Here is a 56,778-nt window from a genome sequence, read left to right on the forward strand (position 1 = left end):
CGCCCGCCGTCCGAGGCGCTGGGCTATGGCGACCCGGCCGGCGACCGGCGCCTGCGCGAGCTGGTGGCGGCCTACCTGCGAAGCAGCCGCGGGCTGGCCTGCGAGCCGGAGCAGGTGCTGATCACCTGTGGCTCGCAGCAGGCCATCAGCCTGTGTGCCCAGTTGCTGCTGCAGCCGGGCGAGCGGGTGGCGATCGAAAACCCCGGCTACCGCGCCGCCGGGCATGCCTTTGCCGTGGCCGGTGGCCGGCTGTGCGGCGTGCCGGTGGATGCAGAAGGGCTGGATACCGCCGCGCTGGAAGCGCTCGGTGCCTGCCGGCTGGGCTATGTCACGCCCTCGCACCAGTACCCCACGGGCGTCACCCTGTCGCTGGCGCGGCGGCTGGAGCTGCTGGCCTGGGCCGAGCGCCACGATGCCTGGGTGATCGAGGACGACTACGACGGCGAGTACCGCTACCGCGGCGTACCGCTGGCGCCGCTGGCCTCCCTCGACCGGCAGGGCCGGGTGCTCTATGTCGGCACCTTCTGCAAGATCGCCTTTCCCGGCCTGCGTCTGGGCTATTTGGTGCTGCCGCAGGCACTGGTCGAACCCTTCGCCCAGCGCCGCGCGCTGGACATGCGTCACTCCGAGGCCGGCAGTCAGGCGGTGATGGCCGATTTCATCGCCGCCGGGCATTTCCAGCGCCATGTGCGACGCATGCGCGGTGCGCCCGTGCCCGGCGTGATGCGCTGCTACAAGGCTGGCCGGCGCCGCCCGGCTGCGCGCCACTGCCGGTGGTGGAGGCGGGCCTGCACCTGAGCGTGGCGGTCGACAGCCTGGCGCGCGAGCGCGAGCTGATCGCACAGGCCGCGTCCGTTAGCGTGGAGATCAATGCCCTGAGCGGCTACTGGCTGCCGGACAGCGCCACGCCCGAAGAGGCGCGCGCCGGGCTGGTACTGGGCTTTGCCGCGGTGCCCGAGGCGCAGATCGCCGAGGCGCTGAGCGCGCTGCGCCGTGCCTGGGGCGTGAGCTAGGCAAAAAACGGGATGCCTTGTGGGCATCCCGTGAAGATGAGGGTGGAGACCCTCGGCTGGTGAGGCTGTGTGCCCGCCTCAGGCGGGCTTGGCCGGTGTCTGGCTGCTGCGTGGCAGCGGCTCGGACGGGCCGTCGTAACGGGTTCTGACCGGTGCCGGCCAGGCCCGCCGCAGGGGCGGCAGGGCTTTGCTCGGGGGGCGCGGCGTGTGGTTCACGGCTCAGCCCTTCAGCGGAACCAGGCGCGGCGCGATCATGTTTTCCGGGCGCAGGATGTCGGCCAGGGTGGCTTCGTCCAGCAGCTTCTCCTCGCGCACCAGTTCCAGTACGCCGCGGCCGGATTCCAGCGCCACCTTGGCGATGCGGGTGGCGTTCTCGTAACCGATGTAGGGGTTGAGCGCGGTGACCAGGCCGATGGAGTTTTCCATCAGGGCGCGGCAGTGGGCTTCGTTGGCGGTGATGCCGTCGATGCAGAGCTCGCGCAGCATGTCCATGGCGCGGGTCAGCAGGCGGATCGAGTCGAGGATCTTGTAGGCGATCAGCGGCTCCATGACGTTCAGCTGCAGCTGGCCACCTTCGGCGGCGAGGGTCAGGGCCAGGTCGTTGCCGATCACTTCGAAGGCGACCATGTTGACCGCTTCCGGGATCACCGGGTTGACCTTGCCCGGCATGATCGAGCTGCCCGGCTGGCGCGGCGGCAGGTTGATCTCGTTGATGCCGGTGCGTGGGCCGCTGGAGAGCAGGCGCAGGTCGTTGCAGATCTTCGACAGTTTGACCGCGGTGCGCTTGAGCATGCCGGAGAACAGCACGAAGGCGCCCATGTCGCTGGTGGCTTCGATCAGGTCGGCGGCCGGCTTGACCGGGTGGCCGCTGATCACGCCCAGACGCTGGACGGCCAGGGCCTGATAGGCCGGGTCGGCGTTGATGCCGGTGCCGATGGCGGTACCACCCAGGTTCACTTCGGTGAGCAGGGCCGGGGCCAGGCACTTGAGGTGCTGCAGGTCTTCACCCAGGGTGGTGGCAAAGGCGCGGAACTCCTGACCGAGGGTCATGGGTACGGCGTCCTGCAGCTGGGTGCGGCCCATCTTCAGCACGTGACCGAACTCCAGGCCCTTGGCGGCGAACGAGTTGATCAGCTTGTCCAGCGCGTTGAGCAGGCTGTCGTGGCCAAGCAGCAGACCCAGGCGGATGGCGGTCGGGTAGGCGTCGTTGGTCGACTGCGCCATGTTCACGTCGTTGTTCGGGTGCAGGTGCTCGTAATCGCCTTTCTCGCGGCCCATGGCTTCGAGTGCGATGTTGGCGATCACCTCGTTGGCGTTCATGTTGGTCGAGGTGCCGGCACCGCCCTGGATCATGTCGACCACGAACTGGTCGTGGAACTCGCCCTGGATGATGCGGGCGCAGGCGGTGCTGATCGCGGTGTGCTTGGCGGCGGACAGGTGGCCCAGCTCGCGGTTGGCGTCGGCCGCAGCCTGCTTGACCATGGCCAGGGCCACTACCAGTTTCGGGTAGTGCGACAGCGGAACACCGGAGAGTCTAAAATTCTGCACAGCACGCAGGGTCTGGATGCCGTAATAGGCCTCAGCAGGGACTTCGAGTTTGCCAAGCAGATCTTTTTCGACACGGAAGGATGCAGCAGCGGACATGATGAGGTTGTCTCTGTTTTTTAACGGCATTGGCCGCGATGCCGCGTAATCTAGGGCTTGAGCTGTCACAATGGCCAATGCCGTTGCTAGCTGGGGTATGCACAATCGGCATAATGTCGCCGTGACCCGGTTCCGATGTCGCGCGTGCATAATTCCGAACATTTCGTCGGCGGAAATCTGTCTGCCGGCGTCGCCAGGCTGTAGGGGGCTGTTGTGAATCTGGAAACCAAATGGCTGGAGGACTTTGTCGCGCTGGCCGCCACCCGCAGCTTTTCCCAGGCGGCGCTCAGGCGGCATGTGACCCAGCCGGCCTTCAGCCGGCGCATCCGCAGCCTGGAAGAGGTGCTGGGCCTGACGCTGGTCAACCGTCAGCGCACGCCGGTCGAGCTGACCGAGGCCGGGCAGCTGTTTCTGGTCACCGCGCGCAACCTCACCGAGCAGCTGGGTGAAGTAGTGCGGCACCTGCACAACCTCGAAGGTCAGCAGGGCGAGGTGCTGCAGATTGCCGCCGCGCATTCGCTGACCCTGGGTTTCTTCCCGGAGTGGATCGCCCGCCTGCGCCGCGAGGGTCTGCCGCTGAACACCCGGCTGGTGGCCACCAACGTCGGCGAGGCGGTGCACTCGCTGCGCGAGGGCAGCTGCGACCTGATCCTCGCCTACTACGACCCGGATGCCGCGCTGCAGCTGACCGCCGACATCTTTCCCTCGCTGCACCTGGGTGCCACCGCCATGCTGCCGGTTTGCACGGCGGGTGAGGACGGCGCGCCGCTGTTCGATCTGGATGGCGGGCAGAGCGTGCCGCTGCTGGCCTACAGCGCCGGTGCCTTCCTCGGTCGCTCGGTGAACGCGCTGATCCGCCAGCGAGGCCTGCGTGCGACCACGGTGTACGAGACGGCGATGGCCGACAGCCTCAAGAGCATGGCCCTGCAGGGGCTGGGCGTGGCCTGGGTGCCGCGTCTGTCGGTGACCGCCGAGCTGGCCCGTGGCGAGCTGGTGGTCTGCGGCGGGGAGCACTGGCAGGTGCCGCTGGAGATCCGCCTGTACCGCTGCGCGCTGGTGCGCAAGGCGGCGGTGCGCCTGCTCTGGCGCAAGCTGGAGGCGGGGGTTGGGGCGTGATTTCCTAGTCTAGGCTTCAAGAAGCGTTGGTCATCTGACTTTTGCTGGAGGTGATGTTATTTTGACATCACTTTTCTGTCACTGCGGTCCAAGCTCAGGAGTCGTCGTGCCTAGGCAGCCCCTCATTAGTCTCCGTCAGTGGATCTGGCGGGTCTTCGCGCAGAGTGCTCTGGTTCCGCTGCTGCTGGTGGAGACGGTGCTGATCGCGGCGTATTTGCTGACTAACAGTTCTATCCGCGATGCGCAGATCGAGCATTTGCGTGAGACAGCGCTGACAGACCTGCAGGCATCGGCGGCCTTGGAGTCACGCATTGTCGATGAGCAGTTGGCCAAGATCGATGCGCTGACCGGGCTGTATCGCAATCTGACGGCGCAGGCGCTGGCCAAACCTGCCACGGCGTTGCCGGATAATCTCGCCCTAACGGCCGATGGCGTGCGCTATACCCCGCGTGATGAGGGGGGCGCGGCGGTGTTCTACGCCAATGTCACGCCACCGGATAAACAGGACCTAGGCAAGATTGCCCGTCTGGCTCCGCTGGAGCCCTTGATGAAGGAGATAAAGGAGCGCCATCCGTTGGTGGCAGCGCTTTATTTCAACAGCTGGGACAGTCTCAACCATATCTATCCCTGGTTCCTCACTCCGGACCAGTACCCCCACGATATGGACATCCCGGACTACAACTTCTATTACCTGGCCGATGCCGAGCACAATCCTGCACGCGATGTGGTGTGGACCGACGTTTATCTCGATCCGGCCGGGCAGGGCTGGATGATGTCGGCCATTGCGCCGGTCTATCGCGATACTTTCCTCGAAGGTGTGGTGGGTATCGACATCACCGTCGGCGGCATCCTCAAGGAGATCGGTCAGCTTTCCGTGCCTTGGAATGGCTACGCCATGCTGGTCAGCAAGGACCTCAACATCATGGCTCTGCCCAAGGCCGGTGAAGATGACTTCGGCCTGCGCGAGCTGACCGAACACTCCTATGACGAAGCGATCCGCCGCGAGCTGTTCAAGCCCGAAGACTTCAATCTGGCCAAGCGCGCTGAGACGGCTGCGCTCGCCAAGGCCGTGGCAAGCAAGGCCAGTGGCATCGAGCGTGTGGTACTGGGTGGCAAGCCACACCTGGTGGCCTGGTCGACCATTGCCCAGACCCACTGGCACTTGCTGACCGTGGTTGCCGAGGCCGATGTATTTGCTCAGACCAACCTGCTGGCCGGGCGTTACAAGCAGATTGGCTACCTGCTGATTGCCGGTCTGGTGCTGTTCTACGGGTTGTTCTTCAGCTTCATGTGGGTACGTGCGCTGCAGCTCAGTCGCCAGCTGCGCGGTCCGATTACCGGAATTTCCACCATGATGGCCGAGATCGGCCAGGGCAACTGGCGGCCGCAACGGGTGCAGGCGCAGATCCGCGAGCTGGATGATATGGCTGTGCATGCGCTGGATGTGGGTGAGCAACTGGAGCGCAGCGAGGCGCAGCGCAATGCCATTCAGAGCCGCCTGGAAATGATTTTGGAGAGTGTCACCGAGAGTCTGTGGGAGGGTGACTTCCGAACATCTCGCCTCAGTCTGCGTGGGCGCCTGGCCAAGCGCTTTGGTCTGTCAGGCGAGACCGTCAGCTTCGAGGAGTTTTACCGCCGTTTGCATCCCGATGACCGAGAGCGTGTGCAGACGGCGCAGCATCGTGCGCTGGAAGGGCTGGATCCGCAGTATTCCAGTGAGTTTCGCTTTGCTGATCAGAATGGGCATTACCACTGGTTGCTCAGTCGCGGTCGGGTGATGGAGCGTGACCCGGTTTCCGGTGCCGCGGTGCTGCTGGCGGGTACCCATGTCGACATCGACAAACTGAAGAAGGTCGAAGAGGACCTGCGTCAGGCCATTGTCGAAGCGCAGGCGGCCAGCCGCGCCAAGTCGCGCTTCATTTCCAGTATCAGTCATGAGCTGCGCACGCCGCTCAATGCTATCCAGGGCTTCGCTCAACTGATGCGTATGGATCGCCCACGATGCGAGCATGAGGAACCGGACTATCTGGACGAAATCCTCACGGCCAGCGAGCACCTGAATCAACTGGTGGGCGACATTCTCGACTGGTCCAGTGTGCAGGCCGACAAATCCCGTCTCGAGCTGGTGCCCGTGGATGTCCGTGGGCTGCTCAGCGAGTGTGCCGAGCTGATCCGGGTCGACGTGGAGAAGCGTGGGCTTAGGCTGAATCTGGATCTGCCGGATGCAGGCCTGAATGTGATGGCTGATCCACGGCGCTTGCGTCAGGTCATGCTCAATCTCTTATCCAATGCGGCCAAGTACAACAAGCCTGAGGGGCAGATCACCCTGAGTTTTCAGGTGGCGGCCGGGCATGTACGCCTGATGGTGGAAGACACCGGCCTGGGCATTAGTCAGGAGGTGCAGGGGCAGGTCTTTGAGCCGTTCGAGCGGGCTGGTCGGCAGAACACCGCGATTCAGGGAACCGGACTCGGCCTGGCCCTGTGTCAACAGTTTGCCACGCTGATGAATGGGCGAATGGGCTTGCATAGCGAGCTGGGCATCGGCAGCAGTTTCTGGATTGAGCTACCGCTGATGGGCGTTGCCCCCTTGGTCTCCAGCGCTGCTGAGAGGCGTCCGCGGGTGTTCTATGTTGAAGACAACCCTGCCAGTCAGTTTGTGGTGCGCAAAGCGCTGGAAGATCTGGCTGACATTGAAGTCATCAGCGATGGCCGGCTGGCAGTCGAGCGGCTGCTCGCTGCGCCGCCAGACTTGCTGCTGCTGGATTACAACCTGCCGGGTCTTAACGGCGAGCAGGTGCTACGTCAGCTTCGGGCTGCAACCCAGACCCATGATCTGCCGGTGATCGTGCTCAGCGCGGCCACTGATGTTGGCAAGTTACTCAGCCTGGATTGTCAGGGCTTCCTGGCGAAACCACTGGATCTCGATGAATTGCACGGCCTGGTCAAGGCCCTGTTGCATGAGGGAAATAACGATGCTGTCTGATGCTCTGCGGTTTGCCACGGTGGTGGTGATTGATGACATGGTGCCCAACCTGCGCCTGCTGGAGTCCAGCTTAAAAGCATTCGGCCTCAAGCAGGTGCATGCCTTCAGCAACTCGGCCGAGGGTTTGGCCTGGCTACAGAGCAATCATTGGGACCTGCTCCTGCTTGATCTCGATATGCCCGCACCCAATGGCTTTGAAGTGTTGCAGGCACTGGCCGGCCGCGATCGCAACGCGGCGCCAGTGATCATCGTGACGGCTCTGAGTGGGGTTGAGGACCGTCGGCACGGGCTGGAGCTGGGCGCCAACGATTACATCTGCAAGCCTCTGGATTTGCCGGAGCTGTTGCTGCGTGTGTGCAACAACCTGCAGCTGAGCCTGGCCAGTCAGGCGCTGCACCATGAGCGCGATCAGCTGGAGGAAAAGGTACAGCGCCGCACCCAGCAGCTGCGTGAGAGTTTTCAGGCCGTGATTCGTAGCCTCGGTCGAGCGGCCTGCTACAAGGACAACGAAACCGGTAACCATATTCTGCGTATTGGAGAATCTGCGGCACTGATGGCCACTGCGCTGGGTGCTGATCGCGAGTTCGTAGAGCGCCTGCGGTTGGCGGCGCCTATGCATGATGTCGGCAAGATCGGCATTCCGGATGCCATTCTGGCCAAGCCGGGCCCGCTGAACCCAGAAGAGCGGGAGATCATGAATCACCATGCGCGCATCGGTTACGAGATTCTGTTCGACGAACAGCATTCATCACTCACCGACCTGGCTGCTGAAATTGCGCTCTATCACCACGAGCGCTGGGATGGTTCCGGTTACCCGCAAGGTCTCAAGGGGGAGGCAATTCCGCTGGCCGCACGGATTGTCGCACTCAGTGATGTGTACGATGCATTGCGCTCACCTCGTCCTTACAAGCGGCCCTGGACGGCCGAAGCCACCCAGGCCTATATCCTTGAACAGTCAGGCAAGCAGTTTGACCCGCAGCTAGTGGCGATAATGGCCCGCCTGTTTGATCAGCTGGAGGAGTTGATCGAGCGCCTGGCTGATGACGATGAAAGTGGCATTGGCGATCTGCGGGTGAAGCTGCAGGGTGCAACTATCCGCGGTGAGTGAGGCGCGCGGCGCACTGGACGAACGGTCATCCTGGGGGGGCGACATTCTCGCCTTTCCGGTATACTGCGCCGCCTCCAGGCCAGCCTGCCCGCTGTGCCGGAATCGAACATGACAAGCCACGCCCTCTGCGTGGCTTGTTGGTTTTTGTCGCGCCACTCCGGCGCCCGAGTAAGAGGCAAGACGATGAGCGCACTGGTAGGCGTGATCATGGGTTCCAAATCCGACTGGAGCACCCTCTGTCACACCGTCGAGATGCTGGACAAGCTGGGCATCCCCAATGAAGTGAAGGTGGTTTCCGCCCACCGCACCCCGGACCTGCTGTTCCAGTACGCCGAAGAGGCCGAAGGCCGTGGCATCCAGGTGATCATCGCCGGTGCCGGCGGTGCCGCCCACCTGCCGGGCATGTGCGCGGCCAAGACCCACCTGCCGGTGCTCGGCGTGCCGGTGCAGTCGGCCGTGCTCTCGGGTGTCGATTCGCTGCTGTCCATCGTGCAGATGCCGGCCGGCATTCCGGTCGCCACTCTGGCCATCGGCAAGGCCGGCGCGGTCAACGCCGCTCTGCTGGCCGCCAGCATCCTCGGTCACCAGCACCCGCAGTTCCACGCCGCGCTCAAGCAGTTCCGCACCGAGCAGACCGAAACGGTGCTGGAAAACCCGGATCCGCGTTCCTGACAGGGGCCTGAACTATGAAGATCGGTGTCATCGGCGGCGGCCAGCTGGGCCGCATGCTGGCCCTGGCGGGTACCCCGCTGGGCATGAGTTTCGCCTTCCTCGATCCGGCGCCGGACGCCTGCTCCCAGGCACTGGGCGAGCACCTGCGTGGTGACTACAACGACCACGAGCACCTGCGCCGCCTGGCCGATGATGTTGATCTGGTGACCTTCGAGTTCGAGAGCGTGCCGGCCGAGACCGTGGCTTTCCTCTCCCAGTTCGTACCGGTTTACCCGTCGGCCTCCGCGCTGCGTATCGCCCGTGACCGCTGGTTCGAGAAGTCGATGTTCAAGGACCTCGGCATTCCGACCCCCGATTTCGCCGATATCCAGTCGCAGGCCGACCTCGACGCCGCCGTCGCCGCCATCGGCCTGCCGGCCGTGATGAAGACCCGTACCCTGGGTTACGACGGCAAGGGCCAGAAGGTCCTGCGCAAGCCTGAAGATGTGGTGGGCGCCTTTGCCGAGCTGGGCAGCGTGCCCTGCATCCTCGAAGGCTTCGTGCCCTTCACCGGCGAAGTCTCGCTGGTGGCGGTGCGTGCCCGTGATGGCGAAACCCGTTTCTACCCGCTGGTGCACAACCGTCACGACAGTGGCGTGCTGGCCCTGTCCATCGCCAGCACCGAGCATCCGCTGCAGGCGCTGGCCGAGGACTATGTCGGCCGCGTGCTCAAGCAGCTCGACTACGTCGGCGTGCTGGCCTTCGAGTTCTTCGAGGTCGACGGTGGCCTGAAGGCCAACGAGATCGCCCCGCGTGTGCACAACTCCGGGCACTGGACCATCGAAGGCGCCGAGTGCAGCCAGTTCGAGAACCACCTGCGTGCCGTCGCCGGTCTGCCGCTGGGCTCGACCGCCAAGGTCGGTGAAAGCGCCATGCTCAACTTCCTCGGTGAAGTGCCGGCGGTGGAGAAGGTGACGGCCATCGCCGACTGCCACCTGCACCACTACGGCAAGGCCTTCAAGGCCGGGCGCAAGGTCGGTCATGCCACCCTGCGCTGCAAGGACATGGCAACGCTCAAGGCGCGTATTGCCGAGGTCGAGGCCCTGATTCAGGGTTGATCTGCGCCGGCGGTTCGCCGCCGGTTGCGCCGCAAAAGGAAGAGCCCCATGCGCCGACTGCTGCTATCCCTGTTGCTGCTGCCGCTGCTTGCTCAGGCCGAGCTGGCAGAAACCGACTGGCTGGATCTGATGCCGCCCGAGGACCAGCGCGCGCTGGAAACCATGCCGGAGATCAGCCACGACAGCCCGGAAACCGCCGACGGCTTTTCCAGTCAGGGTGGCCTGCGTCAGCGCGAGCAGAGTCTGCCGCCGGTGATGTACTCCAACAAGACGGTTGCCAGGCTCGATGGCCGGCGCATCCGTCTCGGCGGTTACCCCGTGCCGCTGGAAAGTGACGCCCAGGGCCGCAGCACCCTGTTTTTCCTGGTGCCTTACCCGGGTGCCTGCATCCACGTGCCGCCGCCACCGCCGAACCAGATCGTGCTGGTGCGTTACGCCAAGGGCATCAGCCTCGACGATATCTACGCACCGCTGTGGGTCGAGGGGCCGCTGAAGATCGAGGCGGTCAGTAATGATCTTGCCGATGCCGCCTATACCCTGAATGCCACGAAGGTGCGGTTGGTCGAAGACACCGACCTTTAGGTCCTGTTACAGCGCCTGACTGCTCAGGCGCAGGCTCAGGCAGTGGCTTTCGCCCGGCCCCAGTTGCAGGCAGTCGTCCCAGACGTTGGCGGTTTCGATGCACAGCATGCGCTGCCAGGCGTCTGCGGCGAACTGCGACAGGCGCCCGGCCTTGTCGATCCACGGGTTCCACACGATGGCCGAACGCGAGCCGCTGACTTCCAGCACCAGCCGGCGTTGCCAGCCCTGGTCGAGCAGTTCCAGGCGTTGCGGTACGTCGAGGTAGATGCGGTCGGTTTCGCCGGCAAATTCCAAGTCGCCGTGCTGCCGGCGCTCGGCCCAGTCTTCCAGCGTCTCGATATAGCGGCAGCCGTCCAGCCCGCGCAGTTGTACCTGGCGGATATCGCTGATGGGGAAGTAGCTGTGCAGGGCCTGGCTGATGGCCGCCGGTTGCCGGCCAGTGTTGGCATTGTGCAGCTCGATCAGCAGGTCATCGCCCAGGGTCAGCTGCAGGCGCGGCCGCACCGTGCCCTGCCAGCCGGGCAGGGTGGTGCCGGCGGGCAGTGACAGGCTCACGCGCACGCCCGTATCGAGGGTTTCCACCGTATCCAGCTGCCAGTCCAGCGTACGCACCAGCCCATGGAAGGGCGCTTCGCCGCTGACCATGGCCTGCACGGCCGGTGGATTGCGTGTCATATCGCCAAACCAGGGCCAGCACACCGGCACGCCGCCGCGCACGCTCTGCCCGCGCTGGTAGGCGGCCTGCTCGCTGAGCCAGATCAGCGGCGGCTGAGTGCCCCGGCGGTAGCTGAGAATCTGCGCGCCCTGCTGCGCCAGCAGCAGCTCGGCATCGCCACGGCGGATGCGCCAGGCGGCCAGCGAGTCGAGTTGGATGGCTTCAACGGCGGGGGATTGCGGGCTCATACGGCGCCTCCTGCGAACGAGGCGCGCAGATTTACTCCAGCACCGACGAAAACGCCAGCGCCGGGGCGAATCTCATATTTCGACCTGAGTACCGAGCTCGATCACCCGGTTGGTCGGCAGCTGGAAGTAGCGCATGGTGCTATTGGCGTTCTTCAGCAGGAAGGCGAACAGGCTTTCGCGCCACGGGATCATGCCGATGCGCTTGCTCGGAATGATGGTTTCGCGGCTGAGGAAGTAGGTGGTGTGCATCGGCGTGAAGTCGAGGAAGTCGTACGGACTCTGCGCCAGCGCGGCCGGCACGTTGGGCGCATCCATGTAGCCGAAATGCAGGGTCATGCGGAAGAAACCGGTGCCGAAGCTTTCCACCTCGAAACGCTCCCGGCGCGGTACATGCGGATGGTCGGCAATCCGTACGGTGAGCATCACCACCTGCTGGTGCAGCACCTGGTTGTGCAGCAGGTTGTGCAGCAGGGCATGGGGCACTGAGTCCGGGCGGGCATTGAGGAACACCGCGGTGCCGCTGACACGGTGCGGTGGCTGCACGGCGATGCTGGAGACGAACACCGGCAGGGGCAGGGCGGTTTCGTCCAGGCGATCCATAAGCAGTTCGCGGCCGCGCTTCCAGGTGGTCATCAGGATGAACAGGGCCAGACCGGCAACCACCGGGAAGGCACCGCCCTGGAAGATCTTCGGCACGTTGGCGCTGAAGAACAGCAGGTCGACCACAAAGAAGCACAGCAGCAGCGGGATGGCCACCCAGCGCGGGCTTTTCCACAGCAGCAGGGCCACTGCCGAAACCAGCAGGGTGTCGATCAGCATGGTGGTGGTCACCGCCACGCCATAGGCCGAGGCCAGTGCGCCGGAACTCTGGAAGCCCAGCACCAGCAGGATGACCCCGACCATCAGCGACCAGTTGACCACGCCGACGTAGATCTGCCCTTCCTCGTTGCTGGAGGTGTGCTGGATCTGCATGCGCGGCACGTAGCCGAGCTGGATGGCCTGGCGGGTCAGGGAGAAGGCACCGGAAATCACCGCCTGCGAGGCGATGATAGTCGACAGGGTCGCCAGCGCGATCATCGGCATCAGCGCCCAGGCCGGGGCCAGCAGATAGAAGGGGTTGCGCGCCGCCTCGGGGTTGTCGAGCAGCAGCGCGCCCTGACCGAAGTAGTTGAGCACCAGGCCCGGCAGCACCAGGCTGAACCAGGCGCGGGCAATGGGTTTGCGGCCGAAGTGGCCCATGTCGGCATACAGGGCTTCGGCACCGGTCAGTGCCAGCACCACGGCGGCGAGGATGGTGATGCCGATGCCCGGGTGGCTGTGGAAGAACTGATAGGCCCACCAGGGATTGAGGGCGTGCAGCACTTCCGGGTGACGGAGGATGCCGTAGATGCCCAGGGCGCCGAGGGTGGTGAACCACAGGCCCATCACCGGTCCGAACAGGATGCCGATGCGCGCGGTGCCGTGCTTCTGGATCAGGAACAGGCCGATCAGCAGGATCACGGTGATCGGCACGACCCAGTGGCCGACACCCGGCAGCGCCACGTCGAGACCTTCTACGGCGGAGAGCACCGAAATCGCCGGGGTGATCATGCTGTCGCCGTAGAACAGCGCGGTACCGGCCAGACCAAGCAGCACCAGCAGGCGCGACAGGCGCGGGTAGGCGCTGGTGGCGCGGCGGGCCAGGGCGGTCAGGGCCATGACCCCGCCTTCGCCCTCGTTGTCGGCGCGCAGGATCACCAGCACGTATTTCAGCGCCACCACCCAGATCAGCGACCAGAAGATCAGCGAGAGTATGCCGTAGACGCCGGCGGGGTCGACATTGACGCCGTAGTGACCGGCGAAGACTTCCTTGAGGGTGTACAGCGGGCTGGTACCGATATCGCCATAGACCACGCCGAGGGCGGCTACGGTCAGGCTGAGACTGCCGGTTTTGCTGTCGTGACTCATGAAAAAGGCCTGCTGCTGTACAGGCGGCGCATGCTGCGCCGATTCAGTATGACCGACAAGTGCCTCAGATCAGGCCACGGGGCTGTCTGGCTGAGGCACAGTGTCGCAGTCTGGTTCGATTTTCAGCGGCGCGGTGGCAGGGGGCGGGTACGGCCACTGCCGTCGATGGCGACGAACACGAACAGGGCTTCGGTGACCTTGCGCCACTCGCTGGAGAGCGGATCATCGCTCCACACCTCGACCAGCATCTTCACCGAGCTGCGGCCGATGTCCTGGGCCTGGGTGTAGAAGGTCAGCTGGGCGCCGACGGCGACCGGCACGAGGAAGGCCATGCGGTCGATGGCCACGGTGGCGACACGGCCGCCGGCAATCTTACTGGCCGCGGCGGTGCCGGCGAGGTCCATCTGCGACACCAGCCAGCCGCCATAGATATCGCCAAACCCATTGGTTTCGCGCGGCAGGGCGGTGATCTGCATGGCCAGATCGCCTTGGGGGGTAGGTTCGTCCTGCTCGTATGCGTCGATCATGCCGATGGGCCTCAGACCCTGTTGTCATTGTTATGGCAGTGCCGCAAAGCCGGTGGCAGAGGGCGCGGCGCATTATATAGAGCTTGTCGGACAATCGCGACCGGGCAGTTTCGCTGGTACTCGATAAGTCATGAACGGTGCGTCGCGCTGGCGTAGTTTGCTATCTTCGCCGCGCCCGGTGCCCTGCGTGCCGTCCACCCCTGACAAGAAGGCCACACCATGTCTGTGACCACCGCCCCCGCCGACCTGCATCGCCCGCTGAACCGCAGCGATTACAAGACCCTGTCGCTGTCCGCTCTGGGCGGCGCGCTGGAGTTCTATGACTTCATCATCTTCGTGTTCTTCGCCGCCGTGGTCAGCGAACTGTTCTTCCCGGCGGACATGCCCGAGTGGCTGCGCCAGCTGCAGACCTTCGGCCTGTTCGCCGCCGGCTACCTAGCCCGCCCGCTGGGCGGCGTGGTGATGGCGCACTTCGGCGACCTGCTCGGGCGCAAGCGCATGTTCACCCTGAGCATCTTCCTGATGGCCGTGCCCACGCTGATCATGGGCCTGCTGCCGACCTATGCGCAGATCGGCATCTGGGCGCCGCTGGCGCTGCTGCTGATGCGCATCCTGCAGGGCGCGGCGATCGGCGGCGAAGTACCGGGGGCCTGGGTGTTCGTTGCCGAGCATGTGCCGCATAAGCGCATCGGTCTGGCCTGCGGCACCCTCACCGCCGGCCTGACCGCGGGCATCCTGCTCGGCTCGCTGGTGGCGACACTGATCAACTCGATTTACAGCCCAGCGGAGGTCAAGGATTACGCCTGGCGCCTGCCGTTCGTGCTGGGCGGCGTGTTCGGTTTCTTCGCCGTGTGGCTGCGCCAGTGGCTGCACGAAACCCCGGTGTTCGCTGAACTGCAGCAGCGCCAGGCGCTGGCCGCCGAGCTGCCGCTCAAGGCAGTGGTGCGCGATCACCGCGGCGCGGTAGCGCTGTCCATGCTGCTGACCTGGCTGCTTTCGGCCGGCATCGTGGTGATGATCCTGATGACCCCCACCGTACTGCAGAAGGCCTTTGGCTTTGCCCCGGTCGACACGCTTCAGGCCAACAGCCTGGCCATCGTTGCGCTGAGCATTGGCTGCGTGCTGGCCGGCATGCTGGCCGACCGCTTTGGCGCCGGCAAGGTGTTTACCCTCGGCTGCCTGGCGCTGGGCGGCTCCAGCTGGCTGCTCTACAGCAGCGTCGGTGCGCATCCGGACTGGCTGTTCCCGCTCTATACGCTGACCGGCCTGTGCGTCGGGGTGATCGGCGCGGTGCCCTTCGTGCTGGTGCAGGCCTTCCCGGCGGTGGTGCGTTTCTCCGGGCTGTCGTTCTCCTACAACCTGGCTTACGCCATCTTCGGTGGTCTGACCCCTATGGTGGTGGCCGGTCTGCTCAAGTACAGCGCCATGGGCCCTGCCTGGTATGTCATGGGTCTGAGCGTGCTGGGCTGTGCCATCGGCCTGTATCTGTGGCGCCGTCCTGCGCAGGCGTGACTGCCGCTGATCCGAAAATGGCCCTGCGGGGCCATTTTTTATTGGCGGGGCGCTTTAATCGAATTGTCACAATTGAGTCATAGAGTGTTCATAGGGCCTCAAGATACTGGCCCCCGAATTCGCTTATCCCCATAAGCACTCACCCTCGTCCTGCTTAGGAGCAAGGCATGAAACTCAAGCGTTTGATGGCGGCCCTGACGTTTGCCGCCGCCGGTGTTGGCGCAGCTTCCGCTGTTGCTGGTGTTGATCCTTCGATTCCGTCCTACACCAAGGGCGCGGGTGTGTCCGGCAACCTGTCGAGCATCGGTTCCGACTCCCTGGCCAACCTGATGACCCTGTGGGCTGAGGAATACAAGAAGCTGTATCCGAGCGTGAACATCCAGATCCAGGCTGCTGGCTCCTCCACTGCGCCGCCCGCGCTGACCGAAGGCACCGCCAACCTCGGCCCGATGAGCCGTGTGATGAAGGATGTCGAGCTGCAGGCCTTCGAAGCCAAGTTCGGCTACAAGCCGACCGCCGTGCCGGTAGCCGTGGACGCCCTGGCGGTGTTCGTGCACAAGGACAACCCGATCAAGACTCTGGACATGGCCCAGATTGACGGCATCTTTTCCAGCAACCGCCTGTGCGGTGGCAGCAACATTCAGAAGTGGGGCGACCTGGGTCTGACCGGCGAGTGGGCTGACAAGCCGATCCAGCTGTTCGGCCGTAACTCGGTGTCCGGTACCTACGGTTACTTCAAGGAAACCGCGCTGTGCAAGGGCGACTTCCGTGGCAACGTCAACGAGCAGCCGGGTTCCGCCTCGGTGGTGCAGTCGGTCAGCCAGTCGCTGAACGGCATCGGCTACTCGGGCATCGGCTACCGTACTGCTTCGGTCAAGGCCGTTCCGCTGTCGAAGAAGGGTGGCGAGCCGTTTGAGGCCAACGAAGTCAACGCCCTGGCTGGCAAGTATCCGCTGGCGCGCTTCTTTGTGGTCTACGTGAACAAGGCGCCGAACAAGCCGCTGGCTCCGCTGGAAGCCGAGTTCCTGAAGATGGTGCTGTCCCAGCAGGGTCAGCAGGTCGTGGCCAAGGATGGTTACATCCCGCTGCCGGCCAAGATCGTTGAAAAAACCCGCAAGGAGCTTGGCCTATAAGGGCTGAGTAGCGGGCGCCAACCAGCGCCCGCACAGGGACGTGAAGCCCGCCCGGCGTGATCCGCCGGGCGGGCTTTGTTGCGAAATGTGTTTGTCATCTTTGTGTCATAAATAACCGTTAGGGTGCGCGCATGACAGATTTGGCCTCCGTAAACATGAACGCAAATACCTCCTCCGCGCGCATTGATTTCAATACGCCGGCCTTGCAACGCAAGCGCCGTATCCGTGCATTCAAGGATCACCTGACCCGCTGGTATGTGGGCGTGGGTGGTCTGGCCGTACTGGCCGCCATTACCGTGATCTTCTTCTATCTGGCCTACGTGGTGCTGCCGCTGTTCCAGGGCGCCTCGCTGAGCAAGAAGGCCGATTACACCCCGACCTGGGCGGCCGAGCTGGGCAAGCCGCTGCTGCTCTCCATCGAGGAGCAGAACGAGATCGGCCTGTTCCTCGACAAGCAGGGCCAGGCCGTGTTCTTCAGCGTCGCCGACGGCGCCGAACGCCAGCGCTTCCAGTTGCCGCTGCCGGCCGGCGTGAGCATCAGCGCCATTGGTCAAGACCAGCCGGGCAGCGAGCGCTTTGTCCTCGGTCTGTCCAATGGCCAGGCGCTGGTGGTTCAGGCCGGTACCAAGGTCAGCTACCCGAATGACGTTAAGCTGGTCGAGCCGGTGCTCAACTACCCCTATGGCAACAGTCCGCTGACCCTCGATCCGCAGGGTCGCGCGCTGGAGCATGTGGGTGTGGCCGGTGGTGACGAAAGCCTGCTGCTGAGCGCCTCGGTGGGCAGTGAATTGCTGGTACTCAGCGTTACCGAAGAGTCCAACATGTTCACCGGCGAAACCACCCTGACCGAAGAGCGCATTGCCCTGCCGCAGATCGCCGATCCGATCAAGGCGGTCATTGTCGAGCCCCGTCAGCAGTGGCTGTATGTAATCAACGGCCGTGCCACCGCCGACGTGTTCAACCTGCGCAGCAAGCAGCTGCTGGGTCGCTACAAACTTAGTGAAGACGGCAACGTCGAAGTGACCAGCGCCAGCCTGCTGCTGGGCGGCATCTCGCTGATGGTGGGTGATTCCAAGGGTGGTATCGGCCAGTGGTTCATGGTCCGCGACAAGGATGACAAGTTCGCGCTCAAGCACATCCGCCAGTTCCAGCAGGGCGATTCGCCGATCGTGCAGGTCTCTGCCGAGCAGCGCCGCAAAGGCTTCGTTGCCCTCGACGAGGCCGGACAGCTGGGCGTGTTCCACAGCACGGCCGAACGTACCCTGTTGATCGAGCCGCTGCAGGGCGGCGCCCAGGCACTGGCCCTGTCGCCGCGTGCCAACCGTGTGCTGAGCGTGGACGACAAGGGTGAGTTCCACCTGCAGCGCCTGGACAACAAGCATCCGGAGATTTCCTGGAGCTCGTTGTGGAGCAAGGTCTGGTACGAGACCTATGACCAGCCGGAATACATCTGGCAGTCCACCGCCGCCAACACCGATTTCGAACCGAAGATGAGCCTGGCGCCGCTGACGTTTGGCACCCTCAAGGCAGCCTTCTACGCCATGCTGCTGGCTGCTCCGCTTGCCATCGCCGCGGCCATCTACACCGCCTACTTCATGGCACCGGCCATGCGCCGCAAGGTCAAGCCGGTGATCGAGCTGATGGAAGCGCTGCCGACGGTGATCCTCGGTTTCTTCGCCGGCCTGTTCCTGGCGCCCTATGTCGAGAATCACCTGCCGGGTATCTTCAGCCTGCTGATCCTCACTCCGTTGGGTATTCTGCTGGCCGGTTTCATCTGGAGTCGCCTGCCCGAGCGTATCCGCCTGTCGGTCCCGGCGGGCTGGGAAGCGGCCATTCTGATTCCGGTGGTGCTGGCCACGGCGGCCTTTGCCCTGTCGATCAGCCCGACTCTGGAAGTGGCCTTCTTCAACGGCGACATGCGTCTGTGGATCAGCAATGACCTGGGCATCACCTACGACCAGCGCAACGCCCTGATCGTTGGTCTGGCCATGGGCTTTGCAGTGATCCCGAACATCTTCTCGATCGCCGAAGACGCCGTGTTCAGCGTGCCCAAGAGCCTCACATACGGTTCCCTGGCCCTCGGTGCCACGCCGTGGCAGACCCTCACCCGCGTGGTGATCCTGACCGCCAGCCCGGGCATCTTCTCGGCGCTGATGATCGGCATGGGCCGTGCCGTGGGTGAAACCATGATCGTGCTGATGTCCACCGGCAACACCCCGCTGATGGAGGTCAACCTGTTCGAAGGCATGCGTACCCTGGCCGCCAACGTGGCAGTGGAAATGCCGGAGTCGGAACTGGGCAGTACCCACTACCGCGTCCTGTTCCTGTCGGCGCTGGTGTTGCTGTCGTTCACCTTCGTGATGAATACCCTGGCCGAAGTGATCCGTCAGCGTCTGCGCAAGAAATACGCGTCGCTGTAACCGGCGGATGAAGAGGAAAGAATCGTGAACAAGCAGTCCTTCAAGAACTGGTACAAGAGCGGCGAACCGGGCATCTGGATCAGCGGTGGTGCTGTCGCCATCTCGGTGATCATGACCATCGGTCTGATCGCGGTGATCGCCGTGCGTGGCCTCGGCCACTTCTGGCCATCCGATGTGATCGAAGCCCGTTACAGCGTGCCGGGGCAACCCGTGCAGATGCTGCTCGGCGAGCTGGTGCAGGAAGAAGAGGTCACCCGCGAGCGTCTGGCCGGTGCCGGTCTGCCGATTCCGGCGGATGCCCCCGAGTTCATGCGCCGCGACCTGTTCAAGGTCGGTAACCGCGACCTGACCGGCGCCGATTTCACCTGGCTGGTCGGTGACTGGCTGAGCGAACACAAGACTCCGGAAGACATCGTGGTGCTGGAGCGTCGCGAGTGGGGCAATTTCTACGGTCGTCTGGTCAACGTGCAGGAAGGCGGCAAGGTGGTGGCCGAAGGCGATGCCGCCTGGGCCGAGCTGCAGCAGCGCATTGCGCGTGTCGATGGTCTGCAGGCCAAGCTGAACAAACTGCACAAGGGCGATATCGGTTCGATCAACCATGGTCTGGAGCGTCTGCGCCTGCAGGAGCGCCGGCTGGAGCTGGACGGTCAACTGACCGATCAGGCCAAGGCCGATCTGGCGGCCGAGCGTGCCGAGCTGAACGCCCGCTACAAGGGCCTGGAAGCCGAACTGATGGCGCTGTATGCCGAGTTCGACCGCGACAGCGCCACCTTCAAGGCCATCGATGGCCGCGAAGTGACCCTGACCCTGGGCAAGCTGGTGCATGCCTACAAGCCCAACGCCATGGGCGTGCTGGAAAAGACCGGCTTCTACTTCACCAAACTGTGGGAGTTCCTCAGCGACGAGCCACGTGAAGCCAACACCGAGGGCGGTATCTTCCCGGCCATCTTCGGTACCGTGATGATGACCCTGATCATGGCCATTCTGGTGACCCCGTTCGGTGTACTGGCGGCGGTGTACCTGCGCGAATACGCCAAGCAGGGCACCATGACCCGCATCATCCGCATCGCCGTGAACAACCTGGCCGGTGTACCGGCGATCGTCTACGGTGTGTTTGGTCTGGGCTTCTTCGTCTACATGGTGGGTGGCTCGATCGACCGCCTGTTCTACCCGGAAGCCTCGCCGGCGCCGACCTTCGGTACCCCGGGCCTGCTCTGGGCTTCGGTGACCCTGGCGATCCTCGCCGTGCCGGTGGTGATCGTTGCCACCGAGGAAGGCCTGGCGCGTATCCCGCGGGCCGTGCGTGAAGGCTCTCTGGCACTGGGTGCGACCAAGGCCGAGACCCTGTGGAAGATCGTGCTGCCGATGGCCAGCCCGGCCATGATGACCGGACTGATCCTCGCCGTGGCCCGTGCCGCCGGTGAAGTGGCACCGCTGATGCTGGTGGGCGTGGTCAAGCTGGCACCGACTCTGCCGGTGGATGGCAACTACCCCTTCGTGCACCTGGAGCAGAAGATCATGCACCTGGGCTTCCATATCTACGACGTCGGCTTCCAGAGCCCGAACGTCGAGGCTGCGCGGCCGCTGGTGTTCGCTACTGCGCTGCTGCTGGTGCTGGTGATTGCCTTGCTCAACTTCGCCGCGGTGACCATTCGTAACCGCCTGCGCGAGAAGTACAAGGCGCTGGAAAACTGATTTCGACTTGAACGCCGTGGCTGGCCGATTGCCGCCGCGGCAACCCAGAATTGATAGCGTAGGGAGTTCCCCATGCAGCATGAAACCCACAGCCATGGCATGAACATGGCCGCCCTCGGGCGTGACAAGCAGGACCTCAACCTGGCCAACGAGAGCACCTGCCTCGACGTGCCCGGCCTGTCCCTGTACTACGGCGACAAGCAGGCGCTGTTCGACGTCAAGATGAGCATTCCGCGTCAGCGCGTGACCGCCTTCATCGGCCCGTCGGGCTGCGGCAAGTCGACCCTGCTGCGTTGCTTCAACCGCATGAACGATCTGGTTGATGGCTGCCGCGTGGAAGGTGAAATCCTCCTCGACGGGCAGAACATCTACCGCAAGGGTGAGGACGTGGCCGAGCTGCGTCGCCGCGTCGGCATGGTGTTCCAGAAGCCCAACCCGTTCCCCAAGAGCATCTACGAGAACGTGGCCTATGGCCTGCGCATCCAGGGCATCAACCAGAAGCGCGTGCTCGACGAAGCGGTTGAGCAGTCTCTGCGTGGCGCGGCCCTGTGGGATGAGGTCAAGGACCGTCTCGACGAGTCGGCTCTGGGCTTGTCCGGTGGCCAGCAGCAGCGTCTGGTGATTGCCCGTACCATCGCCGTGCAGCCGGAAGTGCTTCTGCTCGACGAACCGTGCTCGGCGCTGGACCCGATCTCGACCCTCAAGGTCGAAGAGCTGATCTATGAACTGAAATCCAAGTTCACCATCGTCATCGTGACCCACAACATGCAACAGGCGGCGCGCGTCTCCGACTACACCGCGTTCATGTACATGGGCAAACTGATCGAGTTCGGTGACACCGATACGCTGTTCACCAACCCGGCGAAGAAGCAGACCGAGGACTACATCACCGGTCGCTACGGCTAACCGGCCATGGCAAATCGCGCTGCGCGTTGTCGGCGGCGCTTGCCGTACTCGTCTGTACTGTCTGCGCGCCGCCTCCTAGCTCAGCACGATTTTCCAAGGGCCGGTAAAGGCTATTAAGAACCTCATCCAGATTCGCAAGGGCTCGACCATGATCAATAAAGACAACCTCTCCCAGCACATCTCCCAACAGTTCAACGCCGAGCTGGAGGAGGTGCGCAGCCACCTGCTGGCCATGGGCGGCCTGGTCGAGAAGCAGGTCAACGATGCCGTCACCGCGCTGATCGAGGCCGACTCCGGGCTGGCTCAGCAGGTCCGCCTGATCGACGATCAGATCAACCAGATGGAAAGCAGCATCGACGAGGAGTGCATCCGCATCCTCGCCCGTCGCCAGCCGGCCGCCTCCGACCTGCGCCTGATCATCAGCATCAGCAAGTCGGTGATCGACCTGGAGCGCATCGGTGACGAGGCCTCGAAGATCGCCAAACGCGCCCTCGACCTGTGCGAAGACGGCGAAGCCCCGCGTGGCTACGTCGAGGTTCGCCACATCGGCGAGCAGGTGCGCAAGATGGTGCAGGAGGCACTGGATGCCTTCGCCCGCTTCGACGCCGACCTGGCGCTGTCCGTGGCGCAGTACGACAAGCAGGTCGACCGCGAGTACAAGAGTGCCCTGCGCGAGCTGGTCACCTACATGATGGAAGACCCGCGCTCGATCGGTCGCGTACTCAGTGTGATCTGGGTGCTGCGCTCGCTGGAGCGTATCGGCGACCACGCGCGCAACATCGCCGAGCTGGTGATCTACCTGGTGCGCGGTACCGATGTCCGCCACATGGGTCTCAAGCGCATGGAGCAGGAAGTGAAGGGCGACGACGTCTAATCAGGCTTCAGCTCTTCTGCCAACGCCCGGCCTGTGCCGGGCGTTGTGCTTTCTACGGTTTGGGTTTGCCACAGACTGGGGGTTGGCGACTATGCTTAAGCCATTCCCTGAGGAGTGGGCAATGGCCAAAGTCAGTGTGCTGGTGGTGGATGACGCGACGTTCATCCGCGACCTGGTGAAGAAAGGTTTGCGTGACAATTTCCCCGGTATCCAGATCGAGGAGGCCGTTAATGGGCGCAAGGCCCAGCAACTGCTGGGGCGCCAGGCTGTTGACCTGATTTTGTGTGACTGGGAAATGCCCGAGATGTCCGGGCTGGAGTTGCTCACCTGGTGCCGCGCCGAGGAGGCACACAAGATCACCCCGTTCATCATGGTGACCAGCCGGGGCGACAAGGAAAACGTGGTGCAGGCCATTCAGGCCGGGGTATCCGACTACATCGGCAAACCTTTTTCCACCGAACAGCTGGTCACCAAGGTGAAGAAGGCGCTGCACCGAGCTGGCAAGCTGCAGGCTTTGATGAGCAGCGCCGCGCCGAAGATGCTCGGTAGTGGCGCTTTCGCCAATGACTCGCTGTCAGCCCTGACCGGCGGCAATGCCGAGGTGGTCAAACCCGCGGCAAAAGCTGCGGCGGCACCGGCTGCCGCGACTGCCAAACCGGCTCCAGCGGCCAAGCCGCCTAGCGCCGCTACTGGTGGGCGTGGCCAAGGCCAGTTACGTCTGCCCAATGGCAGCATGGATTGTGTGATCAAGGCACTGAGTCTCAAGGAGGCGCTGCTGGTGATCAAGCGCGGCGAGCCCCTGCCGCAGGTGCTGGAAAGCGCGGTGCTGGACCTGGAGCAGGGCGAGGCCGCCGAGACCGCACGTCTCAACGGCTACCTGCATGCGGTGGCGGCGTTGGAGCCCAAGCCCGACAGCGAATGGCTGCAAGTCACCTTCAAGTTCGTCGACCGCGACCCGCAGAAGCTCGACTACCTGTCGCGTCTGATTGCCCGCGGCAGCGCGCAGAAGCACTTTGTACCCGGTGCCTGATCGTGCCCCGGCCGCTGGCAATGGCGACTCCGCCACAGCCTGGAATGTGCGCTGTCGCAACGTCGGCAGCGCGCTGCTAGTCTTGTTTGCCCGACCCCGTCACTGAAGTTCGACCGTCCGCCTATGCTGTCGCGTACCGTTGTATTCCTCGCTGCCCTGCTGCTGGCCAGTCCATCCATGGCGCTGACCATCTACAAGTATGTCGACGCCAACGGTGTGGTGACCTACAGCGACAAGGCCGTGGCGGGTGCTCAGGTGTTCGTCTTCCGTGACCGCATGATCGAGCGTCTGGACACGGTGGTGAAGCTGGAGACGGTCAGGCACGAGGGTGGCGAAACCCTCAAGGTACGCAACGACCTGTATGCCCCTGTGCAGATCGAACTGCGCCTGGACAACGTGCAGAACGCCGTCGGCGCGCCGGACCAGCCGATTCACTGGGTGCTGCCACCGCGCAGCTCGATCCGTCTGGTCAGCCTGGCCCCGGCCGACCCCGGCAAGCCCATGAGCTACAAGAGCAAACTGCGTTCGGTGCTGGGCGATCCCCGTCTGGTGCCGCTCAGCTATGCCTATCCGCTGCCCTGGCGCGGCGGGCCGTTCAAGCTGACTCAGGGCGCCAACGGCAAGTACAGCCACTTCACGCCCAAGGGCCGCTATGCTCAGGACATTGCCATGCCCGAGGGCACGCCGATTGTGGCCGCGCGTGGCGGGGTGGTGGTCAAGACCGAGAATCACCAGAGCGGGCGCGGCACCAACCCGTCCGGCAACTTTGTGCGCATCCTCCATGATGACGGCACCATGGGTGTGTACCTGCACCTGATGCGCGGTTCGGTGATGGTTCAGGAGGGTCAGCACGTGGCCGTCGGCACTCCGCTGGCACGCTCCGGCAACACCGGCAACAGCACCGGCCCGCACCTGCACTTCGTCATCCAGCGCAATGTCGGCCTGGCCCTCGAATCGATCCCGTTCGATTTCGCGCAACCGGTCGGCAGCCTGCCCAATTTCGCAGTAGCAGGTGGTGAGCCGTGAAACGGCTTCTGGGGCTTGGCCTGCTATTACTGAGCGTCAGTACCTTTATTCCAGCAGAGGCGGCTGGTGGTTGTCGTCTGCGGGTAGGCTGGGAACCCTGGAAACCCTACATCTACCAGCAGGCCGGAACATTTCACGGGCCGGAGTATGAACTGCTGGAGCGGCTCGCCGCAGAATCCGGATGTGAGCTGGAATACCTAGAGCGTCCATGGGCGCGTGCGCTGCATGAGCTGAGTCTGGGGCGGCTGGATCTGCTTTATGGTGCCAGCCGAACTGCTGAGCGTGAGGCATTCGCCCGGTTTTCATCGGCTTATCGGGTTGAGCAATTGCAGTTGGTGGTACGTTCGGGGGCGCCGGCTTTCGGTAGTTTGCGTGACTGGCTGGAGTACAGTCCGGCTCCGCGTTTCGGCCTGATTCGGGGCTTCTATTACGGGGCGAAGCTAGACCCAGTGCTGCGTGATCCGCAGCTGGCAGAGCGCCGGCTGGAGGTGCGCTCAGACCTGCAGCTGCTGCAGTTGCTCCAGACTGGACGAATCGATGCCTTCTGGGTTGAGGCCTTCGTTGCAGACGGCAAGATCGCGCAGAAGGGTGTTGAAGTGCGGGATCTTCCTGATTTGGTAGGCGAGCCGATGCACCTGATGTTTGCCCGTCATGTCCCGGACATCACGGTTGAGCGTTTTGACCAAGCTATTGTGCGCAACCTGATGCATACAGCTCAGAGGCGTCGTCTTGCTCCATCGGAACCATTGAGGTAGCTTGCGCGCCCTTCACGGCAGCGAGCGGTTGCCGTTTGTGTTCCGGAGTGTTCAGTGAGTCCCGCCGATCTCGTCATGCAAAGCTATGGCCGCTGCTGCGCCAGCCAGGGCTTTTTCGACAGCTTCTACCAGTACTTCCTCGCCAGCTCCCCGCAGGTGCGCGAGAAGTTCGCCCATACCAACATGCCGGCGCAGAAGCAGCTCCTGCGCCAGGGCATCCTCAATCTGGTCATGCATGCCCGCGGCATGCCCGACACCAAGCTGAGAGCGCTGGGGTGCAGTCATTCGCGCGAAGGGTTCGATATCCGTCCCGAACTCTATGACCTGTGGCTTGAGGCTCTGTTGCAGAGCATCGGCGAGCATGATGCGCAGTGTGATGCGCAGACACGTCTGGCCTGGCGGGAAGTGCTCGGCAGAGGCATCGCGGTGATCAAGTCGCACTACTGATGGTCGCCTGGCGAGCTTTTCCGGGCTAAAGCCCTATACAATGCGCGCCTTTTTAGCCAGCAGAGATACCGTCCATGAGCACCCTGCCACCCTGCCCGAAGTGCAACTCCGAGTACACCTACGAAGACGGCTCCATGCTGGTCTGCCCGGAGTGCGCCCATGAGTGGTCGGCTACGGCTGCTGCCGACAGCGCCGCCGAAGGCGACAAGGTGATCAAGGACTCGGTCGGTAACGTGCTGCAGGATGGTGACACCATCACCGTGATCAAGGACCTCAAGGTCAAAGGCAGCTCGCTGGTGGTGAAGGTCGGCACCAAGGTGAAAAACATCCGCCTGTGCGATGGCGATCACGACATCGATTGCAAAATCGACGGCATTGGCGCCATGAAGCTCAAGTCCGAGTTTGTTCGCAAAGTCTGATCGACACCTACCGGGCCGGGCAGGCTCTGCCGGTATTGGCTACCCTCCATTAGGCATCGTGAGCTGGTGGAGGTGGTCATGCACAAGCTGTGGGCAATCGTACTGCTGTTATTGGCGATGCCGCTGGCGGCAGAAGAGTGGCGCGTGGTGGGCGACGAGCAGTTTGCCCCCTACAGCTACGTCGGACAGGACGACGATACGCCCCGCGGTCTGGATGTTGAACTGGTCCGCGCGGTGCTCGACGAAACCGGCCAGCCCTACAACCTGCGTTTGTACCCCTGGGCGCGGGTCAAACAGATGCTTGAGCGAGGTGAGGTCGACATGGCCTTCCAGTTCGCTGGCACGCCTGAGCGCCAGGCCCAGTACGAATTGGTTGGCCCGCTGCGCAGTGGTTCCACGGTCTTCATGACGTCAAACCGGGTGGTGCTGCAGGATTGGCGCAGTCTCGACGATCTGTCGCCTTATGTGATCGGCCAGGTGCGTGGCTATGCCTACGAGGCCACTTTCGACAAGGCTGATCTGGCTCGTGACAGCAGCGCCAGCAACCCTCGCCAACTGGTTTCCATGCTCTTGGCCAAGCGTATCGACATCATCGTCGGTGACCGTGAGCAATTGCTCTACTTCGTTCGTGAGCAGCGTGCTGAGGCAGAGGTTCGGATATTGCCCACCCCCTTGGTCGAGATGCCCCGTTACGTGGCTTTTGCCAAAGGTGACAAGCACCGTGCAGAGCGCTTTGCCAAGGCGCTGGAAAAGCTCCGTGCGGATGGTCGTTTGCAGGCGCTGCTAGAGCGCTGGACTCACTGAAACCTCAGCGTGGCGTAGAGTTGGCGGCCCAGTGAGCGACCAGATCAGGCACTTCACTGTCATCATCCAACTCGGCTAGCTGCGCACTGTCCACCAGTGCCCGCACCTGTGGGTCAGCCATGTTGAGGCCTAGTGCACCGTCGGGCAGGCAGGCGGTGATGCGATAGGGTTGCGAGTCCGAGTCAACGCAGATTTTCGCCAGGTCCAGAAAGCGCGGTGGACAGGGCTGCCCCTCCGAGTCGATCAATACGGCCACCTTGGGACGCAGCTGTAGCCTCGGATGCTTCTCCAGAATCACGCCTACTTCACCCGTGTGTAGCTCGACCAGCGTGCCGACCGGGAAGATTCCCATCCATTCGATAAAGCGCATCACCAGCTCGGCATCGAACTGCGTATCGCGCTCATCCATCAGCACCTTGAATGCATCTTTCACGCTGCGCGCGCGGTCATAGACGCGGTGACTGGTAATGGCATCGAAGCAGTCGATGACACTGATGATGCGGGTGAAGTAAGGAATCTGATCGGCGTTCAGGCGCTGCGGATAGCCTTCGCCATCGAGACGCTCGTGATGACCCAGCGCGGTCTGGCTGACAATGGCTGCCAGGTCCTGGTGTTGGCGAAGCAGCTCAAATCCCAGATGGGCATGCGATTTGATGTGCTCAAACTCCTCCTGGGTCAATTTGTCCGGCTTGTTGAGGATGTTCTGATCGACACGAATCTTGCCGACGTCATGCAACAGTCCGCACAGACCAAGCTGTTCCAGTGCGGCGCGACCGAGCCCCAGGTGATGGCCAAAACCCATGGCCATGATCGACACGGCAATACAGTGCTGGCTGGTGTACTCGTCCTGTGACTTGATGCGCGTCAGCCAGAGCAGGGCGCTTTCGTTGCGCAGCAGGCTGTCGAAGTTCTCGCGGACCACCTCGCGGCAGGCTGGCAGGTCGATCTGGTGACCCTGCAGGATGGAGCTGAACACATGATCGATCAGGCGGGTGCTGGCCTGTTGGCAATGACGTGCCTGTTGCAGTTCATGAGACAGGGGCTTGCGTCTGTGGCTGCTGGTCGGGGCGTGTTCAGGGCTTACCTGTACCTGCTGCAGTTCGTCGATGAACACATACTGACAGCAGGCCTGAACGGCCTGGATATCGTCGACCGTAAGCAGAGGAAAGCCTTGGAATAGGAAGGGGGTTTCTCGCCACGGGCGATCCACCTCACAGACATACATGCCAATTTTCAGCTGCCAGGCGTCCAGCCGGCGGCGGGTCAATCGCGTGCCTTTGGGCATACAGCGCTACTCCGGCCCTTCTCGATGCTGTGCCTCAGTGTAGCTGTTGATGGCAGCGTGAGGCTCAGGGCGCGGCAGTCACTACTGCGTTATCCGGGAAGTTCTGCAGGTAGGCGGCCAGACCTGCGATGTCCTCATCGGAGAAGTTGGCAGCGATCGACATCATTACCGAGCCGGCGCGGCTTGGGTCTTTGTCGCGGAAGCGGGTCAGCGCCTTGCGCAGGTATTCCGCAGGTTGTCCGGCCAGACGCGGAGTGTTTTCGCGTCCCTCGGCCTGCTGACCGTGGCAGGCGACGCAGATGGTCTTGAACTTCACTTCGCCCTGCTGGGCGAGGGCACTGTCCACCTGCTCGGTGTGCGGCAGCACCTTCTGCTGGCCGAAGTAGATGGCGATATTGACCCGGTCCTCGGTGGTCAGGGTCGGCGCCAGTTTGGACATGACGAAATCGGTTCGCTCGCCGCTGGCGAATTTCTCGAAGGCATTGAACAGGTAGATCGGGTTCTGCTGAGCGAGATTAGGAATGTGCGGGCGCTTGCTGTTGCCGTTGACGCCATGGCAGTTGCCACAGAAGCGAATACGTTCCTGGCCGGCAGCATAGGCCTGCTCACGCAGTGCCGGGTCGGCATTGAGCTGGGTGAAGCGCAGCAGGGCTTCCTCGTTGGCCTGGGCCAGGCCCGCCAGGCTGGCGAGCAGTAGCAGGGAAATCAGTCGCATGGCAGAGATCCTTTCCTCGGTTCGCCGTGGGGCGAGGGAATAGGCGGCGACTATAGAGGGACCAATTGCCGCAGATGCTGGCACAGATCAAGCAAAATGCAGGTTATTTCGTGGCGCTCATCGGGTAGGCGTGCAGCATGATCGCTTCGGCCAGCTGCAGGTCGCTGTAGTGGCGGCTGTTCGGGCGCTCGCGCAGCACACGTAGAGCCGCTTCCAGTCCCGCGCCGCGGATGGCCCCCTGACTGGCCACGAAGCTGGCTGCATCTTCGCCAGCAGCGTGGATCAGCTTGTCTTCGCGGCTGCTGGCACTGCCCTCGCTGGTGAAGCTGGGCGCCTCATAGGTGAACAGGAACGTGACCAGGCTGACGTACAGCGTCATGTACGGCGGATCATCGGGCAGGGGAAAGGCGTCATAGTCCTGCACCTGGGCACGGGCGACTGAGAAGGCCCCGCAAGTCAGCAGCAGGAAAAGTAGGCAGCGCAGGGGCATGGACGGTCCTTGTCATGATGAGCCGGTGCATCCTAGCCCAGTACCTGCCTGGCCGACAGCGTGCCCGCGCCGTGCTGTGTGGCAGTGCTCATGCTTGCGGGGCTGCGGGTTTGCATCAATGCTTGTTGTGTCTATGTGGAGGACTGCTGCTTGCTCGCTCGCCTGCTGTTGTTGTCGTGCCTTTTGCTCAGCAGCCTCTGCTGTCGTGCGGCTGCGCTTGAGCTACGCGAAGGGCAGGGACCGCTGCGTCTGGCTGGTCAGCTCGAATACCTGATTCCGCAGCAGCCGCTCGACGTCAGCGACGTAGCGCGGGCGACCGGCTGGCGCAGTGGGCAGGGATCGGCGTTGAATCTGGGGCGCCAGGCCGGTCCGGTCTGGGTGCGTCTGGCGTTGTTCAACGCCAGCCAGACGGATGACTGGCAGTTGGAGGTGGACTGGCCGGTGCTCGATCGCGTCGAGCTGCGTCTGTATGACCCGCAGCGCCAGCAGTGGGGGGCGCCTATGGTGGCAGGCGATCACTTGCCGCTGTCGCAGTGGCCGTTGCCCGCACGTCAGCCGACTTTTCCTCTGCAGTTGCCGGCACAGGAGCTGCGCTGGGTCTACCTGCAAGTGCAGAGCTCGGAAAGTCTTCTTTTGCCAATACAGCTGCTCAGTGCCCGGGACCGTGCGCAACAGGAGTTGCAGCAGAGCATTCTGCTGGCCCTGTTCTTTGGCGCCATGCTCGCCATCCTGTTGTACAACGCCAGCCTCTACCTGTTCACCCGTAAGCCCGATTACATCTGGTACAACCTCTACCTGATAGGTGTGGTGGTCTACGAGCTCTGTCTGAGCGGGTTTGGTCCGTTCTACCTGTGGCCGGAGCTGGGACGGACTGGCGGGCTGATCTATGCAGGGTCGGCGATCTGGAGCTTCCTCGCAGCGACCCTGTTCATCCGCACTTTCCTGCGCATCCCCCGTTACGGTGGCTGGCCGCTTTGGTTCAGTAACGGTCTGCTGGCTTACTGGGGGCTGGCTCTGATTGTGGTGTTGATCAACCCGCGCTGGCTGTCCGTCATGGGCCTCAATCTGATGGCCCTGCTGAGTTGCCTGCTGGGGCTGGCGATTGGCTTCAGCCTGTGGCGCCGGGGTAACCAGTCCGCCCCCTTGTTCATGCTGGCCTGGTTGTCGCTGATCGTCTTCACCTTCATTCATGTAGCGGCGATCGAGGGGCTCTTGCCGGTCAATATCCTGACTCTGCGTATCCAGACGCTGGGCTTTTTCACCGAGTTCATCCTCCTCTCGGTGGCGCTGGCCGATCGCATCAACCGCGAGCGTGCCGCACGTATCGAGGCTCAGCAGGCCTTGCTGGAAGAGCGCGAGAGCAGCCTGGCGGCGCAGCGGGGGATCAACGAGGAACTCGATCGCCGTGTGCACGAGCGCACGGAGGCGTTGCAGCAGGCCCGCGAGGAACTGGAGGAGGCCAATGCCGAGTTGCTGCGTCTCAGCTTTACCGACAGCCTCACGCGGCTATCCAACCGGCGTCATGTCGAGGCTCAGCTGGCGCTGCTTGATGGGGGGCACCTGTCGGTGCTGATGCTTGATATCGACTACTTCAAGCGAATCAACGACAGCTATGGCCATCCCTTCGGTGACCGCTGTATCGCTGCCGTTGGCGAGGTTCTGCGTGATCAGGTGCGGCGCAATGGCGACCTCGCTGCCCGCTATGGCGGTGAAGAGTTCATCGTGCTGCTGCGTGGCTGCCCTCTGGAGGCGGCGCTGATGATTGCCGAACGCATACGCGGGCAAGTGGAGCACTTGGTGCTGGAGTTCGAGGGGCAGCCAGTGCCCCTGACCATCAGCTTGGGTGTCGCTCACGGGCGTGGCGACCAGGACCGCATCCGCGAACTGATTGCTGCCGCCGATGCGGCGCTGTACCAGGCCAAGCAGGAAGGGCGCAATCGGGTGGCCGTGGCTGGATAACGGCGAGGCTCAGTCCCAGATGAATGTATCGGGCCAGGGGTTGGTCTGGATGTCCAGCAGGTAGCCATCAGCGGTACGTTGGCGAAGCTGTTCGGCATTACCGACCTGGCGACCGTTGCCCGCGTGGCGGCTCGGTTCCTTGAGCTGTGGGGTGAACAGCCATTGTCCCGGCTGGTCCTGGCGGATGCGAGTGCCGGCGGCATGCTGCCATTCGCCCAAGATCAGCGGACGTGCCAGGGTTGCATTCCAGGCAAGCAGCTCACCTTCGTTGTTCAGGCTCATTTCCAGGCTGCGCAGCAGTAAGCCATTGAGGTTGAGCTCGCTGTTCTCGGCTGCGCGCAGTCGCCAGCCGAAGCGCTCGCGTTCGACCAGGCTGCCGGCGGGCCAGTCCAGTCCGACGCGCTGGTTGCCAGCAGCCAGCCGGCAGTGCTTCCAGCGCCATTGGCTGGGCTGGTACTGCGCCTCGATCTCGCGGGCGAATTCGGCCCATTCGCCAGCGGCACATCGCCAGCCTTCAAGCCACTGCTCGCCGGCCAGGCGCACGCGGCTGAAGTAATGGCTGGGCGGCAGGTCGAGCGCGTCTATGCTCAGACCCAGCACCCTGATGGGCTCACTCAACTCGGCTTCCTTGACGCTTTGCAGGCCGTGGGCCTGTGGCTGCTCCTGCCAGTCCAGTGGCTCCAGCGTGTTGAGCGTCACCCGGCTGCCTGCCGGCAGGGTCAGCTCGCCCAGTGTCAGTGGTTCGCTCAGGATCGGATGCAGCGCCGCCTGACGGGCGCTTTGCTCAGCCTCGATCTGCCTGAGTTCATGCTGGATCAGCAGGCCGGGGAGCGTCAGCAAGAGCAGTAACAGACTGAAGATTGCGGCGCGCCATGGATGCTGGCGCCAGTAGTGACGGGGTCGTGGCCACGCAAGGCTGAGCAGCAGGCCGGCGAATGCGGTCAGTGCGAGCCAGGCCAGCAGAACCAGTAATGAAACCAGCAACAGACCGGTGGGGTTAGGAACAGGAATCATCGCGCGCGTCCATGGCAGGATGGCCGCCAGTATGCCGCAGTCAGTGGTCAGGCGATGTGCGGCATGGCGCCATTCCGGTCATTCGGAGTGGCGTTGCCAATGTGCCAGCAGGTCTGGCACTTCCTCTTCGTCGTCCAGGCTGGCCAGCTCGCGGTTATCCAGCAGCGCCTGCACCTGCGGGTCGCACATGCTCAGGCCGAGAGCGCCATCGGGCAGGCAGGCGGTGATGCGGTAGGGCTGGGATTGCTCGTCCGTGCAGATCTTCGACAGATCCAGAAAGCGCGGCGAGCAGCGCTTCCCGTCGCGGTCGATGAGTACAGCCACTTTGGGGCGCAGCTGCAGCTTGGGATGCTTTTCCAGCACCAGCCCGACCTCACCAGTGTGCAACTCCACCAGCGTGCCCACCGGGAAGATGCCCAGCCATTCGATGAAGCGCATCACCAGTTCGGCGTCGAAGTGCGTCTCCCGGCAGTCCATCAGTACCTTGAAGGCATCCTTGACCGTCCGCGCGCGATCGTAGACGCGATTGCTGGTGATCGCGTCGAAGCAGTCGATGATGCTGATGATGCGGGTGAAATAGGGGATTTGCGTGGCTTCCAGGCCCCGGGGATAGCCCAGGCCATCCAGCCGTTCGTGATGCCCGTGAGCAACGTCCACGGCAATCGAGGGCAGATCACGGTGACTCAGCAGCAGCTTGTAGCCCAGGGAGGCATGCTGCTTGATGTGTTCGAACTCTTCGGCGGTCAGCTTGCCGGGTTTGTTCAGCACCTGCGGGTCGATCTTGATCTTGCCTACATCGTGGAGCAGGCCGCTGATCCCCAGTTGCTCCAGACCGGCATTGGCCACGCCAAGGTGATGGCCAAAGCCCATGGCCATGATCGATACCGACAGGCAGTGCTGGCTCGTGTATTCGTCCTGACTTTTCATGCGTGTCAGCCAGAGCATGGCGCTTTCGTTGCGCAGCAGGCTTTGCAGGTTCTCGCTGACCACCTCCCGGCAGGCCGCTGTATTGATGCCCCGCCCTAGCTGAACATCGAAGAACACATCCTTGATCAGTGCCGAGCTTTTCTCGCGGTTGCGCCGTGCCTGCTGCATTTCCCGTGACAGCGGCGCGCGCTTGTGCGAGTCCGTCGCCCCCAGCCCTGCAACCTCCGGTTTGAGGCTGACCTTGACGCGCTGGAACTCGTCGATGAACACATACTGGCAGCAGTCCTGCACCGCGCGGATGTCCTGCACGGTCAGCAGCGGAAAGCCCTGAAACAGAAACGGCGTTTCCCGCCACGGGCGGTCCACCTCGCAGACGTACATGCCGATTTCCAGCTGGGACACATCCACTTGGCGGCGTTTCAGGCGGGTGGTTTCGTACATGGGGCGGTCCGGCGGTGGGGTTGCTCTGGTTGTAGTGAGAATAGAAGCGCAGAGAGCAGAGCGCTTCAGTTCAGCCCGTGCCGCTGCAGAATCGCCCGGTAAGTGCCGTCCGCGCGCATGGCGGCCAGCTCGCGGTTGAAGTCGGCGATTATCTGCACATGCTGCGGATGGCTGCGGCGCACCAGAATATGCACCGGTGTGTCCGCCAGCGGGGTGGGCAGGAAGTCCAGCGCTTCACGCACCTGGGTGGGTTCCTTGCCCAGCAGGTACTGCGCCACCAGTTCGTCTTCCAGCGTGAGCTCGACCCGCCCGGCGGCAACCATATTGGCGGCCCGCGGGAAGTCGGTGACTTCGTGCTTGTGCAGCCTAGTGTCGTTGTCGAAAGCCGGCGCATAGGTATAGCCCCGGCCCACGGCAATGCGGTACGGGTACAGGTCGCTGATCTGCGCGAAGTAAATGCCGCCGCCCCGGCGCTGCAGAAAGCGGATGCGGTTGCTCAGGTAGGTGTCCGAGAAAATCCCGTAGGCTTCGCGATCGGCGCTGTACCAGGCCGTCAGCACCACATCGTAGTTGCCCTGCTGAACGCCCTTGATCACCCGCGCCCAGGGCACCTCGATGTATTCGCTGCGGTAGCCGGCACGGCTCAGGGCCGTGCTGACCAGATCGGTGGCCAGGCCGTTGCCGGGCAGGCTGCGGTCGGTAAAGGGTGGCCAGTTGTTGGCGGCCAGACGCAGGGGCTCTGCTGCCCCGGCGGTCGCGGCCAGCAGCAGGGCTAACAGCAGAGGGGCCGTTCTGGTCAGGCGGTGCATGCTGTGCAGCTGACCGCCTAGCGCCCTGATCAGGCGCTGCGCCACAGTACGGACAGCCTTCATTGCGGCTCCTTGCCAGACTAACGGCTTCCCTGAACTAAAGCAGATGCTATCGCCCGGCGTGGTGAGGAAAGACGGGCGGTGTGATCAGAGTGGGCGGACCATCAGCTGGTGGGGCATGCCCCAGGCCTCGAAGGTTTCCAGTGCGGTCCAGCCGCGCCTGGCGTAGTAGTCGGCGCGGTCCTGGGTGTGCAGGTACAGACGCGTGTGGCCGAGGGCGCGGGCCTCGGCGCAGACTTCTTCGATCAGCCGCTCGGCCAGCCCCTGTCCGCGTACCTCGGGGCGCACGTACACACAGGCCAGCCAGGGGCTCAGCTCGGGGCGCTGCGGCAGATCGTCCTTTGCCAGACCGGCGCAGCCAAGCGGTTCGCCGTCCTGCAGGGCCACCCGCATCAACCAGTCGCCATTGTGCTGGCCGGCAGTGAACTCGGCCTGCCAGTCCTCCAGCGGCTGCTGGCTGAACTCGTAGGGAAACTGCCGGTACAGCCAGCCGGCGAGGGTGGCGCAGTGCTCGGGGTGGTGGCTGAGCCAGTCGGTGGTAAGCATGTAAGGTCCTGTTCGGTGGCGGCCTGCACGGCTGGGCATGATAGACATAGGGCTCCTCTGGCGTCTCCGGCTCCCCGACAGGCACTGGTCGTTGAGCCGGCTTGCGTATAAGGTCGGGCCAACCCCATCAGCAAGGAATGCCACGATGAGTGACAGCGAATCCCTCGTCAGTTGCGGTGAGCATGGTGAACGCAATGCCTGCTTCGTCTGTTGTCATCTCAAGGAGGGTGAGGCCCTGGGCTTCAATCTTGGCTACGACCCCGAGGCCCCGGACGAGCTGTATCCGGCCGCCTGGTGTGATGCCTGCGAAGTGCTTCTGGAGCAAGAGGGCGAATGGACCGACCGGGCTCAGACCGAGGCCGATATCCAGCTGGTCTGCAGCGCCTGCTACGAGCTGATCCGGGCACGTAACTGGCGACAGGACGACGAGGTGCTGGTCGAACTGATCAGCAGCAGCTTCGCCTACCTGCAGGCGCAGCAGGAACGTTTCATGGCCGATTACTGCATCGGCAGTCATGAGCGCTGGGACTGGGATCAGAACAGCGGCACGCTGCTGTTCTCAAATGCCGGGCTGCCTGTCGTGGAGTGCCATGTCGACTTCGTGGGCAGCTTTTCGAGCCGCTCCGACAGCTGGCGCTGGGCCTGGGCCAACGACTCCTTCGTCGAGCCGATCAAGGCGCGCAGCCGCGAGGTCCGCGCGCTGGGTGAGGAGCTGGGGCTGCTGTCATTGGCCTGCGCCCAGTGGCCTGGCGACCCGGTGGACGGCTGGGAAATGACCGCCGTGATGGCCCGGCAACTCAACGCCATCGGCGCCTACCGGGTGCCCAGTGAGGCGGGCTTTCTCTACATGACCGTGCGGGATGCCCGCTGGGTCCGGCCCACGGAGTGAAGGGAGTCTACTGAGACTCCAGCAACGACGGACTCTCTGTTGCCGGGTCGGAGGCGCCGGTGTGCTGCTTGTACAGCCGGTCTATTGTGCCGTCGGCCAGCATCTCGCCGATGGTCTGGTCGAAGGCGCGGCGCAGGGACTCTCCGTGCGCCTTGTTGAACACCACGCCCAGCTCGGTGGTGTCGAGGAATGGTTGCAGTATGCGCACCTGAGCGCGCTGCAGCGCGCTCCAGTAATCGCACACGATGAAGTTCACCCGGCCATGCTCCAGCAGGGTATAGAGCTGGTCCTCATCCTTGGTCTGTACCGCTGTCCAGTTGGCCTTGGCCAGCAGGTTGGGCGTGTAGATATAGCCGCGCACCGTGCCCACGCGCTGGCCTTGCAGCAGGTCCAGCGACAGCGATTGCTGTGGCGCATCCTGACGAACGCAGATGCCAAAGATGGCGCTGTTGAAGTGCACCTGACTCTGGCTGAAGGCCGGATTGCGGTTGGGGAAGAACTCGTCGGTGGCGGCGCTGTAGCTGCCATCTTCGACATTCTTGAGGCAGCGAGACCACGGCAGCTCGCGCATTTCCACAGAGCGGTTCAGCCGGCGAAAGGCCTCATGGATCACATCGTGGGTGATGCCACCAACTACCCGCCCATCCTCCACCTCGATAAACCCCGGCCAGGCAGCGCTGCAGATACGCAGAGGCTCGTCCGACTCCCCCGCGTGCGTCAGCGGGGTGATCAGGCTCCACAGCAGGAGGGTCAGCCAGGTCGTGCGAAGGGTGTTCATCGGTCTGCAGATTCACTTCAAGGGCCACGGGAACATCCCGCGCTCCTCAGAACCATAGCAAACCACGCCCGGCGCAACCTGCCGAAGTGGCTCAGGCGACGCCGTGCAGCTGGCTGACCAGCAGAAACAGCAGCAGACCCAGTGGGCCGAACATCAGCGTCAGCAGGTAGCACGGCACCATCCACAGGTGGCTGATGCCCTGCAGCGCGCCCTGCTGCTGGATGTACAGCCCGGCCAGCAGGTCGAAGGCGAGGATATGAATCCACGCCGCCAGCACGGCCTTGGGATTGCTGAACAGGGCCAGCACGCCGCGCAGACTGAAGAAGCCCGGCTTGCCCATGCTGCGGTCGCCCCGGCTGGTCAGCGCCTGCACCAGCCCGGCGCCGTACAGCACGCACAGCAGCACCACCGCCACGCCCAGCACCACCTTGGGCCCCATGGCCCAGCCGGGTAGCACCAGCAGAATGCTCCAGCCGCCGAGCGCGACCAGGCTGGAGAGTTGGAACAGGCGTTTCTGGCTGAGCGCCGGCATGGGGTGTGTCCTCGTTGGGTGGGTATGAGTGTTGTAGCGGATGGCCGCCCGGTTGCGCCGCCATCAGTGAGGTGGTGAATGGCGGGTGATTACTCTTGCCGGGGCCCGGCGGCCTCTGTGTTTTCAGGCCGGGGCTGGCCGGGTGATCAGGATTGGCCGGGGCGACGGCTCTGGTCTGCGCGTTGGCACTGGTTTGAGACGGGCGTTCCGGGTAAGGTCGGGACTTTCTTTTGTGGCTCAGGGATGAGGCATGGGCAGTGCTCTGATGGTTGGGGATGGCGGCGCGGACCTCGGGGTCTGCTCGGCGCGCTTTCCTCGGCATTTGGCGATTGATTGCGCCTTGCACGGCGCGTCACTTTCTCTTGTCTGGCCAAGAGAAAGTAACCAAAGAGAAGGCCACCCCGACATCCGGGTTTCGCTGCGCGAAACTCCCCTCCCTCCGGTGCCGCTCCGGGGGCCGGCTTACAAGGGCCGTCGTGGCCCTTTAAGCCTCGCTCGACATCCCTGTCTCGCGTCCCCCTCCACAACACCTGCGCTCGGCCTTCTGACGGGGAGTTTGGTGCGTCCATACCTCTCCTATTCGGCTCTGCGTCTAGTAGTTACAGTATTTTTAAGTTCAAAGCACGTCCTTGCAGGCCCGGATAACGGGACGGCGAAAAAGCATGGCTTCGAAATTAAATGAGGCCAGTCCACGATTATCCCAAGCGGGGTGGCTCCGGTTGCGATTGTATTTAATTAATATTGAGTGATTCTATGGTTTATAAAGAAATTTCAGAGATTGCTCCAATAAGGCAAGGTGACGTAATCGTAAGTAATGGCGATGGCGGTGTTTGTACTTATGGGCTTATTATAACTGCTGATTGTGATATAGCTCGAGAGAAGCACAAAAATCACTTTACTTGGGTTGAGTTGGTTTCGGTGTATGAGTACATAAGTTCGATATGGGCGTTTGAAGAGGTTGCCAAGAGAAAAGACAAGCCTATAAAAGTCTTGCTTGAGTATGTAAACGGAAAACTTAAAGGGCAAGGGTATGCAGAGGTGTCCGCAAAAAGGCTTGTAGATTGGATAGTTGAGGTGGGGGTTGAGTTATTTGTGGATAGGGTGCTAGGTGGTGTATGCCCTCCGGATATTCGCAATAAGATGGAGGCAGTACACATAGCATGCAGTAATGACCCTTTGTCAGCTATTGATCGATTGCGGTTGTTCTGCGATAAGACTCAAGTGGACTTCTCTGGTGTTCTCGATAGAGCCAAAAAAGATTTGACAGGGGGCGATGGCGGTTTCCCCGACTTCTTTTTCCTGCCAAAGTTGCCGGGCGCGCTAAGTGGCGGTGCTGTGGCACTGTTGAGGAACATATATTCAATACAAAACCAAGAGATTTATGTTAGTGAGTCACAGGCTCGAATCAGCAATCAATCGAAGTGTTTTTATAGGGTGTGTCGTCTAGAGGATAGAGTTAAATATTCAATAACACAGAAGATAGCCTTTTTGTTCTCAAGGATTGGCATGAGCCCAGAATTTGAATGTCTTGCATCAGAAGCAGCAAGTCTAGCGATTGAGTTTAAGTAGGGGAAGAGAATGGATATCAAAGCTTTAGTTGTTGAGCAGGGAGCGCTTTCTATATTGGACTCTGCCATGATTGATGATGACTGGTTCAATAACTATGAGCTTCCACCGGGGATTGCTGAGCTAAGACGAATTCAGATTGGAGAGTGTGTTTATATATTAAGTGATGGTGCGGATGAGAATAGCGGGCTTCTAGTTGTAAAGTCTGGTGATGGGGGGGTGTTTGGCTCAGGTATTGGACGTAGTCAAATATTTGAAAGGGTGATTCGCGTCGCGCTTCGTCAATTTGACAGGGGGATTTCTATACCTGTTCAATGGCAAGCGTTTAATGATGGTGCATTAATAAGTGTATATGCAACAAACATATCAAGAAAAAGCAATGTAAGGATAAGCTTCGATAGATCTCCTGATGAGTCTGATAATATTTATGCGTACACAGTAACAGATGGGCCAAGATCTCTTAGGGATATTCCGGCAGACTATGATGCTTACAGGTTCGCAGTAGATAAATATATTGATGCACTGCTAGCTGAGTCGGTTGCACCTCCTGCGGCAAACGCTGGGAATTATGGGATAGTTTTAAGTAAGCCGCTAGGCAGTTATGTGGCTAATCCAGGGCTTTATAAGGATTGGGTTGAAAGACTCCTGACTGATGAGCAACTTAGATTTGTTAACAGCAATACGGATGCGCCTATTCGCTTGAGAGGAGCGGCGGGCACAGGTAAAACACAAGCGATGGTCATCAAGTGTCTTAAAGAACTTTACGATGACGCAGATCAGGGAGGGGATAAAACGTTCCTATTTTTGACGCATAGTTCGGCATTGGCACATGAGGTTGTGAGGGGGATGTTATATGCCCTTGATCCGAGTGGCCGGTGGAGTGAGTTGAAAAACTCAAATGGCGATAATAAGTTAGTGATAGGAACGCTTTACGAAATTGCCCAAGATAAGCTTGGATATCAAGATAAGGGGCTAAGGCCTATAGCTACGGATGGGATAGAGGGGCGGGAGCTCCAAAGGATTATAATTCAAGAATTATTAGAGCTCGCGGTTAATGACCCTTATATTAATATCGAGCTTTTAAGCAGCTGTCCTGAGTTGAGGTCTAGGCTTTTAGATGAAAAGCAACGTCCAGCTTTGACTGAGGAGATAGTGAACGAGTTTGCCTGTGTACTAGATCCTGAAAATATTAGGAAGGGCACTAAAGAGGCCGCCGCTTATATAGAATCCGCCAGAGATAGATGGCAAATGCAATTAGTTGGTAAAAATGAAAGGCGAGTGATACTTGAGATCTATGAGAGTTATAGAAACAGGCTCAGAAAGGAGAATTTCTTTAGCCTGGATCAGATGATTGTTGATTTTTGTCGATACTTGAATACTTATGAGTGGGATCAGCTTAGGGATAGGGATGGGTTTGATCAAATATATGTTGATGAATATCATTATTTTACAAAAATTGAGGCAATGACTTTCCAGTCTCTGTTCAAGAGATGCTCATGTGTAGATGGTCGCTGGCCAATAATTATGGCCTACGACTTGAAGCAAAGTGTAACGGATTCAGCTATTTCAGGTGGCTTGGGTAGGTTTGTTAATCCGGGTGTTGGTGCCTCTATTGCTATGGATTTGAACACGGTGTTTAGGTACACGCCACAAATAGCAAATTTCTTGGCTGCAATTGACGGAGCATTTCCTGCGATGGACCTAGAGGGCGAATTCAGCAATTACGCCGCTACGTCAGCTATAGATGATGGGCCTCTGCCAGTGCATAAGCTTTATCGTACCGATACAGATTTGATTGATGATGTATTTGATAAGGCACAGAGAGCTGCTGCAGGATCTCCAGAAGGTGGGCGCCAAGTTGCAGTATTGTGTCTCAATCCGGAGATGTATGAGAAGTATCTAGAGGTTGGGAGAATTAAAAAATACTACACTCCTATAAATTCAAGGGAAGACATGAAGGAACTTAGGTATGCTAAGAAAAAATGCATATTTAGTATTCCTGAGTATGTTGCGGGTTTGCAGTTTGAGAGTGTTTTTTTACTTCATGCTGATGAGGTTGATATGTCTAGTGAGTATATTGGTGAGGGTGCTAAGAGAAGATATATATCCCGTTTTTACGTAGGGGCAAGCCGAGCAATTAAGAATCTTTATATTTCTAGCTCCAGTGAGCGTGGTGGGGCCGGGAATATTCTCAATGCACCATTTTCAAATGGATCCCTAGAAAGAATTGAATAGGGCATATATGTACTTATAAAAACAAAAAGGCCCGTCATTCGACGGGCCTTTTGTTTAACGCTCAGGCGCACTTCTCGCCTCAGGCCATCGCCACAGCCTCTTTCCTCCGCTCAGACTTTTTTGCCTGATACGCCCTCGCCGCATCATGGAACGCCTGCAACAGCGCGTTGTACTGCGCGTTCTCCCAGTAGCGGTATTCGGGATGCCACTGCACCCCCATGGCAAACGCCTTGGCGCCTTTCACGCTGACCGCCTCGATCTGCCCGTCCTCACACACAGCCTCCACCTGCAGGCCCTCGCCCAGTCGGTCGATGCCCTGACCGTGCAGCGAGTTCACCTTCATCTCGCTGGCGCCGATGATGCGCTGCAGCAGGCCACCCTCGGTCAGCTTCACGGTATGAATCGGGCCGTAGGCCACGTCGTCCGGCACGTCCTTCACCTCTCGGTGATCGAGGCGGCCTTCGACGTTGTGTACTTCGCGGTGCAGGGTGCCGCCGTGCAGGACGTTGAGTTCCTGCACGCCACGGCAGATGCCGAGGAAGGGGATGCCACGGTCGATGCAGGCGCGCATCAGGCGCAGTACGGTGGCGTCGCGGGGTTTGTCCGCCAGGCCGAGACCGGGATGCTCGTCGCCGTAGAAGCTGGGGTGCACGTTGGACAGCGAGCCGCCGAACATGATGCCGGAGACGCTGTCGAGCACGGTGTCCATGTCCAGGTCATCGCCAAAGGCCGGGATCATCAGCGGGAAGGCGCCGTAGCCGGTGACGGACTGGATGTATTTCTCGCCCACCAGGTGGAACCAGCCGATGTCGCGGTCAGTCAGCTGCCAGCGGCACAGGGGGAGACCAATCATGGGTTTGTTCATTGCAGGGAAGTCCTCTTCTGTTGATTGAAGTGGGCTGCCCTTGGGAGAGCGGGCTTGCCGGTCACGTTGGCCGTGAACCCGCTCACCCAAGGGGTGCCGTAACCGGTGGAACCGGGTCACTGCACCAACGCCGCGCCCGCGCGGCTGGTTTACTGCGTACATCGGTTTTGCTGGGCCACAGGCGCCGGTACAAAACCGCTTGATGCACAAAGGGCTGATCCTGCGATCAGCCCTCTGGTTTTCAGCTTAGCCGTTGCTCGGGAAGGCGAACTGCGCGGCCTCGTGGGAGGCGCGCTGCGGCCAGCGCTGGGTGATGGTCTTGCGCTTGGTGTAGAAGCGCACGCCGTCCGGGCCGTAGGCATGCAGGTCGCCGAACAGCGAGCGCTTCCAGCCGCCGAAGCTGTGGTAGCTGACCGGTACCGGCAGCGGTACGTTGACGCCGACCATGCCCACTTCGATTTCGTCGCAGAACAGGCGGGCGGCTTCGCCGTCACGGGTGAACAGGCAGGTGCCGTTGCCGTATTCGTGGTCGTTGATCAGCTTCATGGCCTGTTCCAGGCTGCCGACGCGGACGATGCACAGCACCGGGCCGAAGATTTCTTCGCGGTAGATGGTCATGTCCGGGGTGACCTGATCGAACAGGGTGCCGCCGACGAAGAAGCCGGATTCACAGCCCGGTACGACCAGCGAGCGACCATCGACCACCAGCTTGGCGCCTTGCTCGACGCCGGCGTCGATGTAGCCTTTGACCTTGTCGCGTGCCGCGCCGGTTACCAGCGGGCCCATGTCGAGGCCGCAGGAGGTGCCGGCGCCGACTTTCAGGGCCTGGATTTTCGGTACCAGTTTTTCCACAAGGGCATCAGCTACGTGGTCACCCACGGCGACGACCACGGAGATGGCCATGCAGCGCTCGCCGCAGGAGCCGTAGGCAGCACCCATCAGGGCGTTGACGGTGTTGTCTAGGTCGGCGTCCGGCAGAACCACGGCGTGGTTCTTGGCGCCACCGAGGGCCTGCACGCGCTTACCGCGACGGTTGGCTTCGGTGTAGATGTATTCGGCGATCGGGGTGGAGCCGACGAAGCTGATGGCTTTGACTTCGGGGGCTTCGATCAGGGCGTCCACGGCGGCCTTGTCACCGTTGATGACGTTGAGCACGCCCTTGGGCAGGCCGGCTTCGTGCAGCAGTTCGGCGATGTACAGGGTGGAGCTCGGGTCGCGCTCGGACGGCTTGAGGATGAAGCAGTTGCCGCAGACGATGGCCAGCGGGTACATCCACAGCGGCACCATGGCCGGGAAGTTGAACGGGGTGATGCCGGCAACCACGCCCAGCGGCTGATGGTCGGACCAGCTGTCGATGTTCGGGCCGACGTTGCGGTTGTATTCGCCTTTCAGCAGTTCCGGCGCGCCACAGGCGTACTCGACGTTTTCGATGCCGCGCTGCAGTTCGCCCACGGCGTCTTCGAGGGTCTTGCCGTGCTCTTCGCTGATCATCGCGGCGATCTTGTCCTTGTTGGCTTCTAGCAGTTGCTTGAAGCGGAACATGACCTGGGCGCGCTTGGCCGGCGGGGTGTTGCGCCAGGCCGGGAAGGCGGCCTTGGCGGAGTCGATGGCGAGCTGGATGGTGGCGGCGTCGGCCAGTTCGACCTGGCGGATGGCCTCACCCATGGACGGGTTGAAGACCGGGGTGGTGCGGCCGCTGCGGAAAACGATTTCGCCGTTGATCAGGTGGGCGATGGTGCTCATGGTGTTATCTCTCAATGTGAATTCGGTTCAGACCCTGCTCCCGGCGGGAACAGGGTGGCAGCGGATCAGTCGAGGGTGTTCAGCACGTCGCCGACGGCATTGAACAGGCTGTCGAGCTGCTCGGGCTTGGTGTTGAAGGTCGGGCCGAACTGCAGGGTGTCGCCGCCGAAGCGCACGTAGAAACCGGCCTTCCACAGTTTGATGCCGGCCTCGAACGGGCGGATTACCGGGTCGCCGTCACGCGGGGTCAGCTGCAGGGCACCGGCCAGACCGCAGTTGCGGATGTCGACCACGTGCTTGCTGCCTTTGAGGCTGTGCAGTTTTTCCTCGAACACCGGCGCCAGGGCGGCGGACTGCTCGATCAGGTTGTCGCGGGCCAGCAGCTCCAGGGTCGCCAGGCCGGCGGCGCAGGCAACCGGGTGGCCGGAGTAGGTGTAGCCGTGGCCGAACTCGACCATGTGCTCCGGAGTCGGCTGCTGCATGAAGGTGTTGTAGATCTCGCTGGAGGCGATCACTGCGCCCAGCGGGATGGCACCGTTGGTGACCTGCTTGGCGGTGTTCATGATGTCCGGGGTCACGCCGAAGTATTCGGCACCGGTCCATTTACCCATGCGCCCAAACGCCGTGATCACTTCGTCGAAGATCAGCAGGATGTTGTGCTGGGTGCAGATCTCGCGCAGGCGCTGCAGGTAGCCCTTGGGCGGCACGATCACACCGGCGGAACCGGACATCGGCTCGACGATCACGGCGGCGATGTTGGACGCATCATGCAGTTCGATCAGCTTGAGCAGCTCGTTGGCCAGCTCCACGCCACCGGTTTCGGCCATGCCCTTGGTGAAGGCCAGGTGTGGCTGCAGGGTGTGCGGCAGGTGGTCGGCGTCCATCATCTGGCCGAACATCTTGCGGTTGCCGCCGATGCCGCCGAGGCTGGTGCCGGCGATGTTCACGCCGTGGTAGCCACGGGCACGGCCGATGAACTTGGTCTTGCTCGGCTGGCCCTTCAGGCGCCAGTAGGCACGCGCCATCTTCACGGCGGTGTCGGCGCACTCGGAGCCCGAACCGGTGTAGAACACGTGGTCGAGGCCGGCCGGGGTCAGCTCGGTGATCTTCTCGGCCAGCAGGTAGGACAGCGGGTGGCCGTACTGGAAGCCCGGAGCGTAGTCGAGGGTGCCCAGCTGGCGGGCGACCGCTTCCTGAATCTCGGTGCGGTTGTGGCCGGCGCCACAGGTCCACAGGCCCGACAGGCTGTCGAACACGCGACGGCCCTTGTCGTCGATGAAGTAGTTGCCTTCGGCCCCGACAATGATGCGCGGATCGCGCTTGAAGTTGCGGTTGGCGGAGAACGGCATCCAGTGAGCGTCGAGCTTCAGCTGGTTGGCAAGGGACGGGGCAGTTTCAGGCAGGGTCATGGCTCTTATCTCGCACAGGCGATGTGTTCTGCATGGGACGGCCGGGCCGTTCCACGGGTTGCAGCTAAGTTGCCAGAGGCCTAAAGTCTGGAAAATCCGACTTTTCCAATCTTAAGTTTCGATTTCATCAAACTAAGCGAGCCGCCATGAGCACCCGCAGAACCGATCCGCTGGCCCAGGTCAGCGACTTTGAAATCCGCCTGCTGCGTATCTTCCGCAGCGTGGTCGAGTGCGGTGGCTTCTCCGCCGCCGAGAGCGTGCTTGGCATCGGCCGCTCGGCCATCAGCCTGCACATGAGCGATCTGGAACAGCGCCTCGGTCTGCGCCTGTGCCAGCGCGGTCGCGCCGGTTTCGCCCTGACTGAGGAAGGCCGCGAGGTGTATCAGTCGACCCTGCAGCTGCTGGGCGCCATCGAGAGCTTCCGCAGCGAGGTCAACGGCCTGCACCGCAACCTGCGCGGCGAGCTGAACATCGGCCTGACCGACAACCTGGTGACGGTACCGCACATGCGCATCACCAACGCCCTGGCCCAGCTCAAGCAGCAGGGGCCGGATGTGCAGATCAATATCCGCATGACCCCGCCGGGCGAGGTGGAGCAGGGCGTGCTCGGCGGCAGCCTGCACGTGGGCGTGGTGCCGCAGGTGGGCGCGCTCTCCGGGCTGGAGTATCAGAGCCTGTACAGCGAGCGTTCGCTGCTCTACTGCGCGGTGGGGCATCCGCTGTTCTATGCCGCCGACGACAGCCTGGACGACGCGCGCTTGGATGCGCAGGACGCCATCTCCCCGACCTTCCGCCTGCCGGCCGAGGTTCAGGCGCACTACCAGCGGCTCAATTGCACGGCCAGTGCCAGCGACCGCGAGGGCGTGGCCTTCCTGCTGCTGACCGGGCGTTACATCGGCTATCTGGCGGATCACTACGCCGAAGCCTGGGTCACCCAGGGCCGCCTGCGTGCCCTGAAGCCGACTCAGCGCTTCTATGACGTGAACATGGCCGCCGTGACCCGCAAGGGTCGCCGGCCCAATCTGGTGCTGGAGGCGTTTCTCGAGGCACTGGGCAGTAGCCGCTGATGGCGCTGCGATCGTCGGGAAAACAGCCTTAAGAACGGCTTACTTTCTCTGGTGCGTATCGCCATCCACGGTCCCTGAGCGAGGGGAGAGTCACTGATGTTGAATTACTGGATCGGCATGGCCGCCATCTGCGCCTTCGCCATGGCCGGGGTGCTGGCCGCCGGGCGGCGTGGGATGGACATCATCGCGCTGCTGTTCATGGGTGTGATCACCGCTGTGGGCGGCGGCACCCTGCGTGACCTGCTGATGGGCGTGCCGGTGTTCTGGACGCTGGACTTCAACTACGTCTGGGTGGCCAGCGGCGCCTCCATGCTGGCATTTGCAATGGCCCGCCAGCTGCGCGATGAAACGGTGTGGTCGGCGATTCTCTATCTGGACGCCTTCGGCATCGCCCTGTTCGGCGTGCAGTCCATCGACAAGGCGCTGGCCCATGGTTTTGCCGCGCCGGTGGCCATCGTCATGGCGACCATCACCGGCATCGGGGGCGGGCTGATTCGCGACGTGCTGGCGCAACGGGAAAACCTGCTGGCCAGCCGCGAGATCTACGCCACCACCATCATCACCGGTGGCATTCTCTACACCTACCTGCTGGCCCGCGACGGCGAATCCCTCGGCGCCAGCCTGTGCGGCGTGGCCTTCACCTTCGCCTTCCGCGGCCTGGCCATCCACTTCGGCTGGCAGATGCCGAAGTGGCTGACACTAAGGCATTAGCAGTCCGCTGGCGTAAATGGTGTCACCCAGGCGCCATCTGTAGGTTGGCGCTGAGCGCAGCGACTCAACCCAACCTACAACTAAACGGCTGTTACTGACCCGCGCGCAGGGTCAGGCGGGCGTCGACCTTGCCGGTGCCGGCGCGGTCCAGGCTGACTTCGGCCAGTTGCACGCCCTGCTGTTCCAGGTCGGCCAGCCAGGGCAGCAGGGTGGCGAACGGCACCTGGGTGAGGCTCAGGCTGAGGCCGCTGCCGTCGTTGTCGAAGCGCTCGATGGCCAGACCGGCCTGCTGCGCGCTGGCGGTGACCAGCCCCTGCAGTTGTTCGGCATCGATGCTGGCGGCCGGGCTGGCGGCGCTCTGCCGGGCCAGCTCGGCGTTGCTCTGGATGTACTGGTGTAGTTCGCGCTGGCTCTGATACCACTGGCGGGCATCCTTGAGGTGATGCTGGACCGGCAGCCAGACGGCGACATACAGCATGACCAGGGCGAGGAAGCCGGCCAGCAGGTTCAGGGCCAGGCGGTCGCGCGGCGGCAGCTGCTGCCAGCGCTGATACAGCGGCGAGGTGCTGGCGCGGGCGCCCAGGCGGGTTTTCAGGCTGACCATGGCGTTCATGCGCCTCCTCCGATCACTACGCGGGCGCTGACGCCCTGTTCATCGCGGTTGGCCGAGCCCAGCTGAGCCGGCAGACCGACTTCGTTGAGGCGCTGGCGCAGCTGTTCCAGCTCACCGAAGTTGCCGGCGCGCACCTGCAGGGAGAGGTCGCCGCGCTCCTGACTGTAGTCGAGCTGATCGACCGTCAGCGGCGCTTCGCCGATGGCCGTGCGGATCTGTTGCAGCTGGCCGAGCAGGCCCTGGTTCTGGCCGTTGCCGGCCTGACTCAGGTGCTCGGCGAACTGGGCCTTGAGGTTGACGATGCGGGTGTCCTGAGGGAACAGCTCCTGATACAGGGTGCGGCTCTGGGCGGCGAAGGCATCGCCCTGGTGCTGGAAGTACCAGGCCTGGCCGATATCGAAGGCCAGCTGCAGGACCAGCCACAGGCCGAGCAGACCGGCCACCGGCTGCCACGCCTGCCAGCGGCCGCTGCTGCGCTGCACGGCGAACTCGCCCTGGGCCAGATCGATGGCGTGGCCGCGCTGCTGGGCCTGCCAGGCGAACGGGTCGTGGGGCTGATGCAGCTGGACGTCGCTCAGGTGGCTCTGCAGCTGCGGCCAGTCGCCGGCGGGGAACACCAGACGGCTGTCGCCGGCGCCGAGCAGGCCGCGTTGACCCTGAATCAGGGCGTGGCCGCCTTCGGCCGGCAGCAGGTCGAAGTCGGCATGCAGGGCATCGATCTGCAGGCCGGCGGCCTGGGCTTCGGCGAGCAGCGCCCTGAGCCAGTCGCGGCGTACCGCAAGGACGCGCACGCGACCGTCTGCCTGGGGCTCGCCCATGGCCAGGTGCAGTTGTTCAACGTCCTCGGCCAGCTGTTCTTCCACGGCATACTGTAGGGCCTGGCGCAGCCAGCGCGCCTTGCTGGTCGGCAGCGCCACGGCGCAGGCGCTCAGGCGCTCGCCCGGCAGCACCAGGGCCAGTGGCACGCCAGCCAGCTCGGCGCTGAGCGCCGGCAGGTCGAGCCAGCGGCCGCCGCCCTGGGCGGGCTGCCAGTACAGGCGGCTGTCGGCAAGGCCGTGGCCGCCGGGAGCCATGAAGAGGCAATCGATCATCGGGGATCCTGCTCGGTGGTAGTGGTGGGTTCGGCGAGCAGGGCGGCCTGGCCGAAATCTCGGCCGAGCACCAGCACTTCACCTTCCGCACTGCGTTGGAGGGTACTTAGCAGCACCAGGCGGCGTTCGCCAAGCCTGACTTCGCTGCGCACTTCGAAAAACTGGCTGCCAACCGCCAGGCCGGCGCCCTGTACACCCAGACCGGCGAGCGCCGGCTGGCCGAGAAACGCGGCCAGGTCGCGGTAGCCCTCGCGGCCGCCGGCGGTCTGCAGGCTGCGCCCGCTGGCCAGGCTCAGGCCGTCGGCCAGGCTGGCCAGTACCGGCGCGCTGGCGGTGTTGACGTTGAGCGGGGTCTGCGCCGGCAGGGCGCTGACATGGGGCAGCAGACGCCGGTAGTCGGCCTCGGTCATGCCCAGCAGCAGGCGCAGCTCGCTGACGGCCGCCAGTGCCTGGCCGGCGGTGCGGTAGGGCGGGGTTGCCAGCAGGTACTGGTTGTCCTCGGCACCACCTTCGCCATAGACCTGCTGGTCTTCGTCCAGCCAGTCGACCAGCGCCGGGGCGTAGTTGCGTTCGATGCCGAGCAGGCGCTGCAGGCGCTGGAAGCGCTCCAGCGCGATGCGGTTGACCTGTTTGCCCTGCACCAGGCTGTTGAGGTTGAAGCGCCCGGACAGGTCGCTGATGCGCACGGCGATTTCGCCCTGCTCGATGGCGAACGGCGGCAGCGGGCGTGCCCAGGCTTCGCCCAGGTGATCGACCGGGCTGCGCGGGTCGCCGCTGTTGCCTTTGATGTCGCGCAGCAGAATGCCCTGGGCCAGGGCTTCGCCGCCCATGGCGTAGTGCAGTGCCTGGCGGGCGTTGAGCTGATTGGCGCTGCTGCGGATGGCCAGGTGTTGGCGGGCGACCAGCGCGGCGGTGACCACGGTGACGATGGCCACGATCAGCAGCACGGTGATCAGCGCGACGCCCCGTTCGCGCTTCATGGCTGCTCCCCGGTGCTGGAGTCGCCGTTGCCGTCGGCGCCTTCAGCGTCATTGGCGGTGTTGCCATCGCTGTCGACGACCGGGCCGCCGGCATCCTGCTGCGGCGGGCTGTCCGGCAGGCGGTAGAGGCGGCGCAGTTCGCCGTAGTGCTGATGGGTCAGGGTCAGCTCGACCGCTTGCGGCTGCAGGCGCAGCAGCTGTTCTTCGGTCAGGTCGCCACGGGCCGGCGGCCACTGCGGCTGCCAGTTGCCCTCGATATCGAGAAAGCGCACGCGCAGGTCGCTGACGCCCTTGAGCACCTGCTGTTCCTGCACCGCCGTGTCCACGGCCTGATCCAGCACCGGCCAGTACAGGCGTTGCAGCACATCGCCGCGCAGTTGCCAGCGCACCCGCTGCAGCTGCGCGCGGGGAGCGCCAAGCGGGTTGCGCCAGCCGCTGCGGGTCAGCTCCAGGGCGGCCTGTTCCAGGTTCAGGCTGTCGCCGCCGAGCAGCGCGCCGCGCGGCTCGCCATAGGTGTCGCGCACGGTGCGCGGGATGACCTGCAGCAGGTCGCGGTCCAGCGCGGCCATGGCGCGGGTCAGTTCGCGCAGCTGGCGCTCGTGGCGGCGGGTGCTTTCGTCGCTCTGCAGCACGCTCTGCAGCATGCGGTAGGTGCCCATGGCGAGCAGGGCGAAGATGGCGATGGCGATCAGCAGTTCCAGCAGGGTGAAACCGCGCTGACGAGGAGGGCGCGCAGCGATCATTCGCGCACCCCGATAAAGCCGGTGAGCACCAGGCTGGCGCGCTCCTCGATGCTGTCGCTGCTGCGCCTGTCGCGCGGGGCCACCCACAGGGTGACGCGACGCATGGCTGGGTCGCTGGTGCTGTCGATGGTTTCCTGCAGTTGCCAGTCGCGGCCGGCGTAGCTGATCTCGCGCTGGTTGCGCCCGGTGCCGGGGCTGGGGCGTTGCAGTTGCAGTTCGACCAGCTGGTTGTCGGCGATCCAGCCGGCCAGAGCCTTTTCCTCCAGACGCGCGGCATTGCGCACGCTGCTGGCGGCGGCGGTGAGCACGGCGGCGGCGACGGTGGCGAAGATGGCCAGTGCCACCAGCACTTCCAGCAGGGTAAAGGCGCGCTGGCGGGAAACGGTCAGAATCATTGCGTGGCCCGCTCGGCCAGCGGCAGGGCGAAGCCGTCGCTGGCGAGGCTGAAGGCGGCGCCGTTGGCGGCGCGCTCTTCGATGCGCAGGCTGAAGGGCGACAGCTCACCGCTGGAGAGAATCAGCAGCTGCGGGGCGGCGGTTACCCGCGCGGTCTCGGCTTCATCACCTTCGCTGAGCCCCGGATTATCCTGTTTGGCCAGAACCGGCGCGGCCAGCTTGAGCGGTTGGCCTTCGAGCTTGAGCTCAAGGCGGGCGAATTCCGGTAGGCGGTGTTCACGCTGGCCCGGTGCGGCCTGCCACACGGCCAGGCGCTCGTCGTAGCGCAGTACGCGGTAGCCACGGTCATCCAGCAGCAGGCCGTACTCGCGGTTGTCCAGGGTCGCTTCCTCGCTGAGTACGCCGATCAGCGCGGCCAGACGTTCGGCTTCGTCCTGCAGCAGGCGGCCCTGATTGCCGCCGACCGAGAGCATGGCCAGGCTGACCAGGCTGCCGATGATGACAATGACCACCAGCAGCTCGATCAGGGTGAAACCGGCGGCGGATGGGCGGCGCGTCGGCCCGGCGGCAGGGGCTGCCGTCGGGGTATTGCTCTCGGCGACGCCGCTCACGCTGCTCAGATGTCCCAGTTGCCGATATCGGCGTCGTTGTCGCTGCCGCCATCCTTGCCGTCGGCGCCCAGCGAGTAGAGGTCGAACGGGCCCTTGGTTCCCGGCGCCAGGTACTGGTAGGGGTTGCCCCACGGATCGACCGGCAGCTTCTTCAGGTAGCCGTCCTTGTTCCAGTTGCGCGGCTGCGGGTTGCCGGAAGGCTTTTTCACCAGGGCGTCGAGGCCCTGCTGGGTGCTCGGGTAGGCCTGGTTGTCCAGCTTGTACATGTCCAGCGAGGCGGCAATCGCCTTGATGTCGCCCTTGGCGACTGTGACCTTGGCCTGATCCGGGCGGCTCATCACCTGCGGCACCACCAGGGCGGCGAGGATGCCGAGGATGACTACTACCACCATGATTTCGATCAGGGTGAAACCGGATTGACGTCGTTGCATCGGGGTTAGCCCACCAGTTGGTTGAGGGAAAGGATTGGCAGCAGGATGGCCAGCACGATGACCAGTACCACGGCGCCCATGAACACCAGCATGAACGGCTCGAACAGGCCGACCAGCAAGGCGATCTGCGCGGCCAGGTCGTTTTCCTGATTGCGTGCGGTGCGTGCCAGCATCTGGTCCAGCTCGCCGGACTTTTCGCCGCTGGCGATCATGTGCAGCATCATCGGCGGAAATTCTTCGGTGGCATCCAGCGCGCGGGTCAGGCTGGAGCCTTCGCGGACCTTCTGCGCCGCTTCGATGACCTTGTCGCGGATGCGCAGGTTGGCAATCACCGCCGCGGCAATCGACAGCGCTTCCACCAGCGGCACGCCGCTGCGGGTGAGGATGGCCAGGGTCGAGGCGAAGCGCGCGGTGTTGGTGGCGCGGGCCAGCCGGCCAACCAGCGGGATACGCAGGATCAGGGCATGCCAGCGGCGGCGCAGGTTTTCGTCGCGCAGCGCCTGGCGCAGGCCGAACACGCTGGCACCGCCAAGCAGGAGGAACAGCCAGCCCCAGTGCTTGACCAGATCGCTGGCGGCGATCAGGCCGCGGGTCAGTGCCGGCAGCTCCTGCCCGGTGTTGACGAAGACCTTGACCACGTCCGGCACCACGTAACCGAGCAGGAAGCCGACAATGGTCAGCGAGGCGACCATCAGGATCACCGGGTAGAGCAGTGCCAGCTGGATCTTCTGCCGCGACTGCTGGCGCTGCTCGGTGTAATCGGCCAGCTGTTCGAGCACCAGAGCCAGGTGCCCGGCATGCTCGCCGGCGGCCACGGTGGCGCGGTACAGGTCGGGGAAGGCCGAGGGGTATTCCTTGAGGCTGGCGGCCAGGCTGTGGCCTTCCATCACCCGGGCGCGTACGGCCAGCAGCATCGACTTGATGCGCGGGGTGGTCGACTGCGCCGCGGCGGCGCGCAGGGCTTCCTCGATGGGCAGGGCGGCCTGCACCAGGGTGGCCAGCTGGCGGGTGACCAGCGCCAGATCGCGGGCCGACAGACCCTGGCCGAAGCTCAGGCCGCTTCGGCTCTTTTCTTCGCGGGCCTTGGCCTGTTTGATCTCCAGCGGCGACCAGTTGCGTTCGCGCAGCTGCTGACGCGCCTGCCGCGGGCTGTCGGCTTCGAGCAGGCCCTTTTGCTGGCGGCCCTGATTGTCCAGGGCCAGGTATTCGAAGGCGGCCATGGATGCTTATTCCTCGCGGGTCACGCGCAGCACTTCTTCGAGGGTGGTGACCCCCTCGCGTACCTTGCGCATGCCGTCCTCGCGGATGCTCGGGCCCAGCGTGCGGGCGCGGCGGGTCATGTCCTGCTCGCTGGCGCCGTTGTGGATCAGGGTGCGCAGCTCGTCATCCAGCACCACCAGCTCGTAGATGCCGGTACGCCCGCGGTAGCCGAGCTGGCGGCAGTCCTCACAGCCTTCTGCGTGGTAGAGCGTCGGTGGCTGCGCCGGGTCGGCGCCGAGCAGCGCGCACTCGGCGGCATCGGCCTGGTAGGGGCGCTTGCAGCTCGGGCAGAGCACGCGCACCAGGCGCTGGGCCAGCACGCCGAGCAGGGACGAGGACAGCAGGAAGGGTTCCACGCCCATGTCCACCAGGCGGGTGACCGCGCCGATGGCGCTGTTGGTGTGCAGGGTGGAGAGCACCAGGTGGCCGGTGAGCGAGGCCTGCACGGCGATCTCGGCGGTTTCCTTGTCGCGGATCTCACCGACCATCACCACGTCCGGGTCCTGACGCAGGATGGCGCGCAGGCCGCGGGCGAAGGTCATCTCGACCTTGGTGTTGACCTGGGTCTGACCGATGCCTTCGAGGTGGTATTCGATCGGGTCCTCGACGGTGAGGATGTTGCGTGTACCGGTATTGAGCGTGACCAGGCTGGCGTACAGCGTGGTGGTCTTGCCCGAGCCGGTGGGGCCGGTGACCAGAATGATGCCGTGCGGCTTCTGCACGGTTTCCTGCATCAGCTGGCGGTCGCGCGCGCTCATGCCCAGATGCTGCAGGGTCAGGCGCCCGGCCTGCTTGTCGAGCAGGCGCAGTACCACGCGCTCGCCGTTGGCCGAGGGCAGGGTGGAGACACGGATGTCCACCTCGCGGCCGCCGACCTTGAGCGAGATGCGCCCGTCCTGCGGCACGCGCTTCTCGGCGATATCCAGCTTGGCCATGACCTTGATCCGCGACACCAGCAGGGCGGCCAGCTCGCGCTTGGGCTGGACCATTTCGCGCAGCATGCCGTCGATGCGGAAGCGGATCACCAGACGCTTCTCGAAGGTCTCGATGTGGATGTCGGAGGCGTTCTCCTTGATCGCCTCGCCGAGAATGGCGTTGATCAGGCGGATGATCGGCGCATCGTCTTCCTGCTCCAGCAGGTCCTCGGTTTCCGGCACCTGCTCGGCCAGGCTGGCCAGGTCCATGTCGGCGCCCAGGCCTTCTACCATCTGCATGGCGGCGGATGAGTCGTGCTGGTAGGCCGCGCCCAGGGCCTGTTCGAAGTCGCCGGGCGCCAGCCACTGGCAGGGCAGTACCTGCCCGGCGAAGCGCTGGGCTTCCTGCAGGGCGTTGAGGCTGGCGTCATGCCGGGCCTGCAGGCGGCTGCCGTCGAGCAGCACGCCATGGCGTTTGGCAAAGGCGAACGGCAGGCGGCGCAGCGGCTGCTGGAGGGAGCTTTCCATCGTTATTGTCGTGCCCTGGGCAAATTGGGTTGCGGTGGCCGCGCTTCTGGTGGCGCAGACAGCTTTAAACCGCAGAACGCCGCCCGGGTCAATCGCCCTAAGGAGGGGTGGAGGGGCAAATGAGCGTTGCCGTGCACCGGGCGTCTGACGCGTGTTGCGGGTGGCAGCGTCAGATTGCCTGAGTCTTGGCCTTCAGCCGAGCCTGTTTTTCCTTCCAGATCAATAGTGTGTGTCAGCTCACATCCCGGCAGCGAAAGCTGAACGTTTGTTCAGTTTTCATTTATCTTGCCGCGTCCTTTGCAGTGGCCGGGTGTTATGTCCCTGGCCATCAATCAAAGCGCACGGACGCGCTTGTGCCCGTTGAGTCGTCCGTATGCCGTTCCTTGTTCGCGCTCTGTCGCCCCTGAGTCGATGGAGTCAGGTGCTTGCCTGTCTGGTGGCGCTGCTTTGTGCTGTCAGTTTTTCCCTTCAGCTGTCGCAGCTGCAGTCCCAGACCGGTGCGCTGCCAGTGCCGGCGGCTGCTCCGGCGGTGCCGGCCGATGCCGCCATCGATGCGCAGCTGCTCACGCTCTTTGGTGTGCCCCGGCAACTGCCGGAGCTGGCGCCCCGCGAGCTGCCGCTGCGTCTGCTGGCCTGTTTCGTCCAGGCCGATGCCCGGCAGTCTGCCGCCCTGATCGGCGTAGCGGGTCAGCCGGCCCGGCGTCTGCGCGTGGGTGAATCGCTGGGTTCGTACGGTCATGTGCTGGCGATCGAGCCGCGCCGCGTGCTGCTGCGTGTGCAGGGTCAGGATCTCTGGCTGGGACTGCAGCGCCAGTCCTCGTCTGTGCTGTTGCCGGCAGGGGAGGTCTGATGATGTGGCCTGACAAACGCTGGCTGGTGCTGTGGCTCTGTCTGTTACCGAGCGCGCTGTTGCAGGCGCAGGTCGAGGAAGAGGCCGGGCGCTGGACCATCAACATGCGCGATGCCGATATCCGCGACTTCGTCGAGCAGGTGGCGGGCATCAGTGGCCAGACGCTGATCCTCGATCCGCGGGTGAAGGGACAGGTGACGGTGATGTCCCAGGCTCCGCTGAGTCTGACCGAGGTCTATCAGCTGTTTCTCTCGGTGATGAGCACGCATGGCTATGCGGTGATTACCCAGGGCGATCAGGCCCGGGTGGTGCCGGATGCCGAGTCGCGCAGCATGGCCAGCGCGCTGACCGGCAGCGGCCCGGACGCACTGGAAACCCGCCTGTTGCAGGTGCAGCAGACACCGGTGAGCGAGCTGCTGCCGTTGATCCGTCCGCTGGTGCCGCAACAGGGTCATCTGGCGGCGATTCCCTCGGCCAATGCGCTGATCGTCAGTGACCGCCGGGCCAATATCGAGCGGCTGATGGCGCTGATCGCCCAGGTCGACCGGGCCAGCAGCGATTACAGCAGCTTCTACGACCTGCGCCATGCCTGGGCCAACGATGTGGCCGCGGCCCTGCTGGAAAGCCTGCGCCGCGGGCAGGCGGCCGGAGCCGGCGGCGCCCAGGTGATTGCCGATGCGCGCACCAACCGTCTGCTCCTGCTGGGGCCGCCCGAGGCCCGCAGTCGGCTGCTCAAGCTGGCCCAGGCGCTGGATGTGCCGGCGGTACGCTCGGCCAACACGCGGGTGATCCGCCTGCGCCATGGCGATGCCAAGGGTCTGGCACAGACACTCAGCGACCTCTCCGAACAGCTGCGTCCGGCGGCGGCCAACGGTACCGGTCAGCCGGCGGTGCTGATCCGCGCCGACGAAAGCCTCAATGCTCTGGTGCTGCTGGCCGAGCCGGATATCGTCGCGCAGCTGGAAACCATCGTGCGGCAGCTGGATGTGCCGCGCGCTCAGGTGCTGGTGGAAGCGGCGATTGTCGAGATGTCGGGAGACATCACCGACGCGCTCGGTGTGCAGTGGGCCATCGACGGGCGCGACGGCAACAATGCGCTGGGCGGTGTCAACTTCAGCAACACCGGCCTCTCGGTCGGCACCCTGCTGGGGGCGATCCAGGCTGAAAAGCCGGTGCCGCTGCCGGAGGGGGCGATTATCGGCGTCGGCAACGACAACTTCGGCGCGCTGATTACCGCGCTGTCGGCCAACAGCAAGAGCAACCTGCTGTCCACGCCCAGCCTGCTGACTCTGGACAACCAGAAGGCGGAGATTCTGGTGGGGCAGAACGTGCCGTTCCAGACCGGCTCCTACACCACGGATGCGGCCGGGGCGAACAATCCGTTCACCACCATCGAGCGCAAGGATGTCGGGGTGACGCTCAAGGTCACCCCGCACATCAACGAAGGCGGCACCCTGCGTCTGGAGATCGAGCAGGAAATCTCCTCCATCGCGCCGAGTACCGGTCTGGCCTCGCAGGCGGTGGATCTGGTCACCAACAAGCGCTCGATCAAAAGTACGGTGCTGGCCGATAACGGCGAGGTCATCGTGCTTGGCGGGCTGATTCAGGACGATGTGACCCGCAGCGAGAGCAAGGTGCCGCTACTGGGCGATCTGCCGCTGCTCGGCGGTCTGTTCCGCTCCAGCAAGGACAGCAACGTCAAGCGCAA

Annotated in this window: 51 protein-coding genes and 1 pseudogene (1 of these 52 only partly in view); 27 read left to right on the forward strand and 25 right to left on the reverse strand. The window is 63.2% G+C overall.

Annotated elements, in window-relative coordinates:
- Positions 1-1,013 (forward strand): annotated as a pseudogene (locus CK486_RS07210) (PLP-dependent aminotransferase family protein); the annotation flags it as partial.
- Between the two features lie 219 nt (positions 1,014-1,232).
- On the opposite strand, the gene CK486_RS07215 reads toward CK486_RS07210, so the two are convergent.
- Positions 1,233-2,657, reverse strand: coding sequence for an aspartate ammonia-lyase (locus CK486_RS07215; protein ID WP_095939627.1), 1,425 nt, complete (start codon positions 2,655-2,657; stop codon positions 1,233-1,235).
- A gap of 213 nt (positions 2,658-2,870) precedes the next feature.
- Here CK486_RS07215 and CK486_RS07220 point away from each other — a divergent pair, with 213 nt between their 5' ends.
- From CK486_RS07220 to CK486_RS07245, 6 genes are all read left to right on the forward strand, one after another.
- Positions 2,871-3,773, forward strand: coding sequence for a LysR substrate-binding domain-containing protein (locus CK486_RS07220; protein ID WP_095939628.1), 903 nt, complete (start codon positions 2,871-2,873; stop codon positions 3,771-3,773).
- 106 nt (positions 3,774-3,879) lie between these two features.
- Positions 3,880-6,756 carry an ATP-binding protein gene (locus CK486_RS07225; RefSeq protein WP_095939629.1) on the forward strand — a complete coding sequence of 959 codons (2,877 nt, stop codon included), beginning with the start codon at positions 3,880-3,882 and terminating at the stop codon, positions 6,754-6,756.
- Positions 6,746-7,864 (forward strand): HD domain-containing phosphohydrolase, encoded by a 1,119-nt coding sequence (locus CK486_RS07230; RefSeq protein WP_095939630.1) that lies wholly within the window; start codon positions 6,746-6,748, stop codon positions 7,862-7,864. The genes CK486_RS07225 and CK486_RS07230 overlap by 11 nt, the downstream gene beginning before the upstream one ends.
- Before the next feature lie 183 nt (positions 7,865-8,047).
- Positions 8,048-8,536: a 5-(carboxyamino)imidazole ribonucleotide mutase gene (gene purE / locus CK486_RS07235; protein ID WP_095939631.1), complete on the forward strand. Its 489-nt coding sequence runs from the start codon at positions 8,048-8,050 to the stop codon at positions 8,534-8,536.
- Between the two features lie 14 nt (positions 8,537-8,550).
- On the forward strand, positions 8,551-9,633 hold the full coding sequence (locus CK486_RS07240; protein WP_095939632.1) for a 5-(carboxyamino)imidazole ribonucleotide synthase: 1,083 nt from the start codon (positions 8,551-8,553) through the stop codon (positions 9,631-9,633).
- 48 nt (positions 9,634-9,681) lie between these two features.
- Entirely contained in the window at positions 9,682-10,215 is a 534-nt protein-coding gene (locus CK486_RS07245; protein WP_095939633.1) for a DUF3299 domain-containing protein, read from the forward strand.
- Positions 10,216-10,221: 6 nt separating this feature from the next.
- Here CK486_RS07245 and CK486_RS07250 read toward each other — a convergent pair whose 3' ends face one another.
- From CK486_RS07250 to CK486_RS07260, 3 genes are all read right to left on the reverse strand, one after another.
- Entirely contained in the window at positions 10,222-11,118 is an 897-nt protein-coding gene (locus CK486_RS07250) for a D-hexose-6-phosphate mutarotase (RefSeq protein WP_095939634.1), read from the reverse strand.
- 72 nt (positions 11,119-11,190) lie between these two features.
- Complete coding sequence (locus CK486_RS07255; RefSeq protein WP_095939635.1) at positions 11,191-13,065, reverse strand: potassium transporter Kup; 1,875 nt, start codon at positions 13,063-13,065, stop codon at positions 11,191-11,193.
- 122 nt (positions 13,066-13,187) lie between these two features.
- Positions 13,188-13,592 (reverse strand): acyl-CoA thioesterase, encoded by a 405-nt coding sequence (locus CK486_RS07260; protein WP_095939636.1) that lies wholly within the window; start codon positions 13,590-13,592, stop codon positions 13,188-13,190.
- 219 nt (positions 13,593-13,811) lie between these two features.
- Between CK486_RS07260 and CK486_RS07265 the strand changes: the two genes are divergently transcribed.
- The 12 genes from CK486_RS07265 (at position 13,812) to CK486_RS07320 (ending at position 26,613) form a co-directional block, all read left to right on the forward strand.
- Complete coding sequence (locus tag CK486_RS07265) at positions 13,812-15,104, forward strand: MFS transporter (protein WP_095939637.1); 1,293 nt, start codon at positions 13,812-13,814, stop codon at positions 15,102-15,104.
- Positions 15,105-15,271: 167 nt separating this feature from the next.
- Entirely contained in the window at positions 15,272-16,237 is a 966-nt protein-coding gene (locus CK486_RS07270; protein WP_095939638.1) for a PstS family phosphate ABC transporter substrate-binding protein, read from the forward strand.
- Positions 16,238-16,368: 131 nt separating this feature from the next.
- Positions 16,369-18,657, forward strand: coding sequence for an ABC transporter permease subunit (locus CK486_RS07275; protein ID WP_095939639.1), 2,289 nt, complete (start codon positions 16,369-16,371; stop codon positions 18,655-18,657).
- Positions 18,658-18,681: 24 nt separating this feature from the next.
- On the forward strand, positions 18,682-20,352 hold the full coding sequence (gene pstA, locus CK486_RS07280; RefSeq protein WP_371915490.1) for a phosphate ABC transporter permease PstA: 1,671 nt from the start codon (positions 18,682-18,684) through the stop codon (positions 20,350-20,352).
- Between the two features lie 72 nt (positions 20,353-20,424).
- Positions 20,425-21,258, forward strand: a complete 834-nt coding sequence (pstB, locus tag CK486_RS07285; RefSeq protein ID WP_095939641.1) for a phosphate ABC transporter ATP-binding protein PstB — start codon at positions 20,425-20,427, stop codon at positions 21,256-21,258.
- Between the two features lie 148 nt (positions 21,259-21,406).
- Entirely contained in the window at positions 21,407-22,132 is a 726-nt protein-coding gene (gene phoU / locus CK486_RS07290) for a phosphate signaling complex protein PhoU (protein WP_095939642.1), read from the forward strand.
- Between the two features lie 121 nt (positions 22,133-22,253).
- Positions 22,254-23,162, forward strand: coding sequence for a response regulator (locus CK486_RS07295; protein ID WP_095939643.1), 909 nt, complete (start codon positions 22,254-22,256; stop codon positions 23,160-23,162).
- 123 nt (positions 23,163-23,285) lie between these two features.
- Positions 23,286-24,188: a M23 family metallopeptidase gene (locus CK486_RS07300; RefSeq protein ID WP_095939644.1), complete on the forward strand. Its 903-nt coding sequence runs from the start codon at positions 23,286-23,288 to the stop codon at positions 24,186-24,188.
- A complete protein-coding gene (locus CK486_RS07305) occupies positions 24,185-24,943 on the forward strand; it encodes an ABC transporter substrate-binding protein (RefSeq protein WP_095939645.1) in 759 nt (252 codons plus the stop codon). Before CK486_RS07300 ends, CK486_RS07305 begins: the two co-directional genes overlap by 4 nt.
- Before the next feature lie 54 nt (positions 24,944-24,997).
- Complete coding sequence (locus tag CK486_RS07310; RefSeq protein ID WP_095939646.1) at positions 24,998-25,390, forward strand: globin; 393 nt, start codon at positions 24,998-25,000, stop codon at positions 25,388-25,390.
- Between the two features lie 74 nt (positions 25,391-25,464).
- Positions 25,465-25,809 (forward strand): zinc ribbon domain-containing protein YjdM, encoded by a 345-nt coding sequence (locus tag CK486_RS07315; protein ID WP_095939647.1) that lies wholly within the window; start codon positions 25,465-25,467, stop codon positions 25,807-25,809.
- A 78-nt stretch (positions 25,810-25,887) separates the two neighbouring features.
- The gene (locus tag CK486_RS07320; RefSeq protein WP_095939648.1) at positions 25,888-26,613 is read left to right on the forward strand and encodes an ABC transporter substrate-binding protein; all 726 of its coding nucleotides are present in this window, start codon (positions 25,888-25,890) and stop codon (positions 26,611-26,613) included.
- Between the two features lie 4 nt (positions 26,614-26,617).
- Here the strand turns inward: CK486_RS07320 and CK486_RS07325 are convergent, their stop codons facing one another.
- The 3 genes from CK486_RS07325 to CK486_RS07335 form a co-directional block, all read right to left on the reverse strand.
- A complete protein-coding gene (locus tag CK486_RS07325) occupies positions 26,618-27,898 on the reverse strand; it encodes an HD-GYP domain-containing protein (protein WP_095939649.1) in 1,281 nt (426 codons plus the stop codon).
- A 64-nt stretch (positions 27,899-27,962) separates the two neighbouring features.
- Positions 27,963-28,613, reverse strand: a complete 651-nt coding sequence (locus CK486_RS07330; protein ID WP_095939650.1) for a c-type cytochrome — start codon at positions 28,611-28,613, stop codon at positions 27,963-27,965.
- 103 nt (positions 28,614-28,716) lie between these two features.
- Positions 28,717-29,103 (reverse strand): DUF2388 domain-containing protein, encoded by a 387-nt coding sequence (locus CK486_RS07335; protein ID WP_256574379.1) that lies wholly within the window; start codon positions 29,101-29,103, stop codon positions 28,717-28,719.
- Between the two features lie 150 nt (positions 29,104-29,253).
- On the opposite strand from CK486_RS07335, the gene CK486_RS07340 reads away from it, so the two are divergent.
- Positions 29,254-31,062 (forward strand): diguanylate cyclase, encoded by a 1,809-nt coding sequence (locus CK486_RS07340; protein ID WP_176481666.1) that lies wholly within the window; start codon positions 29,254-29,256, stop codon positions 31,060-31,062.
- A gap of 9 nt (positions 31,063-31,071) precedes the next feature.
- Here the strand turns inward: CK486_RS07340 and CK486_RS07345 are convergent, their stop codons facing one another.
- From CK486_RS07345 to CK486_RS07360, 4 genes are all read right to left on the reverse strand, one after another.
- Complete coding sequence (locus CK486_RS07345) at positions 31,072-32,076, reverse strand: hypothetical protein (RefSeq protein ID WP_095939652.1); 1,005 nt, start codon at positions 32,074-32,076, stop codon at positions 31,072-31,074.
- Between the two features lie 78 nt (positions 32,077-32,154).
- A complete protein-coding gene (locus tag CK486_RS07350; RefSeq protein ID WP_095939653.1) occupies positions 32,155-33,444 on the reverse strand; it encodes an HD-GYP domain-containing protein in 1,290 nt (429 codons plus the stop codon).
- Between the two features lie 65 nt (positions 33,445-33,509).
- Positions 33,510-34,253 (reverse strand): ABC transporter substrate-binding protein, encoded by a 744-nt coding sequence (locus tag CK486_RS07355; RefSeq protein WP_095939991.1) that lies wholly within the window; start codon positions 34,251-34,253, stop codon positions 33,510-33,512.
- Between the two features lie 147 nt (positions 34,254-34,400).
- Complete coding sequence (locus CK486_RS07360; protein ID WP_095939654.1) at positions 34,401-34,859, reverse strand: GNAT family N-acetyltransferase; 459 nt, start codon at positions 34,857-34,859, stop codon at positions 34,401-34,403.
- A gap of 145 nt (positions 34,860-35,004) precedes the next feature.
- Here CK486_RS07360 and CK486_RS07365 point away from each other — a divergent pair, with 145 nt between their 5' ends.
- Entirely contained in the window at positions 35,005-35,748 is a 744-nt protein-coding gene (locus tag CK486_RS07365) for a DUF6882 domain-containing protein (RefSeq protein WP_095939655.1), read from the forward strand.
- A 7-nt stretch (positions 35,749-35,755) separates the two neighbouring features.
- Here CK486_RS07365 and CK486_RS07370 read toward each other — a convergent pair whose 3' ends face one another.
- Entirely contained in the window at positions 35,756-36,526 is a 771-nt protein-coding gene (locus CK486_RS07370) for an ABC transporter substrate-binding protein (protein ID WP_095939656.1), read from the reverse strand.
- 91 nt (positions 36,527-36,617) lie between these two features.
- Positions 36,618-37,058 (reverse strand): abscisic acid-deficient protein Aba4 family protein, encoded by a 441-nt coding sequence (locus CK486_RS07375; RefSeq protein ID WP_095939657.1) that lies wholly within the window; start codon positions 37,056-37,058, stop codon positions 36,618-36,620.
- A gap of 753 nt (positions 37,059-37,811) precedes the next feature.
- On the opposite strand from CK486_RS07375, the gene CK486_RS07380 reads away from it, so the two are divergent.
- Both CK486_RS07380 and CK486_RS07385 read left to right on the forward strand, forming a co-directional pair.
- Complete coding sequence (locus CK486_RS07380) at positions 37,812-38,627, forward strand: hypothetical protein (protein WP_095939658.1); 816 nt, start codon at positions 37,812-37,814, stop codon at positions 38,625-38,627.
- Between the two features lie 9 nt (positions 38,628-38,636).
- The gene (locus tag CK486_RS07385) at positions 38,637-40,859 is read left to right on the forward strand and encodes a UvrD-helicase domain-containing protein (RefSeq protein ID WP_095939659.1); all 2,223 of its coding nucleotides are present in this window, start codon (positions 38,637-38,639) and stop codon (positions 40,857-40,859) included.
- A 79-nt stretch (positions 40,860-40,938) separates the two neighbouring features.
- Here the strand turns inward: CK486_RS07385 and CK486_RS07390 are convergent, their stop codons facing one another.
- The 3 genes from CK486_RS07390 to CK486_RS07400 all read right to left on the reverse strand — a co-directional run bounded on the left by CK486_RS07390 (position 40,939) and on the right by CK486_RS07400 (position 44,876).
- Complete coding sequence (locus tag CK486_RS07390) at positions 40,939-41,712, reverse strand: gamma-glutamyl-gamma-aminobutyrate hydrolase family protein (RefSeq protein ID WP_256574380.1); 774 nt, start codon at positions 41,710-41,712, stop codon at positions 40,939-40,941.
- A gap of 258 nt (positions 41,713-41,970) precedes the next feature.
- A complete protein-coding gene (locus CK486_RS07395) occupies positions 41,971-43,467 on the reverse strand; it encodes a CoA-acylating methylmalonate-semialdehyde dehydrogenase (RefSeq protein WP_095939661.1) in 1,497 nt (498 codons plus the stop codon).
- 65 nt (positions 43,468-43,532) lie between these two features.
- Positions 43,533-44,876 carry an aspartate aminotransferase family protein gene (locus tag CK486_RS07400; protein ID WP_095939662.1) on the reverse strand — a complete coding sequence of 448 codons (1,344 nt, stop codon included), beginning with the start codon at positions 44,874-44,876 and terminating at the stop codon, positions 43,533-43,535.
- Between the two features lie 146 nt (positions 44,877-45,022).
- Between CK486_RS07400 and CK486_RS07405 the strand changes: the two genes are divergently transcribed.
- Both CK486_RS07405 and CK486_RS07410 read left to right on the forward strand, forming a co-directional pair.
- Entirely contained in the window at positions 45,023-45,943 is a 921-nt protein-coding gene (locus tag CK486_RS07405; RefSeq protein WP_095939663.1) for a LysR family transcriptional regulator, read from the forward strand.
- A gap of 96 nt (positions 45,944-46,039) precedes the next feature.
- On the forward strand, positions 46,040-46,654 hold the full coding sequence (locus CK486_RS07410; protein WP_095939664.1) for a trimeric intracellular cation channel family protein: 615 nt from the start codon (positions 46,040-46,042) through the stop codon (positions 46,652-46,654).
- 91 nt (positions 46,655-46,745) lie between these two features.
- Here the strand turns inward: CK486_RS07410 and CK486_RS07415 are convergent, their stop codons facing one another.
- The 9 genes from CK486_RS07415 to gspE are packed head-to-tail and all read right to left on the reverse strand — an operon-like array spanning position 46,746 to position 54,220.
- Positions 46,746-47,267, reverse strand: a complete 522-nt coding sequence (locus CK486_RS07415; protein WP_371915491.1) for a type II secretion system protein M — start codon at positions 47,265-47,267, stop codon at positions 46,746-46,748.
- Positions 47,264-48,358, reverse strand: a complete 1,095-nt coding sequence (gene gspL / locus CK486_RS07420; protein WP_095939665.1) for a type II secretion system protein GspL — start codon at positions 48,356-48,358, stop codon at positions 47,264-47,266. The genes CK486_RS07415 and gspL overlap by 4 nt, the downstream gene beginning before the upstream one ends.
- Entirely contained in the window at positions 48,355-49,338 is a 984-nt protein-coding gene (gspK, locus tag CK486_RS07425) for a type II secretion system minor pseudopilin GspK (protein ID WP_095939666.1), read from the reverse strand. The genes gspL and gspK overlap by 4 nt, the downstream gene beginning before the upstream one ends.
- Positions 49,335-50,081, reverse strand: a complete 747-nt coding sequence (gene gspJ, locus CK486_RS07430; protein WP_095939667.1) for a type II secretion system minor pseudopilin GspJ — start codon at positions 50,079-50,081, stop codon at positions 49,335-49,337. Before gspJ ends, gspK begins: the two co-directional genes overlap by 4 nt.
- A complete protein-coding gene (gene gspI / locus CK486_RS07435; protein ID WP_095939668.1) occupies positions 50,078-50,476 on the reverse strand; it encodes a type II secretion system minor pseudopilin GspI in 399 nt (132 codons plus the stop codon). The genes gspJ and gspI overlap by 4 nt, the downstream gene beginning before the upstream one ends.
- Positions 50,473-51,087 (reverse strand): type II secretion system minor pseudopilin GspH, encoded by a 615-nt coding sequence (gene gspH, locus CK486_RS07440; RefSeq protein WP_095939669.1) that lies wholly within the window; start codon positions 51,085-51,087, stop codon positions 50,473-50,475. The genes gspI and gspH overlap by 4 nt, the downstream gene beginning before the upstream one ends.
- Positions 51,088-51,092: 5 nt before the next feature.
- Positions 51,093-51,518 (reverse strand): GspG family T2SS major pseudopilin variant XcpT, encoded by a 426-nt coding sequence (xcpT, locus tag CK486_RS07445; RefSeq protein ID WP_095939670.1) that lies wholly within the window; start codon positions 51,516-51,518, stop codon positions 51,093-51,095.
- 5 nt (positions 51,519-51,523) lie between these two features.
- A complete protein-coding gene (gene xcpS, locus CK486_RS07450; protein WP_095939671.1) occupies positions 51,524-52,738 on the reverse strand; it encodes a GspF family T2SS innner membrane protein variant XcpS in 1,215 nt (404 codons plus the stop codon).
- Positions 52,739-52,744: 6 nt separating this feature from the next.
- The gene (gene gspE / locus CK486_RS07455) at positions 52,745-54,220 is read right to left on the reverse strand and encodes a type II secretion system ATPase GspE (RefSeq protein WP_095939672.1); all 1,476 of its coding nucleotides are present in this window, start codon (positions 54,218-54,220) and stop codon (positions 52,745-52,747) included.
- Positions 54,221-54,593: 373 nt separating this feature from the next.
- Here gspE and CK486_RS07460 point away from each other — a divergent pair, with 373 nt between their 5' ends.
- Together CK486_RS07460 and gspD are read left to right on the forward strand one after the other, a co-directional pair.
- On the forward strand, positions 54,594-55,070 hold the full coding sequence (locus CK486_RS07460; RefSeq protein WP_095939673.1) for a type II secretion system protein N: 477 nt from the start codon (positions 54,594-54,596) through the stop codon (positions 55,068-55,070).
- On the forward strand, positions 55,070-56,778 hold the 5' portion of the coding sequence (gspD, locus tag CK486_RS07465) for a type II secretion system secretin GspD (protein ID WP_176481667.1). Its footprint extends 550 nt past the window's final position; the window shows 1,709 of its 2,259 coding nt (coding positions 1-1,709); the start codon lies at positions 55,070-55,072; its stop codon lies off the right edge, out of view. Before CK486_RS07460 ends, gspD begins: the two co-directional genes overlap by 1 nt.

Source organism: Pseudomonas sp. HAR-UPW-AIA-41 (assembly GCF_002304225.1).
Lineage (GTDB): Bacteria > Pseudomonadota > Gammaproteobacteria > Pseudomonadales > Pseudomonadaceae > Aquipseudomonas.

Excerpts from the sequence above, each read along its gene's own strand:
- CK486_RS07330 (WP_095939650.1), bottom strand. The coding sequence starts at position 28,613 with ATGCGACTGATTTCCCTGCTACTGCTCGCCAGCCTGGCGGGCCTGGCC.
- CK486_RS07380 (WP_095939658.1), top strand. The coding sequence starts at position 37,812 with ATGGTTTATAAAGAAATTTCAGAGATTGCTCCAATAAGGCAAGGTGAC.
- CK486_RS07350 (WP_095939653.1), bottom strand. The coding sequence starts at position 33,444 with ATGTACGAAACCACCCGCCTGAAACGCCGCCAAGTGGATGTGTCCCAG.
- CK486_RS07375 (WP_095939657.1), bottom strand. The coding sequence starts at position 37,058 with ATGCCGGCGCTCAGCCAGAAACGCCTGTTCCAACTCTCCAGCCTGGTC.
- CK486_RS07295 (WP_095939643.1), top strand. The coding sequence starts at position 22,254 with ATGGCCAAAGTCAGTGTGCTGGTGGTGGATGACGCGACGTTCATCCGC.
- CK486_RS07460 (WP_095939673.1), top strand. The coding sequence starts at position 54,594 with ATGCCGTTCCTTGTTCGCGCTCTGTCGCCCCTGAGTCGATGGAGTCAG.
- CK486_RS07315 (WP_095939647.1), top strand. The coding sequence starts at position 25,465 with ATGAGCACCCTGCCACCCTGCCCGAAGTGCAACTCCGAGTACACCTAC.
- CK486_RS07275 (WP_095939639.1), top strand. The coding sequence starts at position 16,369 with ATGACAGATTTGGCCTCCGTAAACATGAACGCAAATACCTCCTCCGCG.
- CK486_RS07360 (WP_095939654.1), bottom strand. The coding sequence starts at position 34,859 with ATGCTTACCACCGACTGGCTCAGCCACCACCCCGAGCACTGCGCCACC.
- CK486_RS07270 (WP_095939638.1), top strand. The coding sequence starts at position 15,272 with ATGAAACTCAAGCGTTTGATGGCGGCCCTGACGTTTGCCGCCGCCGGT.
- CK486_RS07355 (WP_095939991.1), bottom strand. The coding sequence starts at position 34,253 with ATGCACCGCCTGACCAGAACGGCCCCTCTGCTGTTAGCCCTGCTGCTG.
- CK486_RS07365 (WP_095939655.1), top strand. The coding sequence starts at position 35,005 with ATGAGTGACAGCGAATCCCTCGTCAGTTGCGGTGAGCATGGTGAACGC.
- xcpS (WP_095939671.1), bottom strand. The coding sequence starts at position 52,738 with ATGGCCGCCTTCGAATACCTGGCCCTGGACAATCAGGGCCGCCAGCAA.
- gspE (WP_095939672.1), bottom strand. The coding sequence starts at position 54,220 with ATGGAAAGCTCCCTCCAGCAGCCGCTGCGCCGCCTGCCGTTCGCCTTT.
- CK486_RS07265 (WP_095939637.1), top strand. The coding sequence starts at position 13,812 with ATGTCTGTGACCACCGCCCCCGCCGACCTGCATCGCCCGCTGAACCGC.
- CK486_RS07255 (WP_095939635.1), bottom strand. The coding sequence starts at position 13,065 with ATGAGTCACGACAGCAAAACCGGCAGTCTCAGCCTGACCGTAGCCGCC.
- CK486_RS07395 (WP_095939661.1), bottom strand. The coding sequence starts at position 43,467 with ATGAGCACCATCGCCCACCTGATCAACGGCGAAATCGTTTTCCGCAGC.
- CK486_RS07370 (WP_095939656.1), bottom strand. The coding sequence starts at position 36,526 with ATGAACACCCTTCGCACGACCTGGCTGACCCTCCTGCTGTGGAGCCTG.
- CK486_RS07410 (WP_095939664.1), top strand. The coding sequence starts at position 46,040 with ATGTTGAATTACTGGATCGGCATGGCCGCCATCTGCGCCTTCGCCATG.
- CK486_RS07415 (WP_371915491.1), bottom strand. The coding sequence starts at position 47,267 with ATGAACGCCATGGTCAGCCTGAAAACCCGCCTGGGCGCCCGCGCCAGC.
- purE (WP_095939631.1), top strand. The coding sequence starts at position 8,048 with ATGAGCGCACTGGTAGGCGTGATCATGGGTTCCAAATCCGACTGGAGC.
- gspK (WP_095939666.1), bottom strand. The coding sequence starts at position 49,338 with ATGAAGCGCGAACGGGGCGTCGCGCTGATCACCGTGCTGCTGATCGTG.
- gspI (WP_095939668.1), bottom strand. The coding sequence starts at position 50,476 with ATGATTCTGACCGTTTCCCGCCAGCGCGCCTTTACCCTGCTGGAAGTG.
- CK486_RS07240 (WP_095939632.1), top strand. The coding sequence starts at position 8,551 with ATGAAGATCGGTGTCATCGGCGGCGGCCAGCTGGGCCGCATGCTGGCC.
- CK486_RS07245 (WP_095939633.1), top strand. The coding sequence starts at position 9,682 with ATGCGCCGACTGCTGCTATCCCTGTTGCTGCTGCCGCTGCTTGCTCAG.
- CK486_RS07400 (WP_095939662.1), bottom strand. The coding sequence starts at position 44,876 with ATGACCCTGCCTGAAACTGCCCCGTCCCTTGCCAACCAGCTGAAGCTC.
- gspL (WP_095939665.1), bottom strand. The coding sequence starts at position 48,358 with ATGATCGATTGCCTCTTCATGGCTCCCGGCGGCCACGGCCTTGCCGAC.
- CK486_RS07390 (WP_256574380.1), bottom strand. The coding sequence starts at position 41,712 with ATGATTGGTCTCCCCCTGTGCCGCTGGCAGCTGACTGACCGCGACATC.
- CK486_RS07260 (WP_095939636.1), bottom strand. The coding sequence starts at position 13,592 with ATGATCGACGCATACGAGCAGGACGAACCTACCCCCCAAGGCGATCTG.
- CK486_RS07385 (WP_095939659.1), top strand. The coding sequence starts at position 38,637 with ATGGATATCAAAGCTTTAGTTGTTGAGCAGGGAGCGCTTTCTATATTG.
- CK486_RS07300 (WP_095939644.1), top strand. The coding sequence starts at position 23,286 with ATGCTGTCGCGTACCGTTGTATTCCTCGCTGCCCTGCTGCTGGCCAGT.
- CK486_RS07250 (WP_095939634.1), bottom strand. The coding sequence starts at position 11,118 with ATGAGCCCGCAATCCCCCGCCGTTGAAGCCATCCAACTCGACTCGCTG.
- CK486_RS07345 (WP_095939652.1), bottom strand. The coding sequence starts at position 32,076 with ATGATTCCTGTTCCTAACCCCACCGGTCTGTTGCTGGTTTCATTACTG.
- CK486_RS07215 (WP_095939627.1), bottom strand. The coding sequence starts at position 2,657 with ATGTCCGCTGCTGCATCCTTCCGTGTCGAAAAAGATCTGCTTGGCAAA.
- CK486_RS07230 (WP_095939630.1), top strand. The coding sequence starts at position 6,746 with ATGCTGTCTGATGCTCTGCGGTTTGCCACGGTGGTGGTGATTGATGAC.
- CK486_RS07325 (WP_095939649.1), bottom strand. The coding sequence starts at position 27,898 with ATGCCCAAAGGCACGCGATTGACCCGCCGCCGGCTGGACGCCTGGCAG.
- CK486_RS07320 (WP_095939648.1), top strand. The coding sequence starts at position 25,888 with ATGCACAAGCTGTGGGCAATCGTACTGCTGTTATTGGCGATGCCGCTG.
- phoU (WP_095939642.1), top strand. The coding sequence starts at position 21,407 with ATGATCAATAAAGACAACCTCTCCCAGCACATCTCCCAACAGTTCAAC.
- pstB (WP_095939641.1), top strand. The coding sequence starts at position 20,425 with ATGCAGCATGAAACCCACAGCCATGGCATGAACATGGCCGCCCTCGGG.
- CK486_RS07335 (WP_256574379.1), bottom strand. The coding sequence starts at position 29,103 with ATGCCCCTGCGCTGCCTACTTTTCCTGCTGCTGACTTGCGGGGCCTTC.
- xcpT (WP_095939670.1), bottom strand. The coding sequence starts at position 51,518 with ATGCAACGACGTCAATCCGGTTTCACCCTGATCGAAATCATGGTGGTA.
- gspJ (WP_095939667.1), bottom strand. The coding sequence starts at position 50,081 with ATGATCGCTGCGCGCCCTCCTCGTCAGCGCGGTTTCACCCTGCTGGAA.
- CK486_RS07405 (WP_095939663.1), top strand. The coding sequence starts at position 45,023 with ATGAGCACCCGCAGAACCGATCCGCTGGCCCAGGTCAGCGACTTTGAA.